This window comes from Streptomyces sp. NRRL S-455, assembly GCF_000717875.1.
Taxonomy (GTDB): Bacteria; Actinomycetota; Actinomycetes; order Streptomycetales; family Streptomycetaceae; genus Streptomyces.
On record NZ_JOCT01000013.1, the window covers coordinates 1 to 57,671 of the forward strand.

Sequence of the window (57,671 nt, forward strand, 5' to 3'; positions counted from 1 at the left end):
GGCACAGGCACCACTCCCGCACCGCCTCCGCCCGCACCGGCTCCGCCGACCACGGCCCCCTCCGTCCCACCGCCGCCTGAGCCCCCGGCACAAGCGCCGCCTTCCGCCCCCCAGCCCACAGGGCCGGCGACCGGCACCTCGGCCGTGCCCCCGGCCTCCGCCCCCTCGGTGGCCGAGGCCCCCTGATGCGTCGGCGCCCCCGCCGGACACCCGGCCGCTCACCCAGGCCACCCCGTCCGCGGCGCGGGCGAGCGCCGCTGTCACCGCGGCACCGCTTCCGCGTCGTCATCCCCGTCGTCCTGCTGGCCTTCATCGCCTCGGTGCTCCTGGTCGAGGGGTACACCACCCGGGGTTTCACCGGTGACCAGGAAGGGCTCCGCGGACGAACGTCCACCGGCGTCCCGCGCGCAGTCGCCGACGGCGGACCGGTCGTCGACACCACCGACGATCGCCCGCGGAGCTTCCGCACACCGGACCGGACCGTCGTCCTGACCTTCGACGACGGCCCCGATCCCACCTGGACGCCCCGCATCCGGGCCGTTCTCGACCAGCACGGCACACCCGGCACCTTCTTCGTCACCGGGCAGCAGACCACCCGGCACCCGGGAGTCCTGCGCAGCCTGATCCGCTCCGGTCACGAGATCGGCGTGCACACCTTCTCCCACCGGGACCTGACCACCCAGTCCCCGAGCGCCGTGGACCGTGAACTGGCGCTGACCCAACTCGCCCTGGCCGGGGCCGCGGGCATCAACACCTCGCTGATGCGGATGCCCTACTCCTCCACCCCCTCCGCCCTCGACGCACCGGCGTGGTCCGTAGCCCGGCGCCTGGGCGAGAAGGGCTACGTCCTGGCCTTCATCGACCGGGACACCAACGACTGGCGGCGGCCGGGCGCCCGCGCGATCGCCGACGCGGCCACGCCGAGCCCGCCCGGCAGGGGCGCGGTCGTCCTCCTGCACGACGCGGGAGGGGACAGATCACAGACGGTCGAAGCACTGAAGACCCTGATCCCCCGGCTGAAGGCACAGGGTTATCGCTTCACGACCCTCGCCGACCTCGTCGGAACCGACCGTCTCACCAGCCCCGTCGGGACGGCGGACCTGTGGGGTGGCCGCGTCTTCGTGGCCGCCGTGACCGTCTCGGGGACGATGGTGGCGGCCGTCAACGTGCTGCTGCTGGTGGTCGGCTCGCTCGTCCTCGCGCGGTGCGTGGTCCTGATCGTCCTGGCCCGTCACCACGCCCGCCGCCCGCGTGCCGGGCCCCTCCAGCCGGTCACCCGGCCCGTCAGCGTGGTCGTACCCGCCTACAACGAGGAGGTGTGCATCGCCAAGACACTCCGCTCCCTCGCCGCGAGCGACCACCCGGTCGAGATCATCCTCGTGGACGACGGGTCCCGCGACGGCACCGCCGACCTCGCGGAGTCCCTCGCCCTCGAGAACGTCACCGTCGTCCGCCGGCCCAACGGCGGCAAACCTTCAGCCCTCAACACCGGTGTCCTGCGGGCCTCCCACGACCTCGTCGTGATGCTGGACGCCGACACCGTCTTCGCCCCCTCGACCGTCGGCCGCCTCGTCCAGCCGTTCGCCGACCCCCGCGTCGGCGCGGTCGCGGGGAACGCCAAGGTCGGCAACCGGCGGCGTCTGCTCGGCCGGTGGCAGCACATCGAGTACGTCATGGGCTTCAACCTCGACCGCCGCATGTACGACCTGCTGCACTGCCTGCCCACCATTCCCGGTGCCGTGGGGGCGTTCCGCGCCGAGGCCCTGCGGGACGCCGGGATGATGAGCGCGGACACCCTCGCCGAGGACACCGACATCACCATGGCCCTGCACCGGACCGGCTGGGAGATCCGCTACGCGCAGGACGCACTCGCCTGGACCGAGGCCCCGGCCACCCTGCGGGAACTGTGGCGTCAGCGCTACCGGTGGAGTTACGGCACGATGCAGGCCGCGTGGAAGCACCGTCACGCGCTGCTCGAACACGGCCCCGCGGGCCGCTTCGGCCGCCGCGGTCTGCCCCTGCTGGCCGTCTTCCAGATCCTCACACCGCTGCTCGCCCCGCTGATCGACATCCTGGCCCTCTACGGCCTGGTGTTCGGGAACCCGCTCACCACCGTGCTGGCCTGGAGCGGCGTACTGGCGGTGCAGGCCGTCTGCGCCGCGTACGCCTTCCACCTCGACGGCGAGAGCCTCCGGCCCCTGTGGGCGCTTCCGCTCCAGCAGATCGTCTACCGCCAGGTGATGTACCTGGTCCTCGTCCAGGCGTGCCTGACCGCGATCAACGGCTACCGGCTGCCCTGGCAGCGGCTCAAGCGCAGTGGAGACGTGATGCTGCCTCCGCAGCCCTCGCCCCGTCGCCCGTGAACGGGCCGTTGCCGACGGGCCCGTTCGTCCCCGGCGCATCGTACGAACGGGTTGAGTTGCCCGCGTGAGGCCCCGACTGCCTTCGCACCGGGCGCTTTTCGGCCCAAGGTGTGCTCATGAAAACTCCACGTTTGCACCGTTCGCACCGACCCCTCGCGCACTCGGCCGGCTCGGCCCTCATCGTCCTCGCCGCCCTCCTGACCACCGCGGCACCCGTCGCGGCCGACGCCGAGCCGCGGGCCGGTGAGGAGGCGAGCCAGGCCTCGCAGTGCCGCAAGATCCACATTCAGCGGGGCCGCGGCCTCGAGGGGACCGTCTGGACTGTCCTGAGCGGGACGGGAAGCACGACGACGGTGGACTCCCAGTGCACAGGGAGCATTGACAGCTCAGCGGGCGCGAAGGGCGCGGAGAGCGCTCAGGCGGAGTAGTACGGGGCGGGGCGGACAGAACACCGGGTCCGGATGTTCTGTCCGCCTCCGCTGTGTTTCACCTGACCGGGAACCTACAGACGGCGGATCAGCACGCGCGTGAGACCGCCGTCGTCCTCCACGACATCCCGGACGTGTTCGAAACCGATCCGGCCCAGGAGGCGCAACGACGCGGTGTTCCGCACGTCCACGGTGGCGTGCACCTCGGTCAGCGCGAGCGTCCGGAAGCCGTAGCTCACGAGCGCCTCCGCCAGCTCCGTCCCGAGCCCGCCGCCCCAGACCCCGGGCGACAGCGCGTAGACGATCTCGTGACCGCCGACCGCCTCGGTCCTCTTGATCTCCGCGTGCCCGACCAGGAGCGCCCCGCGCCGGACCGCCCACACGTCGAAGAGATCCCGCGCGTACACCTTGCTGAAGATCCGCCCGAACAGGGCCCGGTCCTCCGCCTCGGAAGCCGGCCCGTCACCCATCCACCGGGACACCCTCGTGTCCTGGAACAGAGCGACGAAGTCCTCCTCGTCCGCCGGGGTGTAGGCGTCCAGGAGCAGGCGGGGGGTGCGCAGTGTCGGGGGCATGCCGGGACGGTACGCAGGGAAGCGCGGGGCGGCCATCGAGTTTCGTCCGCATCCACAATTCCCCTCGGCCGCATGCCACTTCGTCGTAGGTTCAGGAGCGGGAACGGGCTGTCTCGTCGGCCCGGCACGGCGTCGCAGGCGAGGAGTGGGACGTGGACGCGCAGGACACCGCCGAGAGGCTGCGGGCGATCAGCGGTGAGCTGTCGGAGCGGTTCTACGAGCGGGCCGATGTCGTACGGACGCTGGTGGTGACACTGCTGGCCGGGCAGCACTCGTTGGTGCTCGGTCCGCCCGGGACGGCGAAGTCCGAGCTGGCGCGGGAGCTGACGGGCCGGATCGAGGGGGCGGCCTACTGGGAGATCCTGCTGTCGAAGTTCACCGCGCCGACGCGGATGTTCGGTCCGATCGACGTCGCCGCGCTGGCCCGCGGCGAGTACCGGCAGGTCTACGACGGCCGCGCCACGACCGCGCACATCGCGTTCATCGACGAGATCTTCAAGTGCTCCACGGCGGCCCTGAACGAGACGCTGGGCTACCTCAACGAGCGGATCTACCACCCCGAGAACGGCGGCGAGCCGATCCGCTGCCCCCTCATCGGGGCCATCACGGCCAGCAACGAGCTGCCGACCGAGGAGGACGCGGCCGCCATCTACGACCGGCTGCTGGTGCGGATCGAGGTCGGCTACCTGGAGGACCCCTCGAACTTCGCCGCGCTGGTGCGGTCCGCCGTCCGGCGCCCCGAGGCACCGGCCCGGACCACCGTCGAACTGGCCGCGTTGCGATACGCCGTGACGGAAGCCGTCCCGGCCGTGGACGTGCCCGACCCGATCGTCGACGCGGTCTGCACGCTGCGGGCCGCCCTGCGCCGCAAGGAACTCGTCGCCTCCGACCGCCGCTGGCGACAGGCGGTGGGCCTGCTCCAGGCGTCCGCGTACCTCGACGGCCGCCCGGCCGTCGAAGTGGCCGACCTGTCGGTGCTGACGCACGTGCTGTGGAACTCCCCCGCCGAACGCCCCACCGTCGAGCGCGAGGTGCTGCACCTGGTCAACCCCGACGCCAAGGAGGCGCTCGACCTGTCCGACACCATCGACGAGTTGGAGGCCCAGCTCGACGCCATGGCCGGGCAGTCCCGCGAGGCGCTGAGCGACTGGGTCATCAAGAAGGCGCACAACCAGCTCGCCATGGCGGGGAAGCGGCTGGAGGAACTGCGCCGGGAGGCGGTGAGCGCCGGACGTTCCACCGCCGCCATCGACCGTATCGCCGGACGCCGGCGGGCCGTCCGCGCCCGCGTTCTCACCGAGGCCCTCGGCATGGACGCGAGCATGGTGCAGGCCCAGGCCTGAAGCCGGGAGGCCACGACCGTGAACGACGCCGTGAACGACGCCATGAACCGGGCATCGAACGCATCAAATGCATCGAACAGGCTCGATGAGCTGGCGAGCCGGGCCGGGCCGTGGCTCGGGTTGTCCGCCGCCGGTGCCGAGCGGCACACCGGGGCGGTGGTCGCGGACCGGTTCGACCGGTTCACCTGGCGTGACACCTACGCGCAGTCGGCCGCACTGCGGGAGCTGGCCGGGGAACTGAACGCGCGCTACGGCGACACCACCACCGACCTCCTCACCGACGTGTTCCTGGCCGCCTACAAGTCCGGCCCGCGGCTGCGCGAGGCCGCGGAGATGGATCCGTCCCGGCTGGTCAACCACCAGCTCGTCAGCTCACTCGTCGAGACGCGCGAGTTCGCCGAGCTGCGCCGGGAGACGGCCGCCGACCCGTACGCCGCCGCCATGGCGGTGCTCGCCCAGGCTGCCGCACTCCGCGGGATGCTGGAGCGCTCCCGGCAGGCCCGGAACCAGGCCGAGCGGGCGCGGCAGGCCCGGCGGGACGCCGAGGGCGCGGCGGCCACCGTGGGGGAGGCGCTCCGGCGGGCCGCCGCCGAGGCCGGGGAGGACGGCACCGTCCCCGCCCCGGCCGCCGACGCCGTGCACCGGGCGATCGAGGCCGCCGGAGCCGCCGAGGCCGCTGCCCGGCGGGCCGCCGACGGCGCCGCACAGGCCCTCGCCGCCGCGGCACCCGGGCTGCGAACCGCGGCACGCGACGCCGCGGCGACCGCCGCCAGGGCGATACGGGAGGAAGCCGCGCTGATGCGGGCCTGGGGCGTCGCGGCCGGCGAGCTGGAGCGGATGCCGTTCGGCCGGCGCGCCCTGCTGGCCGAACGGCTGCGTACCGGCCGTCTCGCCGAGTGGGCCGAGCTGATCGGCCGTTTCCGGCAGATGGCCCGGGGCGAACGCGCCCGCAAGGTGGCGAACGCCACCGGGGAACTGGTCGGCGTCACGCTCGGCGACGACCTCTCCCGGGTCATCCCCTCGGAGCTGGCCCATCTCGGCGTGCCCGAGCTGCGCGCGGTGTTCGCGGTGCGCTACGCCGCCGGGGAGCTGATGCTCTTCGACAGCCGGGGAGAACAGAGCACCGGCCGGGGCGCGGTCATCGCGTGCGTGGACACCTCGCACTCCATGTACGAGGCGGGGCCCGGCGGAATCACCCGGGAGGCCTGGTCCAAGGCGTGTGCCCTGGCACTGCTGGACCAGGCCCGGCACTCGGGCCGTGACTTCGTCGGCATCCTGTTCTCCGCCGCCGACCGGCTCCAGGTCTTCCGCTTCCCGGCCGGCGAGATCGCCGGCATCGACCGGGTGCTCGACTTCGCGGAGACGTTCCTCGGCGGCGGCACCAGCTACCAGACCCCGCTGTCGGCGGCCGGCGATCTGCTGGCGGAGGAGTTCGACGACACCGCCCGCGGGCGCGGCGACATCGTGATGATCACCGACGACGACTGTGGCGTCACGGAGGCCTGGATGCGGCGCTGGAGGGAGACCAAGCAGCGGCTGGGCTTCCGGGTCTTCGGCGTGGTCGTCGGAGCCCCGCGCGTCGGCGAGGCCGGCTCGGCCCTGGAGGCCCTGTGCGACAACCTCCGCTCGGTGGAGGACTTCACCGACGTCCACGCCGCCTCGGACCTGTTCCGGGTGATCTGACCGGGGCGGTAGGCCCCGGCCCACCACCCCACCCCGTCACGCCGACTCGTTGAGCAACCGGCTCAGGTGCTCCCGTCCCGCCCCCAGCAGGGCGGGCAGTTCCGCCGCCGACTCGTACCACCGCTTCTCGTACTCCCAGCACAGCCAGCCGTCCCAGCCGTGCCGGGAGAGGACCTCCACGCACTCGGCCAGGGGCAGGACGCCCGCGCCGAGCGGGAGCGGGGTGGTGTCCTCGGCGGAGGCGATGTCCTTGACCTGGACGTAGCCGAGGTGGGGGGAGAGCGCCGCGTACGACTCGGAGGGCTGTTCGCCGCCCAACCAGGTGTGCATCACGTCCCACAGGGCGCCCACCTGGCGGTGGCCGACCAGCCCGAGGACGCGCATCGCGTCGGCGGCGGTGCGGTGCGAGTCGTGGGTCTCCAGGAGGATGCGGACGCCCAGGTCGTTCGCGTACTCGGCGGCCGTGCCGAGCCGCCGGGCGGCCGTCGCGTCGGCCTCCTCGGGGGTCTGCACGTCCAGATCGCCGCCGGGGAACACACGGATGTACGGGGCTCCGAGGTCGCGGGCCAGGTCGAGGAGGGCGCGGATCTCGGCCAGGACGGGTTCGTCGTCGCCCGGCGCGGCGACCCGCGCGTATCCCGCGAGGCCCAGGACCTCTACGCCCGAGCCCTTGAACTCGGCCGCCACGTCCGCCCGTTCAGCGGCTCCCAGGCCGGGGTGGACCGGTTCCTCCGGGTGGGCTCGCAGCTCCACGCCGTGGTAGCCGTGCGCGGTCGCGAGTCGCAGGACGTCGGGCAGGGGCAGGCCGGGGACACCGAGGGTGGAGAACGCCAGCTTCATACAAACGGACACTACCCGGCACCCCCGCCGACGATTCCCCATTCGTCACTCGGGTGTCGCGCGGAGCTCCAGCCGCCAGTCCTGGCCGACCAGGTCCTGGCCGAAGGACCGGTGCGGTTTCTCCGCGACCAGCACGAAGCCGTGGCGCTGGTAGATGCGGCGGGCGGCGGCGAGGATGTCGTTGGTCCACAGGACGATCTCGCGGTAGCCGGCCTCGCGCGCGAAGTCGACGACGGCCCCGACCAGCCGGTCCCCGATGCCCAGGCCGCGCGCGTCGGGTTCGACGAGCAGCAGCCGGAGCCGGGCGGCGCCCGGCGCGTCGTCCCGTACGCACATGACGCATCCGACCGGCCGACCGTCCAGCTCGGCGATCCATGTCCGCTCCAGGTTCGGATCGTGGTCCGCGCCGTAGTCGGCGACGATCCGGGCGACCAGGCCCTCGTAGTCCAGGTTGAAGCCGTACTCGGCGGCGTACAGCGCGGCGTTGCGCTGCACGATCCAGCCGAGGTCGCCGGGGGCGGGCTCGCGCAGGACGACGTCCTCGGGGCGCGGGGCCCGGCCCTCGCCGAGGATTTCCCGGACGGTCCGCAGGGCTTCCGCAAGGCGGGGCCGGTCCTCGGTGCGCACGGTGTCCAGCATCGCCCCGACCGTTTCCCGGGCCCGCTCATCGAGCAGCGCGGCGGCCTCCCGGCCGCGGGCGGTGAGCGTGATCCGCCGGCGGCGCGGGTCCGTGTCGGAGGGGCCGCGCTCGACCAGCCCGTCCTCCTCGAACCTGTTCAGGATCCGGCTCAGGTATCCGGCGTCCAGATGCAGCTGTGACCGCAGGTCGGCGGCGTCCGTGCGCGGCGCGTGCGCGAGTTCGTAGATCACGCGGGACTCGGTGAGGGTGTACGGGGCGTAAAGGTGGCGGCCGTAGTCGAGCGCGCCGATGACGTTGGTGTAGAAGCGGTTGAAGGAGCGGATGTCCTGGACGGTCATGGCCACAGCCCCCGAATGCTTGACTCAGTCAGAGATACCGATGGGCCGAGCCTAGACCGCCGGACCTCCCCGGGCCAGCCCCCGTTCGCCGCCGCCCAGCACACGCACACCTGCGTGCCGGTCCGGCGGTGGTCGTGGACACCACCCGCGGCGGGCGCTCGAGCTCGCCCTCCGGGGAGATCGACTCGCCGCCGAGGATCACCGGCGTAACGATGAGCTGAGCTCGTCGACCAGGCCCTCGCCGGGCCGGGCTGCTCATCGCCGCGCTCCTCGTCGAGGTCCGGAGCCCGGTGATGTCAGGGAGCCGAATCGGATCCGCTGCCACGAGAGCCTTGCGGCCGACAGCTTCGAGAACCTCGGCGAGGACTGCGGGCGCCACTTCGGCCCGAACGACCACCGGGCCCTGGACGCCTTCGACGCCATGGCCCGGTGGATCGCATCGCCTTCTTGACCTACCGCTCTTTTCGTCGCCCATGGCAGGAGGCCTTCAGGCGGGCGAGAGCCGAGGGAAGCCTCAACTCCGCGGCACCCCGGAGGACCCCCGCACCATCAACTCCCCCCGCACCGAAGCGATACCGCCGGGCGGCGCCTCCTCCCGCCCCATGGCGATGCGCCCGGCCCGCGCCCCGGCCTCCGCCAGGGGCAGCCGCACCGTCGTGAGCGAGGGGACCGCGTCGATGCTGAACGGCAGGTCGTCGAACCCGGCCACCGAAACGTCGTCCGGAATCCGCAGCCCGGAGTCCCGCAGCGCGGCGCACGCCCCCAGCGCGACGGAGTCGTTCGCCGCGACGACCGCCGTCAGCGACGGATCACGCCGCAGCAACTCCAGCGTCGCCTCGTAGCCGGACCGCCGGTCGTACCGCCCGTGCACCGTCCACCGGGGGTCCTCCTCGATGCCGTGCGCGGCCAGCGCGGCCCGGTGGCCCTCCAGCCGGTGCCGGGTCGTGGTCCGCTCCTCCGGTCCCGCGATGTAGCCGAGCCGCCGGTGCCCCAGCCCGATCAGGTGCTCGGTCAGCTCCTGCCCGCCCCCGCGGTTGTCGAAGGTGAGCGCGATCGCGCCGGTCTCCGGTGCCGGCGGGCGCCCGCACAGCACCACCCGGGTCCCGGCCTCCGCCAGCTTCCGCACCTTCGCGTCCATGGCCGCCTGGTGCGCCTCGTCCTCGATCGCCCCGCCGGTCAGCACCACGGCCGCCGCCCGCTGCCGTTGCAGCAGCGTGAGGTACGTCAGCTCGCGCTCGGGGGTGCCGCCCGTGTTGCAGACCACCGCGAGTCTCTCCCCGCCCGCGCGGCCGCCCGGCCCACCGATCTCGGACTGGATCGCGCTCGCCATGATCCCGAAGAACGGGTCGGCGATGTCGTTCACCAGGATCCCGACCAGGTCGGAGGTGGCGGCGGCAAGGGCGCTCGCGGGCCCGTTGAGCACGTAGTCCAGCTCGTCCACGGCCTTCAGCACCCGCTCGCGGGTGGAGGCGGCCACGGGGTAGTTCCCGTTCAGCACGCGCGACACCGTCGCGGGCGAGACCTGCGCGCGGGCCGCCACGTCCGCCAGGGTCACCGTCATCTCGTCGTCCTCCGGTCGCGCATCTCGTCGTCGCCTCGTCGCCCTCGTACACACTCAGACCTGCGGCCTCGGTTCCCATGGGCCCCTCGGTCCCCATGGGTCCGAGGCCCTCTTCCCTACGGACCCGTGGCCGTGGTTCCCATGGACCTATGGCCGTGGTCCCCAAGGACCTATGGCCATGGCTCCGAGCAGACCTTAAGCCCCCGACCCCCTCTTGTTCGCCCCCTCGAACAACTCGTCTTGGTCGCGGTCTTGTCCAGACCACGGTTCAGAGGCTAGCTTCTTTCTGTATAGAAAGCGCTTGCTGTATCGCTCACCAGTCGGGCGTGCGCGGCGCGACGACCGCGTACGAAGGGAACGACGTGACACGCAAGACGGTGCGTATCGCCATGAACGGCGTGACCGGGCGCATGGGCTACCGCCAGCACCTGGTCCGCTCCATCCTCGCCCTCCGCGAGCAGGGCGGTCTCGACCTGGGCGACGGCACCGTGCTGTGGCCCGAGCCGATCCTGATCGGGCGCCGTGAGCACGCGCTGAAGGCGCTGGCCGAGCGGCACGGCCTGGAGCACGTCTCGACCGACCTGGACGCGGTCCTCGCCGACGAGACGGTCGACATCTACTTCGACGCCCAGGTCACCTCGGCCCGCGAGGAGGCCATCAAGAAGGCCGTCGCGGCCGGCAAGCACATCTACACCGAGAAGCCGACGGCGACCGGCCTCGACGGCGCCCTCGACCTCGCCCGGCTGGCGAACGAGGCCGGCGTCAAGCACGGCGTCGTCCAGGACAAGCTGTTCCTCCCGGGCCTGCTGAAGCTGAAGCGCCTGATCGACGGCGGCTTCTTCGGCCGCATCCTGTCGGTGCGCGGCGAGTTCGGCTACTGGGTCTTCGAGGGCGACTGGCAGGCCGCCCAGCGCCCGTCCTGGAACTACCGGGCCGAGGACGGCGGCGGCATCGTCGTCGACATGTTCCCGCACTGGGAGTACGTGCTGCACGAGCTGTTCGGGCGGGTGAAGTCGGTCCAGGCCATCGCCACCACGCACATCCCGCAGCGCTGGGACGAGAACGGCAAGCCCTACGACGCCACGGCCGACGACGCCGCCTACGGCATCTTCGAACTCGAGGGCGGCGCGATCGCCCAGATCAACTCCTCCTGGGCCGTCCGCGTCAACCGCGACGAGCTGGTGGAGTTCCAGGTCGACGGCACGGAGGGCTCCGCGGTCGCGGGCCTGCGCAACTGCCGCGCCCAGCACCGCTCGGCCACCCCCAAGCCGGTGTGGAACCCGGACATCCCGGCCACCGAGGTCTTCCGCGACCAGTGGCAGGAGGTCCCGGACAACACCGAGTTCGACAACGGCTTCAAGGCCCAGTGGGAGCTGTTCCTCAAGCACGTCTACGCCGACGCCCCCTACCACTGGGACCTGCTGGCCGGCGCCCGCGGAGTCCAGCTCGCCGAGCTGGGCCTGAAGTCCTCGGCCGAGGGCCGCCGTATCGACGTCCCGGAGATCTCGCTGTGACCATCCGCCTCCCGGGCGGCGACGGGACGTCGCGGACGTACGAGCCCCGCACCGAACCCCTCGCCGTGTCCCCCGGCACGCCCTTCACCTCCCGCACGGTCTTCTCGGCCGCGCATGTCGTCGCCGACCCGTACGCGGACGTCTCCCCCGACTCGCCCGCGGCCGTCGACTGGGACGCCACCCTCGCCTTCCGCCGCCACCTGTGGTCGCACGGGCTGGGCGTCGCCGAGGCGATGGACACCGCCCAGCGCGGGATGGGCCTGGACTGGGCGGGCGCGGCGGAGCTGATCCGCCGGTCGGCGGCCGAGGCCAAGTCGGTCGGCGGTCTGATCGCCTGCGGCGTGGGCACGGACCAGCTCGCCGCCGGGTCGCTCGCCGAGGTCCGCGCGGCCTACGAGGAGCAGCTCGCGGTCGTCGAGGAGTCCGGGGCGCAGGCCATCCTGATGGCGTCCCGGGCGCTCGCGGCGGCCGCCGCCGGCCCCGAGGACTACCTGGAGGTCTACGGCCACCTGCTCCGCCAGGCCGCCGAGCCGGTGATCCTGCACTGGCTGGGCCCGATGTTCGACCCGGCGCTGGAGGGTTACTGGGGCTCGTCCGACCTGGACGCGGCGACGGACACGTTCCTGGAGGTCATCGCCGCGCACCCCGACAAGGTCGACGGCATCAAGGTGTCCCTGCTGGACGCCCGGCGCGAGATCGACATCCGCCGCCGGCTGCCGCAGGGCGTCCGCTGCTACACGGGCGACGACTTCAACTACCCCGAGCTGATCGCGGGCGACGAGCAGGGCTTCAGCCACGCCCTGCTGGGCATCTTCGACCCGCTGGGCCCGCTGGCGGCGCAGGCGGTGCGGGTGCTCGACACCGGGGACGTGAAGGGCTTCCGGGGGCTGCTGGACCCGACGGTCGAGCTGTCCCGGCACCTCTTCCAGACCCCCACCCGCTTCTACAAGACGGGCGTGGTGTTCCTGGCCTGGCTGGCCGGGCACCAGTCCCACTTCACGATGGTCGGCGGCCTGCAGTCGGCCCGCTCGCTCCCGCACTTCGCGAAGGCGTACGAACTCGCTGACGGTCTGGGCCTGTTCCCCGACCCGAAGCTGGCGGAGGAGCGGATGAAGACCCTGCTGAGCGTGTACGGAGTCGACCAGTGAGCACTGCGGGGCTGGAGCGCTTCTCCATCAACCAGATGACGGTGAAGCAGCTGTCGCTGCCGGAACTCGTCGAGGCGTGCGGCGAGGTGGGGGTCCGAGGCGTCGGACTGTGGCGGGAGCCGGTCCAGTCGTACGGCCTGGAGGCCACGGCGAAGCTGGTGCGGGACGCGGGGCTGACGGTGACCACGCTGTGCCGGGGCGGCTTCTTCACGGCGATCGACCCGCGGGAGCGGGCCGAGGCCCTGGCCGACAACCGCCGGGCGATCGACGAGGCGGCGGCGCTCGGCACGGACACCCTGGTCCTGGTCTCGGGCGGTCTCCCGGCGGGCTCCAAGGACCTGCACGGCGCGCGGGAGCGCATCGCGGACGCGCTGGCGGAACTGGGCCCCTACGCCGAGCGGCACGGCGTCCGCCTGGCCATCGAGCCGCTGCACCCGATGTACGCCTCCGACCGCTGCGTGGTCTCCACGCTGGCCCAGGCGCTGGACCTGGCGGAACGCTTCCCGGCCCACCAGGTCGGCGTCACCGTCGACACGTACCACATCTGGTGGGACGACACCGCCCCCGCGCAGATCGCCCGGGCCGGTGCGGGCGGCCGTATCCACACCTTCCAGCTCGCCGACTGGACGACCCCGCTCCCCCAGGGCGTGCTGACCGGCCGCGGCCAGATCGGCGACGGCTCGATCGACATGCGGGAGTGGAAGGCGTACGTGGAGGCGGCCGGTTACACCGGGGCCATCGAAGTCGAGCTGTTCAACGACGGGTTGTGGGCACGGGACGGGCGGGAGGTGCTGGCCGAGACAGCGGCCAGGTTCGTCGAGCACACCCTGTGATCCGCTCCTGAGCCACGCTCGCTGCCCCGCCCCGAAGCTCCGGGCGGGGCAGCGGCCGTATCGGGGGGCGTGCCCTACCGCCGTGCGAGGAACCCGTTCACCCGTTCCTCCAGCCGCTTCCGGCACCGTGGCCATTCCGGTGCCGTCACGGAGAAGATCGCGGAGTCGCGCAACCGCCCTTCCTCACCGGGAGCCCATGACCGGGACCAGTTCCGCAGCACGCCCTCGAACCGGGCTCCCACGCTCTCGATGGCCGCGCGGGAACGGCTGTTGCGGGCATCGGTCTTCAGGTCCACGCGCGAGACGCCCCACTCCTCGAAGGCATGCCGGAAGAGGAGGAATTTGGCCTCGGCGTTCACGCCCGTGCCCTGGGCGGACCGGGCGAGCCAGGTGAAGCCGACCTCGACCGCGTCGAGTCGGTCGTCCGAGAGCCAGCAGCGCGGCTCCCAGTACGCCGTGGCGCCGACCGCTCGTCCCGTGGCCGTCGAAATCTGCGCATAGGGCGCGAGCCGCCCCGTCGCCGCGCGGGCGAGCTGCGCATCGATGTAGGCATCCACCTCGTCGGCACCCGGTACCCAGGTGAAGGCGTAGGTCTCCCGGTCCTCCGTCGCCGCCTCGGCCAACTCGGCGGCGTGCCGACGACCCAAGGGCTCCAGACGGACCAGGGCACCCTCCAGGACCGGGCCTTCCAGTGCGAAACTCACGCTGCGGCGCCTCTCGCATCACGTCGGAACAGTCGGAACGGCTGGAGGAGTCCGGTCGCCGGGAACCCGCCCCTCAGCGCCTCGAACGCCTCGTAAGAGCCCGGACAAGTCTTCCGTACGCGGCTCGGGCGGTCGAGCGCAATTACCCGGTACCCACAGGCCGGTGACGGAGAGGGACATCACGATGCGGGGTCCCGGCCGTGTGGTCCCGTCCGCCCCGTCGGCCCCTGGTTCATCCCGCGTACCGACTTCCGGAAATCCGGCCGGCGTCGGGAACCCGGAGCGGACTCCCGTCGTCCAATGCGCAAGTCGCCGGAGAGTCACCACGGTGCGGTGTCGGCCCTCGCTGCTGGCTGCGATCGCTGACCACCCTCTCCGCCGTACCGCGGCCGGCGGCACCGCCGCCATCGGCGCGTCCCCCTCCAACCGCGCCGGTGGCGGCCCCTGTGCGGTTAGTGTGCGTTCCCTTGACTGGCAGAAACTTCCCGGTTATTGGTGACCATCTGGAAGTTTCCTTCAGCGGATCCGAGCGGATCACCTCCGGAAGGAGCGCACGTGCACGACACCGGCACGGGAAACACGGGAAGCACGGGAAGCACCGCACAGCCCTCCAGACGTACCGTCCTCGCCGCCACGGCCGGTGTCACCACCGCCCTCGCGGCCGCCGGGCCCGCCCGCGCCGCCGCCGCGGACCCGGACGACAGGGAACTGCGCCGTCTCATCGCCCGCATGACGCTGCAGGAGAAGGTCGGCCAGCTCTTCGTGATGCGGGTCTACGGCCACTCCGCCACCGCCCCCGACCAGGCCGACATCGACGCCAACCTCAAGGAGATCGGGGTCCGTACGGCCGCCGAACTGGTCGCGAAGTACCGGGTCGGCGGCATCATCTACTTCGCCTGGGCGCACAACACCCGGGAGCCGCACCAGATCGCCGCGCTGTCCAACGGCATCCAGAAAGCCTCCCTGGACCTGCCCCGCGGGCTGCCCGTGCTCATCTCCACCGACCAGGAGCACGGCATCGTCGCCCGGGTGGGCGAGCCCGCGACGCTCTTCCCGGGCGCCATGGCCGTCGGCGCGGGCGGGTCGCGGTCCGACGCCCGCACCCTCGGCCGGATCGCGGGTGCCGAGCTGCGGGCGATGGGCATCCGGCAGGACTACTCCCCCGTGGCCGACGTGAACGTCAACCCGGCCAACCCGGTCATCGGCGTACGGTCCTTCGGTGCCGACCCGCGTGCCGTGGCCGCACTGGTGGCCGCCGAGGTCGCCGGGTACCAGGGCTCCGGGGTCGCCGCGACCGCCAAGCACTTCCCCGGGCACGGGGACACCGACGTCGACAGCCACACCGGCTTCCCCACCATCAGGCACAGCCGGGAGCAGTGGGAGCGGCTGGACGCCCCGCCGTTCCGGGCGGCGATCGCCGCGGGCATCCACTCGATCATGACCGCGCACCTGATGGTCCCGGCCCTCGACGACTCCGGTGACCCGGCCACCCTCTCCCGCCCCATCCTCACCGGCATCCTGCGCGAACGGCTCGGCTACGACGGGGTGGTGGTCACCGACTCCCTCGGTATGGAGGGGGTGCGCACCAAATACGGCGACGACCGGGTACCGGTGCTCGCGCTGAAGGCGGGCGTCGACCAGTTGCTCAACCCGCCCGACCTGGACCTCGCCTGGAACGCGGTCCTGACGGCCGTACGGAACGGCGAGCTCACCGAGGCACGACTCGATGAATCGGTCCTGCGGATCCTGCGGCTGAAGACGAGGCTGGGCCTGTTCCGCGCCCCGTACGTGAGCCGGGGCGGGGTCGACCGGACCGTCGGCGTCCGGGCACACCTGAGGGCGGCCGACCGGATCGCCGAGCGGACCACCACCCTGCTCGTCAACGAGGGGCGGCTGCTGCCGCTGTCGCGGCGCCGGCATCCCAGGCTGCTGGTGGTCGGAGCGGATCCGGCCTCACCGTCGGGGACGACCGGCCCTCCGACCGGTGTGCTCGCCTCCGCGCTGACCGGGCTCGGCTTCACCGCCACCGCCGTGCCGACCGGTACCGCCCCCTCCGCGACGACCATCGCCCGGGCCGTCGCGGCGGCACGGGACGCGGACGCGGTGGTCGCCCTCACGTACAACGTCACGGCGGGCAGCAGCCAGAAGACGCTGGTCGAGCAGCTGGTGGCGACCGGGCGGCCGGTCGTGGCCGTGGCGGTCCGCAATCCGTACGACGTGGCCCAGCTGCCGTCCGCCCCGGCCTGCCTGGCCGCGTACTCCTGGACCGATGTCGAACTGCGGGCCGCCGCACGGGTGATCGCGGGACGGGTGAAGCCGCGCGGGAAACTGCCGGTGGCGGTGCGGCGGGCGGATGATCCGGAGCAGGTGCTGTACCCGATCGGGCACGGGCTGTCGTACTAGACGTACGCCACGGACCGGGCGCACCACCCCCAACGTGCGCAAACCACCCCATGTTCCTGGCGTGCGCCCGCCACCGCGGGCCACGCTGGGCGAGCACACTCGGGGGGTCGGCGATGCGTGGGACAGGTTCCGTGGGGGCGGTCTGCGGGCTGCTGGTGCTGCTCGGCGCCCTGGTGACCGGGTGCCAGAGCCCGTCCGGAGGACTCGCGGGGGACGGCCGGCCGCGCGAACCGGCGTCGGGGACGACGACTGCCGCCGTCTCGCCGGTGGCGACCCGGCCGGCCGGGTACGGGGCGGTGTTCCTCGCGGTCGACGAGTGCAGTTCGTTCGGTACGACGAGCTTCACCGAGGTGCCCTGCACCGGTGAGCGGGCCGCGGCCCGGGTCGTGGCCCGCCACAACGGCACGGTGCGTGGCGGACCGCGCTGCCCGGCCCGCACCGACTTCGTCCTGCACATCAGCGAGCAGCGGCCCGCGTCCGACGAGGACGGCGACGGGGTGGTGCCGCGGGGCTACGCCTGTATGCGCAACCTCCAGCCGCCCCACCCAGGGGACCCGGGCGCCGGGGGCGGTCCCCGCACCATCGTCGGCGACTGCGTCTACGGCTCCGGAGCCGGGCAGGTCCGTGAGACCGCCTGCGACGGCACGGGTGAGCGGGAACCGGAGTACGAGGTGACCCGGGCCGTCACCGAGCGCGCCGACTGCCCCGCCTCGACCGCCCTGTACGTCAGGCTCGGCGGCGACCGGCCCGTGGGGTGCGCCCGGCCGCTGTGAGCGGCGGCCGGGCGCGGCGGGGTGTTACGGACGCAGCGTCATCTCACGCTGTACGTCCCGCTTGTCGAGCTTGGCGTCGAACTTCGCCAGCGGCTTCGCCGACCGCGGGTCGGCCTGCACCGTGCCGGAGGCGACGCCGGCCCAGTCGAGGATGCGGGCGGTGGCGAGTGCCTTCTGCTCGGGGACGAGGCCCGCGACGTTGGCGCCGTGGTTCATGCCGGGGGCGGTGAAGACGTAGGAGTCCTTGGCGCCCTTGCCGACACGGAACGGCTCCGCGCTCCACGGGTCGTTCTCGCCGTTGACGAAGAGCATGTGGCGGGCGTTGTGCCGGACCCAGGTGTCCACGTCGCGCATCGCCTGAGGCTGGAACCTCATGGGGATGTCCCGCGGGACGAAGTTCCGGGGCGGCTGGTAGCCGTAGCGGATGTACTTCTTCTCGATGTGCGGGAAGTGGATCGTCGGCGCGCCGAGCTGGGTGCCGGCCTGGTAGTAGTACGGCGTGTAGGTCGTGAGGCCCTGGTCGGCGTAGGCGGAGAAGCCGGCGATCGTGTCGACGGAGTCCCAGATCTCGTCGTCGGTGGCGTTCTTCGCGTCGGCCGGGATCTGGTCGCATCCGGACAGCAGGTTGTACTGCCAGAAGCCCCACACGTAGTCGAGGACGGTCGCCTCGTAGGCCTTGTCCAGGCTGCCGATGGTGGTGAAGGTGAGGCCGTTCTCCTCGGCGAAGGCCGAGTACTTCTTCTCCAGTTGCTCGCGGCGCACCAGCGCCTCGCGCTGCACCGCGTTCAGCCGGTCGCGGCACTCCTTGGTACCGACGGTGGCGAAGAAGCGGTCGTAGGCCGAATCCTCCCTGTTGACCACGTCGTTGGGGGCGACGTAGGCGACGACGCCGTCCATGTCGCGCGGGTAGAAGCGCTCGTAGTAGGTGGCGGTCATGCCGCCCTTCGAGCCGCCCGTGGAGATCCACTTCTTGTCGTAGATCCCCTTCAGCGCCTTGAAGACGCGGTGCTGGTCGCTGGCGGCCTGCCAGATGTCCAGCTTGGACCAGTCGGCCGGCTCGGGCCGGGACGGGGTGAAGAAGCGGTACTCCAGGGAGACCTGGTTGCCGTCCACGATCTGGGTCGGCTCACTGCGGCGGGGCGTCGTGGAGACGTTGTAGCCGCTGGTGAAGAAGACCGTCGGGCGTGAGACGTCCTTGTGCAGCACCGTGATGCGCTGCTGGAACGTGCCCTTGGAGGGCCTGCGGTGGTCGACCGGCTGGGTGTAGTTCAGGACGAAGAAGCGGTAGCCGGTGTACGGCTTCTCCTCGACCAGGCTCATGCCCGGTATGGAGAGCAGCCTCTCCTTGATGTCAGCGGTGCCGGACTCCGGCTCGGCGGCGGTGGCCGCCCCGGCCGTGCTCAACGTGCCTATGAGCACCGTGAGCGCCAGCAGCCATCTGAGCGCCTTGCGCATGCGCACTCCCCTGTGAGACAGATGTGCGCCGGAAGCTAGCGGACCAACTCACCGGAGCACCAGGGGACATAGGGAAAACCCTGTGCGCGCGAGGGTGTTCGTGTCAGCAGAGGATCCAACGGGTGTTGACCTTCCCCGCCCCGGCCCCGCCCTTGAGCCAGACGCAGCGGCGCCCCGCGTGCACGGTCACCGGCCCCGCGTGGTGCGCGTAGCTGCCCTGGTCCACGACCGGGCGGTTGCCCCGCGCCTGCACGCTCACCGACATCTGGCGCTTCGCGCCGGGCTTCTTGGCGAGGGTCACGGCGCAGACGTAGCCACCGCGCTTGTAGACGAGCACGGTCCCGGTGGAGAACGACAGGACGCGGACCTTGCGTCCGGGGCAGTACGCGGAAGCCGCGGCCTGCGCCTCCCCCGGCGCGGCGAGCGCGAGCAGCCCGGAGGCGGTCAGCACGGCCAGGCCGAGGGCGAGGCGCCGGCGTATCGGTCCACTGTCCACTGTCGTCCTCCCGTACCGCGTCTTCCGCGTCCATCGGCGTACTGCTGTACGGACGCATGACGTATGTCGGACGGTTGCACGAGCGTAACGGAAACGCTGTTCGTGGCTCTCAGCGGGCCGCGCCGACCGGCTCCTCCGGCTCCGCGGCGCCGATGAACGTCCGCCACAGCTCCGCGTACCGCCCGCCGCGCGCGAGCAGTTCCTCGTGCGTGCCGTCCTCGGCGACCCGGCCGTAATCCATGACGACGACCCGGTCCGCGCGAGCTGCGGTGGTGAGCCGGTGGGCGACGACCAGGGTCGTGCGGCGGCCCGCGAGGCGGTCGGTGGCCTGATTGACCTGGGCCTCCGTGGCCAGGTCCAGCGCGGCCGTGGCCTCGTCGAGTAGCAGGACGTCCGGGTCGACCAGTTCGGCACGGGCCAGGGCGATCAGCTGCCGTTGCCCGGCGGAAAGGTTGCGGCCCCGCTCGGCCACCTCGTGGAGGTAGCCGCCCTCCAGGGTGGCGATCATCTCGTGCGCGCCGACCGCCCGGGCCGCCGCCTCGACCTCGGCGTCGGTGGCGTCGGGCCGCCCGTAGGCGATGGCGTCACGGACGGTGCCCTTGAAGAGGTACGCCTCCTGCGGGACGACGCCCAGACGGTGCCGGTACGACGTGAGGTCCAGGGAGCGCAGATCGGTGCCGTCGACGGTGACCCGGCCGCTGGTCGGGTCGTAGAAGCGGGCCACCAGCTTCACGAGGGTGGACTTCCCGGCGCCGGTCTCGCCGACGAAGGCGACGGTCTGCCCGGCCGGGATGCGCAGGTCGACCCCGCCCAGGGCCTCTTCGTCGTCGCCGTAGGCGAAGTGGACGTCCTCGAAGGCGATCTCGCCTCGCAGGGACGGCACTTCGAGGGGCTCGTCGGCGGACTTCGTCGAGGTCGGCTCCTGGAGGAGCTCCTGGATGCGGCCCAGCGAGACCGATGCCTGCTGGTATCCGTCGAAGACCTGGGAGAGCTGCTGCACGGGCGCGAAGAACAGGTCGATGTAGAGCAGGTAGGCCACCAGGGAGCCGATCGCGAGCGTGCCGTCGTCGACCCGGGCGCCGCCCACGATCAGCACGGCCGCCGCCGCCAGGGACGACAGGAACTGCACGAAGGGGAAGTACACGGAGATCAGCCACTGGCCCCGGATGCGCGCCCGGCGGTAGCTGTCGCTGCGCTCGGCGAACCGCCGCCCGCCGTCCTTCTCGCGCCGGAAGGCCTGCACGATCCGCAGGCCCGACACCGACTCCTGGAGGTCGGCGTTGACCACCGACACGCGCTCGCGGGCCAGCTCGTACGCCTTCACGCTCGCCCGGCGGAAGAAGAACGTGGCGACGATCAGCGGCGGCAGCGTAGCGAAGACGACCAGCGCGAGCTGTACGTCGATCACCACCAGGGCGACCATGATGCCGAAGAAGGTGACGACCGAGACGAAGGCCGTGACCAGGCCGGTCTGGAGGAACGTCGACAGCGCGTCGACGTCGGTCGTCATCCGGGTCATGATCCGGCCGGTCAGCTCCCGCTCGTAGTAGTCGAGCCCGAGGCGCTGGAGCTGGGCGAAGATCTTCAGCCGGAGCGAGTACAGGACCCGCTCCCCGGTGCGTCCCGTCATGCGGGTCTCACCGATCTGGGCCGCCCACTGCACGGCCACCGTGAGCAGTCCGAGCAGGGCGGCCGCCCAGACGGCGCCGAGCGCGACCTGCGTGACGCCGGAGTCGATGCCGTGCCGGATCAGCACGGGCAGCAGCAGGCCCATGCCCGCGTCGACGGCGACCAGGAGGAGACTGACCAGCAGCGGCAGCCCGAAGCCGCGCAGCAGCCGCCGCAGGCCGTACGACTCCTCCGGCTGGACCGCCCGGGACTCGTCCACGTCGGGCACGTCGGTGGCCGGGGGCAGCGCCTCGACCTGGGCGAGGAGCTCGGGGGTGGCGGGGCTCTCGGCGAGGGCGGTGTCCTCGCGCTCGCGGTCACCGGACCACAGCCGTGGCGTGACCCCGCGCTCGGCGTCGAACTCGGCGTCCAGCTCCTCCCGGACGGAGGTGTCCTCCTGGGGGCAGGCCGGCTGGGTGTGGCCCGGGGAGACGGCGCCCAGCTCGTCGGGGTCGGTGAGCAGGCGGCGGTAGAGGGCGGAGCGCTCCTGGAGCTCGTCGTGGGTGCCGATGGCGGCGAGGCGGCCGCCGTCCAGGACGGCGATGCGGTCGGCGAGGTTCAGGGTGGAGCGGCGGTGCGCGATGAGCAGGGTGGTGCGGCCCCGCATGACACTCTTCAGGGCCCCGTGGATCTCGTGCTCGACCCGGGCGTCCACGGCGGAGGTGGCGTCGTCGAGGACCAGCAGGCGCGGGTCGGTGAGGATCGCCCGGGCGAGGGCGACGCGCTGGCGCTGGCCGCCGGAGAGGGTGAGGCCGTGCTCACCGACGGTGGTGTCGTAGCCGTCGGGGAGTTCCCGGATGAAACGGTCCGCCTGGGCGGCGCGGGCGGCCTTCTCGATCTCTTCCTGGGTGGCGTCCGGACGGCCGTAGGCGATGTTGTTGCGGACCGTGTCGGAGAAGAGGAACGAGTCCTCCGGGACCAGCCCGATCGCCGCCCGCAGCGACTCCAGGGACAGCTCGCGCACGTCGTGCCCACCGACCAGGACGGCCCCGCGGGTGACGTCGTAGAAGCGCGGCAGGAGGAGGGAGACGGTGGACTTGCCGGAGCCGGAGGAGCCGACGACGGCGAGGGTCTCGCCCGGGCGGATCTCGAAGGACAGCCCGTCGAGGACCGGGTGGTCGGTGTCGTAGCCGAAGGAGACGTCGTCGAACTCGACGGTCGCGGGGGCGTCGGCGGGCAGCTCCTTGGAACCGTCCTTGAGCGAGGGCTCGGTGTCGATCAGCTCCAGGACGCGCTCGGTACCGGCGCGGGCCTGCTGGCCGACCGTGAGCACCATGGCGAGCATGCGGACCGGGCCGACCAGCTGGGCGAGGTAGGTGGAGAAGGCGACGAACGTGCCGAGCGTGACGTGCCCGCGCACCGCCAGATAGCCGCCGAGCGCCAGCATCGCGACCTGGCCGAGCGCCGGGACGGCCTGGAGGGCCGGGGTGTAGACCGAGTTCAGGCGGATGGTGCGCAGCCGGCCGGCGAAGAGCCGGCGGCTGACGTCCTTGAGTTTTCCGGTCTCCTGCTCCTCCTGCCCGAAGCCCTTCACCACGCGTACACCGCTGACGGCACCGTCGACCACCCCGGCGACGGCGGCGGCCTGGGCCTGGGCGTACCAGGTGGAGGGGTGCAGACGGGTCCGGCTGCGCTTGGCGATCCACCAGAGGGCGGGGGCCACGGCCAGGGCGACGAGGGTCAGCGGCCACGACAGCGACGCCATGATCACCAGGGAGATCGCGAACAGGAGGAAGTTCCCGATGGTCATCGGGAGCATGAAGAGCAGGCCCTGGATCAGCTGGAGGTCGCTGGTGGCCCGGCCGATGACCTGGCCGGTGGACAGCTCGTCCTGGCGGCGGCCGTCGAGCCGGGTGATCGTGCCGTACATCGCCGTCCGCAGGTCGTGCTGGACGTCGAGGGCGAGGCGGCCGCCGTAGTAGCGGCGGACGTAGGTGAGGACGTAGACGACCAGGGCGGCGGCGACGAGGAGGCCCGCCCAGGTGGTCATGGACCGGGTGTGGTCGCTGATGACGTCGTCGATGATCACCTTGGTGATCAAGGGGACGACGGCCATGACGGCCATGCCGGCGAGCGAGGAGCCGAGGGCGAGGACGACATCCTTCGGGTGGCGCCACGCGTAGCCCCACAGTTGTCGTGCCCATCCCCGTTTCGGTGTCACGCCGGTGCCTTCCAGTCGTCCTGATCTACCGGAAGGCACCAACGTCTTCGGCCGCGGATTTCATCCCGCCGTAACAGTTTCGCTTTGTTCACGGGTGCGGGTGCGTGGGGGCTGGTCGCGCAGTTCCCCGCGCCCCTGGGTGTCTGCGCGTACTCGCAGGTGATACAAGCGGGTCGTCTGTGCCGGGTTCTCGTTGTCGTCGCTGGCCAGCAGGACCTTCAGGGTGTTCTTCGTGCGGCCCGTGATCGTCATGGCCTCGATGTTGTCCAGGAGGGGGTTCGGCTGGGGCTGCTTGGCCGTCGCTCCCAGGGGCGGGCAGGTCACGAGGTCGGTGAGCAGGGTCTTCCGCGTCCCATGGCGGGGGTCGGCCAGGTAGAGGCGGACCGTGTTGCCGACGCCCGCCGTGAAGCCGCGTTCCAGGACCAGGAGGCGGCCGTCGGGGGTGGCCTGGATCTCGGGGACGCCGAGGCCGGGGTCCGTGCGGTAGGTGTACTGGGCGGCGAGGCGGAAGTGGGCCCCGTCGCGCTTCCAGGTCTGGAGGCGGACGGTGTCGGCGGGGTCACCGGAGAGGGGGTACTCCATGGAGGCCATGAGGGTGCGGCCGTCGGGGAAGAGGGTCAGGCCCTCGAAGGTGCCGTTGGGACGGGCACGGCCCGCCGGGGGCACGCGCAGGTCGTCCGGGACCGGGAGTCGGTCGAGGAGCTTGCCGGTGCGGGAGTAGCGGCGTACGGACGGCTCGGTCTCGGAGGTCACGAGATACGTGCCGTCCCGGTCCACCACCAGGCCCTCGGAGTCGAGTGCGGTTCCGGTCTCGTCGGTGAGCGGTGTGACCGAGCGGGGCCTCAGGGTCCGCGCGTCCAGGCGGAAGAGGGCCGAGCGGTCGGAGAGGGCGGCCAGGGAGCGGTCGCCGTTCACGGCCAGCGCGGAGAAGTTGCCGACGAAGGTGGTGCCGTACGTCGTCTTGTCGAGCGCGTCGGAGAAACGGTCGATGGAGACGGACGGGGAGCAGGCGTGTGAGGTCCGCGCCTGGGCGGGGCCGGCGGCGGTCAGGCAGGTGGCCGCCGCCAGGGCCGCCGTGAGGAGGGCGAGGTGGGTTCTCAGGGGCATGGGCGTCACCGTAGGGCGGGCCGGTGACGCCGGGTAGGCCGCGCGGTGAAGGGTCAGCTGGCCGCCAGGTCCCGGTGGATGACCTTGGCCACGGCCTGGATGGTGGCGATGCCGTAGTTCATCGTGCTGTTGCCGTGGGTGAGGACGGTCATCACGTAGTCGTGGCCGCCGCCCTTGAACGCGCCGACGCTGTGCACGCGCCAGCCGTTCGTGGCGCGCTGCAGCCAGCCGTTCTTGACGGCCACGGTGACGCCCGCTGGCACTCCGTAGGGCGTGCCCCAGCGCTGGGACGCCACGACCTGGCCCATCAGCTTGAGGATGTAGGCCCGGGCGTTGTCGCTGAGGACCGCGTTCCTGGCCGTGAGGAGCTTCAGCAGCTTCTGCTCGTCCGTGACGGTGATCTGGGTCAGGCCCCAGTAGCCGTTCGCGCCGGGCTTGGTCTGGGTCATGCCGGCCGCGGTGAGGAAGCCCTTGATCTTCGTCATGCCGAGCTGCTTCCACAGGGCGGACGTGGCGGCGTTGTCCGACTTGGTGATCATGGCCTTGGCGAGGGTGCTCTCACGGTCGGTGAGATACCGGTTCGTCTTCTTCGCGTCCCAGAGCAGGGCCGCGAGGACGGTGACCTTCACGACGCTGGCCGAGTCGTAGACGGAACTCGCGCGCAGGCTGCAGGTGGTGTTGGTGCCGCGGTCGTACAGGCCGAGGGCGACGGTGCCCTCGCGGCCCGCGAGCGCGGCGGTGATGTCCCTCTGCAGCGTGGCGGCGAGGCCGGCCTTCGCGGACGTACAGGTCACGGCCGGTGGAGCGGCGGCGGCGGGCGTGGCGGCGGCGAGCGGCACGAGCACGCCCGTACCCACGGCCGCCGCGAGTACTCTCGCGCGCCTGGGCATCCCGTGAGTCATGCAGGTCCCCCCATCCCTGTCAGCGGTACGACGCGCCCGTGCACGTCACCTCTGCTGACTCATACGGCCGGGCAACAGTTGTACGAGTGTTCCGCCGGCATGGCCCTGGGTAGGAAGAGGCGGGGTTCACCGAAGGGGTGGGGGGACTGTGGCAGGAAACGGACGCAGCAAGGCGTACCTCTGCGGCCAGCTGTACGCGACGCTGAGCGTATTGCGGGTCATCTCCACGGGCAGCAACGAGTTGGCCCAGACCGCCCGTCTGGACAAGGCGTCAGGCTCGCCGCGAGTGGAACTGCGCAAGCACCTTCAGCAGGCCGGCGAGCACCTTGAGGACGCGATGAAGGATGCCAGGCGGGCGCAGGCGGCTGCCGAGGTGTTCCAGGCGATACCCGGCTTCATCCCGCCCGGCGGTGTCCCCAGCAACCGCTTCGCTCCCAAGGAATCAGAGGACTTCAGCGACGGCTACAGCGACCAACTGGTCGCCTACAAGCGGAAGTTCTCCTCCCTGCTGGGTTGAACGGGGCCGTACCGCCCGGGCCGGGCCGGTGTCAGCCGCCTGCCGGAACTCTTGACGCCCTCTTTCCCGTCGGGATACTTGCGGTCGACAGCGCACCAACTCCCGCTGTAGCACGCAGACTTCGTCGCTCCCGATCTGATGCCGTCAGAGGCTTCGCATGTACGAAATCCCGAACGACGTACGAAGCGTCGCACCCCCCCACAGGAGGATCCTCCATGCGCCCACGCAAGGCAGTCATAGCCACCCTGACGGCCGCGCTCCTGATCGGCCCCGGCGTCGCCCAGGCCGCCACTGCGCAGACGACCGCCGCGCCCGCCCCGGCCCGCGACCGGGCCGCGGCGGCCACCATCACCTGGTCCCTCGTCCGCGCGAGCAATCCCACCGAGGACCAGCGCACCGCCTACGACGCCATCACCCGGGCCATGAACACGGCCGTGGCCCGCTACAACAACCTCAGCGACCTGGGCAAGACCATCACCGTCCGCTACGAGCCGGGCGTCCCCACCGCCGACGGCAATATCAACGGCACGATCCGCTTCGGCAGCAACCGCAGCTATATGAACGAACGCACGGCCCTGCACGAGATCTCCCACACCATCGGCGTGGGCACCAGCTCGGGCTGGTCCCGCATCGGCGGCAGCGGCACCTGGACCGGCGGGCAGGCCACCGCGCTCGTCAGGCAGTACGACGGCTCCGGGGCGAAGATCTCCACCGGCGGCGGCCACTTCTGGCCCTACGGCCTGAACTACGACAACGAGTGGTCGAACACGGCGGCCGACCGCCACGTCCACATCGTCGCCGCGATGGTCCGCGACGGCCTCTAGACGACAGGGCCCGGACGGCCACACGGCCACACGGTCTCACGGCCTTAGGCAATGTCCTCAGCCTGTTGAGGCGCGTGCCGGGTACACGGTCAGTGCACACGTGTGGACGACGAGCGGAGGTCGGGGCAGTGGCGGTGAAGGCGATGGGGTGGGCGCACTCGTTCCCGATGTCCGAAGGAGTACGCGCCGGGCGGCACTGGACCCGCAAGCGACTCGAGTCCCTGCCCTGGGCCGCTGCGGAGCCGGACACGGTGGACGCCATCGTGCTGACCGTGTCCGAGCTGATCACCAATGCGCACATCCACGCCCACAGCGACGCGGACCTGGTTCTCACCTGGGACGGCGACTGCCTTCATGTGAGCGTCCACGACGAGGACCCGACGCTGCCGCGCAAGCGCGAACCGGACCCGGGGGCTGTCTCCGGCCGCGGAGTGGCGATCGTGCAGAGGCTCGCCGACGAGTGGGGCATGCGGTGCCAGCGGAACGGCAAGACGGTGACGGCGTGCTTCCGCCCCGCCGATGCCGATGCTGACGCCGGTGCCGAAGCCGACACCGGAAACAAAGGGCATGACGGCGGCGTCAGTTGAGTTCCCGGCCGCCCGGGGCCCGGGCACCGTCGGACAGGCGGCAGGGACTCGCGCGTGTCACTCGGCCCCGGGGTGCTTGCCCGGGCCGTCGGCGCCCGGGGACAACGGGGTGGGTGACAGTGTGGTGTCCTCCTCGCCGGGCTCCAGAAGGGTGTCGGCGGCGCCGACGATGAGGGGGTCGGGTGTGCCGACGGCCTCGGGGTCCTTGCTGGCGTAGTCGATGCGTGAGAGCAGACTGCGCATGGTCTCCAGCCGGGCACGCCGCTTGTCGTTGCTCTTGACGACCGTCCAGGGGGCGTGTGCGGTGTCCGTGGCGCGGAACATGTCGACCTTCGCCTCGGTGTAGTCGTCCCAGAGATCCAGCGAGGCCAGATCGGTGGGCGAGAGTTTCCACTGGCGCACGGGGTCGACCTGCCGGATCGCGAAGCGCGTGCGCTGCTCCGAGCGGGACACGGAGAACCAGAACTTCACCAGCAGGACCCCGTCGTCGACCAGCATCCGCTCGAACGTCGGGCACTGGTCGAGGAACAGCTCGTACTCGTCCTTGGAGCAGAATCCCATCACGCGTTCCACGCCGGCCCGGTTGTACCAGGAGCGGTCGAAGAAGACGATCTCCCCGGCCGTCGGCAGATGCGCGACGTACCGCTGGAAGTACCACTGACCCGCCTCGCGTCCGGTGGGCTTGTCCAGGGCCACCACGCGTGCGCCGCGTGGGTTGAGCCGCTCGGTGAGCCGCTGGATCGTGCCGCCCTTGCCCGCCGCGTCACGGCCCTCGCACACGACGACCACCCGTGCGCCGGTGTCCTTGACCCACCGCTGGAGCTTGAGCAGCTCGATCTGCAGGATGCGCTTGGTCCGCTCGTACTCCTTGCGGCCGACCTTGTGGTCGTACGGATGGTTCTCCCGCCAGGTCCGGACGGGACGCCCGTCCGCGTCCAGCACGATCGGCCGCTCTCGCCGACGGGTGTCCACGGTCAGCCCGTCCAGCAGCGTGTCCGCTTCTTCGGCGTTCCCGGCGGTCCTGGCGTTCTCGGCGTTCGTCCCCACCCTGCACGGGTGCCCCGACCTGCCCCTTCCATGTGAGGAGCGGGACACAACGGCAGGTGGCCGGACCGGCCGCGCTCAGTCCAGATGCGTCGGCGCGAACATCCGCAGCACGGCCGGGAGCAGGACCACCGAGGGACCCGGCGTCGCGAGGTGCTTCGCGAGGTCCCGCTCCAGGCTTTCGGGGGTGGTACGGACGCCGGGGACTCCGAAGGACTCCGCCAGCGCCACGTAGTCCGGCCGGGTCAGCTCCGTCGCGGTCGCCTCACCGAACGCGTCATTCATGTACTCGCGCAGGATGCCGTAGCCCCCGTCGTCGACGATCAGCCAGGTGACGTCGAGGTCGTACTGGCGGGCCGTCGCCAGCTCGGCGATCGAGTACAGGGCGCCGCCGTCGCCGGAGACCGCGAGGACCGGCCGGGTCGGGTCGGCCGCCGCCGCGCCGAGGGCCGCCGGGAAGGCGTAGCCGAGGCCGCCCGCGCCCTGGGCGGAGTGCATGTGGTTGGGGCCCTTGGCGTCGAAGGCCGACCAGGCCCAGTAGGCGAGGATCGTCATGTCCCAGAAGGACGGGGAGTCGGCGGGCAGCGCCCGGCGGACGGACGCCAGCACGTCCTGTTCCAGGGTGAGTTCCTGTCCCGCGATGCGGTCGTCGACCTTCGCGAGCAGGTCCCGGACGCGGTCCGCGACGGTCGCGTCCTCGCGGGGCGACACCGTCTCCAGCAGCGCCTGCAACGCGAGGCGGGCGTCCGCGTGGATGCCCAGCGCCGGGTGGTTGGACTCCAGCTTGCCGAGGTCGGCCTCGATCTGGATGACCCGGCCCCGGGGCTTGAACGTGTGGTAGTTGGAGGAGAGTTCGCCCAGCCCGGAGCCGACGACGAGCAGGACGTCCGCGTCCTCCAGGAAGTCGGTGGTGTGCCGGTCCTCGATCCAGGACTGGAGCGACAGCGGGTGCTTCCAGGGGAACGCGCCCTTGCCGCCGGGGGTCGTGACGACGGGCGCCCGGAGCAGCTCGGCCAGCTGCTTGAGCTTGCCCGAGGCGTCCGCCCGTACCACTCCCCCGCCCGCGATGATCGCCGGACGGGCCGCCTTCGACAGCAGGTCGGCGGCGACGGCGGTCAGTTCGGGGCGCGGCGGCAGCTCCTCGGGGAAGGCGTCGCCGCCCGTCACCACCGGGATCATCGTCGGCGCGAGCAGCACGTCCTGCGGGATCTCCACCCACACCGGGCCGTGCGGGGCGGTCAGCGCCGACTTCCAGGCCGCCTCGACGGCGGACGGGATCTGGGACTGGGTGCGGACGGTGTGGACCGACTTGACCACGCCCCGGAACGAGGCTGCCTGGTCGGGCAGTTCGTGGAGGTAGCCGTGCCGGCCGCCGCCGAGGCCGGCCGTCGGGATCTGGCTGCTGATCGCGAGGACCGGCGCGGAGGCCGCGGCCGCCTCCTGGAGAGCGGCGAGGGAGGTCAGCGCCCCCGGCCCCGTCGACAGCAGCAGCGGCGCGGCCTCGCCGGTGATCCGGCCGTAGGCGTCGGCCGCGAACCCGGCGTTGTTCTCCACGCGCAGGCCGACGTACCTCAGGTCCGAGCGGCGCAGCGCGTCGAACATGCCGAGCGCGTGCTGGCCGGGCAGACCGAACACGGTCGTCGCGCCCAGCCCGGCCAGCGTCTCCACGACCAGGTCTCCGCCGGTGCGGCCGGGCGGGGGGTTCAGGGCCGCCTCCGTCTGGGCGGGCGTGGGGCGGAGCACCAGGTCGTGGTCGTGCGTCACTTGGCTTCCGAGTCCTTCCGGGCCGCGGCGATCTGGCGGGACATGATCGTGGTCAGTTCGTACGCGGTGTGGGACGCGGCGACCGACGTGATCTCGGCGTGATCGTACGCGGGGGCCACCTCGACGACGTCCGCGGAGACCAGGTTGCAGGAGGCCAGACCGCGCAGGATCTCCAGCAGCTCGCGCGAGGTCATGCCGCCGGCCTCGGGGGTGCCGGTGCCGGGGGCGTGGGCCGGGTCGAGGCAGTCGATGTCGATGGAGATGTAGAGCGGCCGGTCGCCGATGCGCTGGCGCAGCTGGTCGGCGACCTCGTCGGCGCCGCGCCGGTAGACGTCCGCCGAGGTGACGATGCCGAAGCCCATCTTCTCGTCGTCGGTCAGGTCCTGCTTGCCGTAGAGCGGGCCGCGGGTGCCGACGTGGGACAGGGCGGAGGTGTCGAGGATGCCCTCCTCCACCGCGCGGCGGAACGGCGTGCCGTGCGTGTACTCGGCGCCGAAGTAGGTGTCCCAGGTGTCGAGGTGGGCGTCGAAGTGCAGCAGGGCCACCGGGCCGTGCTTCTTCGCCACCGAGCGCAGCAGCGGCAGCGCGATGGTGTGGTCGCCGCCGAGGGTCATCAGGCGGGCGCCGGAGCCGAGGAGGTCGTCGGCGGCGGCCTCCACGGTCTCGACGGCCTCGTTGATGTTGAACGGGTTGACGGCGATGTCGCCGCCGTCCGCGACCTGGGCGAGGGCGAAGGGCGAGGCGTCCTGCGCCGGGTTGTACGGGCGCAGCAGCCGGGACGCCTCACGGATGGCGTTGCCGCCGAAGCGGGCGCCCGGCCGGTACGAGACGCCCGAGTCGAACGGCACGCCGACCACGGCGACATCGGCCCGTCCGCCGACCTCGTCGAGCCGGGGCAGCCGGGCGAAGGTCGCGGGTCCGGCGTACCGCGGGACGCGGGAGGAGTCGACGGGCCCGCGGGGAGTCTCGTTGCTGCTCATCTGGAAAATGCCTTCTCTCTTACGCTTCATCGCGTATGCACTGCTATGTACTGCTTGGTGTATGACTCTACTGGGGAGCCGCGACCGGTTCGGACGGGAGTTCGGGAGTCCGCCCGGCGAGCCGCTCGCGCCAGGCGGCGAGGACGGCGGGATCGGTGGCGGGGGTGGCCAGGGAGACCACCAGATAGGCGGCGAGGGAGGCGAGCAGTCCGTAGTAGACGGGCTCGTTGGCGAGGATGCCGTGTGTCGCCATCAGGACGGTGACCGCCAGTCCGCCGACCACGACGGAGGCGAGGGCGCCGTGGACCGTGCCCCGCTTCCACACCAGCCCGCCGAGGATCGGCACGAGCAGTCCGCCGACGAGGAGGTTGTAGGCGACCGTCAGTGCCTCCACGACGTTGTCGATGGCGATGGCCGTGCCGATGACCGCGAGACCCATGAGCAGGATGAAGGCGCGGTTGTCCTTCACCTCGTCGTGCTCTTCCCCCGGGGAGGTGACGATCCCCCGCAGCCGGGACCAGATGTCGTTGTTGGCGACGGTGGCGCAGGCGATCAGCGCGCCGGACGACGTCGACATCACGGCGGCCAGGGCGGCGGCCAGCACCAACCCCCGGACTCCGACGGGCAGTTCCTCCTTCACGATGGTCGCGAAGGCGTCGTCCGCGCTGCCGAGCTTCGGGTACAGCACCTTGGCCGCCGTACCGATGACCGCACCGGCGAGGGCGTAGGCGAGGCAGTACGTACCGGCGACGGTCCCGCCCCACTTGGCGGTCCGGTCGCTGCGTGCGGTGAAGACGCGCTGCCAGATGTCCTGCCCGATGAGCATGCCGAAGGTGTAGATCAGCACGTAGGTGAAGATCGTCTCGCCGCCGATGCCCAGCGGGTCGAAGTACTCGGTGGGCAGCTGGGCCTTCATCTCGCCGAACCCGCCGGCCTTCACGACGGCGATCGGCAGCAGCAGGAGCAGCACGCCGATGGTCTTCACGACGAACTGCACCATGTCCGTGAGGGTGATCGACCACATCCCGCCGAGCGTCGAGTAGGCGACGACGATCGAGCCGCCGAGGACGATCGCGAGTGTGCGGTTCATGTCGAACAGGACGTCGAAGATCGTGGCGTAGGCGATGGTCGAGGTCACCGCGAGCATGAGGGTGTACGCCCACATGACGACACCGGAGATCACGCCCGCCCGGCCGCCGTAGCGCAGGTCGAGCATCTCGGAGACGGTGTACACCTTCAGCCGGGCGATGCGGGCGGAGAAGAAGACGGACAGGGCGAGCAGGCCGAGGCCGATGGTGAAGACCATCCAGGCGCCGGACAGGCCGTACTGGTAGCCCAGCCCCACCCCGCCGATGGTGGAGGCGCCGCCGAGGACGATCGCCGCCATGGTGCCGGAGTACATGGCCGGGCCGAGGCGCCGGCCGGCCACCAGGAACTCGCTCTTGGACCGGGCGCGGCGCATGCCCCACCAGCCCATGGCCAGCATTCCGGCCAGGTAGGCGACGATCACGAGATAGTCGACGGCCATGAGGACCTCCTTCGCGCACGCTGAGGCGGCGGGGGACGAGGTGGACGAGCACTGACCCTAGGTGGCCGGAAAGCGACTGCGAAGTGTACGTTTCATCCACTTGAGCGGCGCCTGTATGGAGGGAACGCACAGCATGCCCGATCCGGCGGTGCCCCCGACGCCCCCCGTTCCCCTCGCGTCCCTCCTGGCCCGTGAGGATCTGGCCCTGCGCCGGATCGCCGGCCCGGACGACCCCGCGACCGTCGTGCACTGGGTGCACACCTCGGAGATGGCGGACCCGTATCCGTACCTGCTGGGCGGGGAGCTGCTGCTCACGGCGGGCGTGCACATCCCGGAGGCGGCGGGCTCGGGGACATACTTCGACGACTATGTGTTCCGGATCGTGGCGGCGGGCGGTGCGGCCCTGGGCTTCGGGGTGGCGCCGGTGCACGACACGGTGCCGAGGGCGCTGGTCGAGGCCTGTGAGACGCACGGCCTGCCACTGCTGGAGGTACCGCCGCAGACCACCTTCTCGGGCGTCGCCCGCGCCGTCTGGCAGCTGATGGCCCAGGCCCGCCTGGCCGAACTGCGCCGGGTCACGGAGGCCCAGCAGAGCCTCACCGCCGCCGCCTCCCGCCCCGACCCGGTCCCGTCGGTCCTCCGGCAGCTCGCCCAGCGACTGGGCGGCTGGGCGGTGTTGTACGGGCCGGAGGGGACGGAGATCGCGGGGGCGGGGCGGAAGCCGGGGGGCGAGGCACGCGAGGCGTTGGTGCGGCTGGCGGAGGTCGTACGGCCGGCGAACGAGGGCCCCGGGGGTCCGCCCCATCCCACCTCCGCCACCGACACCGTCTCCGGCACCCACCTCGCCGCCTACGCCCTCGGCGCCGGGCGCGGCTTCGTGCTCGGGGTCGCCGCCCCGGAACGCGCGCCGGGGGACCACACCGTCGCCTCCGTCGCGGCCGTGCTGCTGTCCCTCCTCACCGGTGAGCAGCAGAGCGGCACCGGTGCCGCCCGTTCCTCGGCGCTGGTGCGGCTGCTGCTCGGAGCCCCGCCCGGGGAGGTGGCGCCGCTGCTCGGCGGGCAGCGCTGGATCGTCGTGCACGCCCGGCCGGACACCGGCAGCGCCCCCGACGCCGTCGCTGCCTCCGCGCTGGGCGCCGCACTCGGCTCCGCCCTGGTCGACCCGGCGGGCGACGTCGTACGGGTCCTGGTCCCGGCCGACCGGGCACCGGCCCCGCTGCCCGGCTGGACCCTGGGCGTCAGCGCCGCCGTCGCCCCGGAGGACTGGCCCGTCGCCGACACCCAGGCGGCCCGCGCCCTGGCCCGGGCCCGCGCCACCCGCACCCCGCTGCTCCGCCACGGCCCGCGCCCCGCCCTGGCCGACCTGGTCCCGCCCGACGAGGCGACGGCCCACGCCCGTACGCTCCTCGCCCCCGTCACGGCCCAGCCCGCGCTCACCGAGACGCTGCGCACCTGGCTGTCCCTGCACGGCAGTTGGGACCGCACCGCCGTCGCCCTTTCGGTGCACCGCAACACCGTGCGGCAGCGCATCGCCCGGTGCGCGGCCCTGCTGGAGACGGACCTGGACGACCCGGACGTCCGCATGGAACTCTGGTTCGCGCTGCGGCGGATCTGAGTACCGCGACCCACGTACGGCCCGCGTCCTGCTGAGTACGTGACGCACATCCCAGGGTGCGATACGCCAGGGACGCCCCCAGGGGGCTGCCCCACAATGGGAGGCATGCCGATACCCGGGACACCCAGCCGCGCCGAACTCGTCGACCACCTCGTCAGGACGCGCATCGCGGGCGACGTCGCCACCCCGCGCGAGAACAACCTCTCCCACTACCGCAAGCTGTCCAACGGCGACCGCCACTACTGGCTCGGCCTGGAACTCGGCGACCGCTGGGGCGACGAGCAGGACGTCCTCGCGGTGATGGCGGAACGCGTCGGCGTGAACGACGACCCCGAGCACCGGTACGGCCAGGACACCATCGACCCGGAGCTGACGGTCGCGGCCCTGGACCGTCTCGCCGGCCGGCTGCGCAAGGCGGCCGACGACAGTCAGCGGGTCCTCTTCGCCACCGGCCACCCCGGCGGCCTGCTCGACGTCCACCGCGCGACCGCGTCCGCCCTGCGCGCGGCCGGCTGCGAGATCGTCGTCATCCCGGACGGCCTGACGACGGACGAGGGCTACGTCATGCAGTTCGCCGACGTGGCGGTGCTGGAGCACGGCGCCACCCTGTGGCACACCCACTCGGGCGAACCGATGAAGGCCATCCTGACCGCCCTGGAACGCGCGGGCCGCCCGCTGCCCGACCTGGTCGTCGCCGACCACGGCTGGGCGGGATACGCGGGACAGCACGGCGTCGACTCCGTCGGCTACGCCGACTGCAACGACCCGGCCCTGTTCATCGCCGAGGCCGAGGGCACCGTACAGGTCACGGTGCCCCTCGACGACCACGTCGTCAGCCCGCGCCACTACGACCCGATGACGGCGTACCTGCTGGCGGAGGCGGGCCTCAGCTGACGCGCGGCTCGCGCGGGACGCGGACCACGCCCTCCTGGATCACCGAGATGGCCAGCCGCCCGTCCTGTGTGTAGATCCGGGCCTGCCCCAGTCCCCGGCCGCCGTGCGCGGACGGGGATTCCTGGTCGTAGAGCAGCCACTCGTCGGCGCGGAACGGCCGGTGGAACCACATCGCGTGGTCCAGCGAGGCCCCGACGACGTCCCCGACGGCCCAGCCGCCGCGCCCGTGTGCGAGCAGCACGGAGTCGAGCAGCGTCATGTCGGAGACGTAGGTGGCGAGGACGACGTGCAGGAGGGGATCGTCGGCCAGCTTGCCGTTCGTCCGGAACCACACCTGCGAGTGCGGCTCGCGCGGCTCGCCGAACCTCCCGTACGGCGGTTCGTCGACGTACCGCAGATCGACGGCGGCCCGCGCCTCGAGGAACTTCTCCACGATCACGGGGTCGAGATGGCCGTACCCGCGCAGCCGCTCCTCCCCGGTGGGCAGCGTCACGGGATCGGGCGCGGCCGGCATCGGCTCCTGGTGGTCCAGCCCGTCCTCGTACACCTGGAACGAGGCCGACAGGTGGAAGATCGGCTTGCCGTGCTGGACGGCGACCACCCGGCGGGTGGTGAAGGACCGGCCGTCGCGGATGCGGTCGACGGTGTAGACGATGGGCGCGCCGGGGTCCCCCGGACGCAGGAAGTACGCGTGGAGGGAATGGGCGAGCCGGTCCTCGGGGACCGTCCGTCCGGCGGCGACGAGCGCCTGCGCGGCGACCTGGCCGCCGAAGACCCGCGGGACGACGGCGGACCGGGACCGGCCGCGGAATATGTCCTCCTCGATCTGCTCCAGGTCGAGCAGATCGAGGAGGTCCTGAAGTGCCTGGCTCATGAAGACTGTTGTACCGGGCAATGACTACGGCCGGCTTACAGCCCCATGTCCTTCGCGATGATCGACTTCATGATCTCGCTGGTGCCGCCGTAGATGCGGTTGACGCGGTTGTCGGCGTACAGGCGGGCGATCGGGTACTCGTTCATGTAGCCGTAGCCGCCGTGCAGCTGGAGGCAGCGGTCGATGACGCGGTGCGCGACCTCGGTGCAGAACAGCTTCGCGGAGGCGGCCTCGGCGGGGGTGAGCTCACCGGCGTCCAGGGCCTCGGTGGCGCGGTCGGCGACGGCCTCGGCGGCGTCCACCTCGGCTTGGCAGGCGGCCAGTTCGAACTTGGTGTTCTGGAAGTGGGCGACCGGCTTGCCGAAGACGGTGCGCTCCTGGACGTACTGCTTGGCGAACCGCACGGCGGCCTTGGCCTGCGCGTAGGCGCCGAAGGCGATGCCCCAGCGCTCGGAGGCCAGGTTGTGGCCGAGGTAGTAGAAGCCCTTGTTCTCCTCGCCGAGGAGGTCCTCGACGGGCACCTTGACGTCGACGAACGCCAGCTCGGCGGTGTCGGAGGTCTTCAGGCCGAGCTTGTCGAGCTTGCGGCCGACGGAGTAGCCCTCGGACTTGGTGTCCACGGCGAACAGGGAGATGCCGTGGCGGCGGTCCTCGGCGGTGGGGGCGGAGGTGCGGGCGCACACGATCACGCGGTCGGCGTGCACGCCACCGGTGATGAAGGTCTTGGCGCCGTTCAGGACGTAGTGCGTGCCGTCCTCGCTCAGCTTGGCGGTGGACTTCATGCCCGCGAGGTCGGAACCGGTGCCCGGCTCCGTCATCGCGATGGCCCACATCTCCTCGCCGGTGACGAACTTCGGCAGGTAGCGCTTCTTCTGCTCGTCGGTGGCGAGCATCTTGATGTAGGGCAGGGCGAGCAGCACGTGCACGCCGGAGCCGCCGAACTGGACGCCGGCGCGAGCGGTCTCCTCGTAGAGCACGGCCTCGAACTTGTGGCTCTCCAGGCCGGCGCCGCCGAACTCCTCCGGCACGTTGATACCGAAGATCCCCAGCTCACCGAGCTTGTAGTAGAAGTCGCGGGGCGCCTGGCCCGCCGCGAACCACTCGTCGTACACGGGCACGACCTCGGCCTCGATGAAGGCGCGCAGGGTCTCCCGGAACGCCTCGTGATCCTCGTTGAACACCGTACGGCGCACGCCGCCACCTCCACGGACCTCAGCTGTCTAAGCGCTTGCTCACCCTAAGATACCGGCGAGTATCAAAGGCCGTCCAGGGTGGTGGCGGGGTAACGCTCGTCACGCCGGAGGCTGCTGTGACCCCGCTGCCGCGAAGGCCCCCCGGGCCATCCGGTGCAGCAACTCGGCCGTGGCCCCCCGCCCGGGCAGCGACCCACCCCTCCCCAGGTGCGGTGTCGAGTTCAGCAACCCGAACACCGAGTGCACGGCGGACCGGGCCGCCGGCTCCTCGAACCCCGGGTACACCTCCCGCACCACCCCCACCCACAGCTCCACGTACTGCCGCTGCAGCTGCCGCACCATCTTCCGGTCGCTGTCCCGGAGGCGGTCCAGCTCCCGGTCGTGCAGGGTGATCAGAGGCCGGTCGTCGAGCGCGAAGTCGATGTGCCCCTCGATCAGCGAGTCGAGGACCGCCTCCGGCCCACCCCCGTCCGCCTCCGCCAGCCTCCGCTTCGCCCCGGTCAGCAACTGCCCGCTGATCCCCACCAGCAGCTCCGCGAGCATCGCGTCCTTGCCCGCGAAGTGCCGGTACAGCCCGGGCCCGCTGATCCCCACCGCGGCGCCTATCTCGTCGACCCCGACCCCGTGGAAGCCCCGCTCGGCGAACAGCCGGGCGGCCTCCTTGAGGATCTGCTCGCGGCGGGTGGGGGCGTCGGTTCTGGTGGTCATGAAATCAATTCTAGACAGCGAGGTTAGCGGTCGTTAACCTGAAGGAAATGCGTTAACGCTCATTAACAAGTGAGGGGACCCGCAGGATGCACGAGGCACCGGAGCTCACGAGCGCGGCAGACCCCGCGTCGGAGGCCTTTCGGGCCAACGAGGAGGCGCACCGCGCCCTCGTCGAGGAGCTGCGCACGAAGCTGGCCGCGGCCGCACAGGGCGGCGGCGAGAAGGCCCGCGCCCGCCACACCGCGCGCGGCAAGCTGCTCCCCCGCGACCGCGTCGACACCCTCCTCGACCCGGGATCGCCGTTCCTGGAGCTGGCCCCGCTCGCGGCCGACGGGATGTACGAGGGCCAGGCCCCGGCCGCCGGAGTCATCGCCGGCATCGGCCGGGTCAGCGGCCGCGAGTGCGTGGTCGTGGCCAACGACGCCACCGTCAAGGGCGGCACGTACTACCCGATGACGGTCAAGAAGCACCTCCGCGCCCAGGAGGTCGCCCTCGACAACCGCCTCCCCTGCGTCTACCTCGTGGACTCCGGCGGCGCCTTCCTGCCCATGCAGGACGAGGTCTTCCCGGACCGCGACCACTTCGGCCGCATCTTCTACAACCAGGCCCGCATGTCCGGCGCCGGCATCCCGCAGATCGCCGCGGTCCTGGGCTCCTGCACGGCCGGCGGGGCGTACGTCCCGGCGATGAGCGACGAGGCGGTGATCGTCCGCGACCAGGGCACGATCTTCCTGGGCGGCCCGCCCCTGGTGAAGGCGGCCACCGGCGAGGTCGTCACGGCGGAGGAGCTGGGCGGCGGCGAGGTCCACTCCAGGATCTCCGGCGTCACGGACCACCTCGCGGAGAACGACGCGCACGCGCTGCGCATCGTCCGCACCATCGTCTCCACGCTCCCCGCTCGCGGGACACTTCCCTGGGAGGTCACGGAGGCGACCGAGCCCAAGGTCGACCCGCACGGGCTCTACGGCGCGGTCCCGGTGGACTCCCGCACTCCGTACGACGTGCGAGAGATCATCGCCCGCGTCGTCGACGGCTCCCGTTTCGCCGAGTTCAAGTCGGAGTTCGGCCAGACGCTGGTCACCGGCTTCGCCCGGATCCACGGCCACCCGGTGGGCATCGTCGCCAACAACGGCATCCTGTTCTCCGAGTCCGCCCAGAAGGGCGCCCACTTCATCGAGCTGTGCGACCAGCGCGGCATCCCGCTGGTGTTCCTGCAGAACATCTCCGGGTTCATGGTCGGCAAGGACTACGAGGCGGGCGGCATCGCCAAGCACGGCGCCAAGATGGTCACGGCGGTGGCGTGCACGCGCGTGCCGAAGCTGACGGTCGTGGTGGGCGGCTCGTACGGGGCGGGCAACTACTCCATGTGCGGCAGGGCGTACTCCCCCCGCTTCCTGTGGATGTGGCCGAACGCCAAGATCTCGGTCATGGGCGGCGAGCAGGCCGCCTCGGTCCTCGCCACGGTCAAGCGGGACCAGCTGGAGGCCCGTGGCGAGTCCTGGCCCGCGGAGGACGAGGACGCCTTCAAGGCCCCGATCCGCGCCCAGTACGAGCGCCAGGGCAACGCCTACTACGCGACGGCCCGCCTCTGGGACGACGGCGTGATCGACCCGCTGGACACCCGCCAGGTCCTGGGCCTGGCCCTGACCGCGTGCGCCAACGCGCCCCTGGGTGACCCCCAGTTCGGCGTCTTCCGGATGTGAGGGGACGGACGACGATGTTCGAGACAGTGCTGGTGGCCAACCGCGGCGAGATCGCCGTACGGGTGATCCGTACGCTGCGGTCGCTGGGCGTGCGCTCGGTGGCCGTCTTCTCCGACGCGGACGCCGACGCCCGGCACGTCCGCGAGGCGGACACCGCGGTCCGGATCGGCCCGGCCCCGGCGTCGGAGAGCTACCTGTCGGTGGAGCGCCTGCTCCAGGCCGCGGCCCGCACCGGCGCGCAGGCGGTCCACCCGGGCTACGGCTTCCTCGCCGAGAACGCCGCCTTCGCACGCGCCTGCGCCGGGGCGGGCCTGGTCTTCATCGGCCCCCCGGCGGACGCGATGGCCCTCATGGGCGACAAGATCCGCGCCAAGGAGACCGTCCGCGAGGCCGGCGTACCGGTCGTCCCCGGTGGACGTGACCCCGATCTGGCCGAGGCGGCCCGCGAGCTGGGCGCGCCGGTGCTGCTGAAGCCGAGCGCGGGCGGCGGCGGCAAGGGCATGCGCCTGGTGCGGGACCTCACCCGGCTGGAGGAGGAGATCGCCTCGGCCCGCCGCGAGGCCCGTGCCTCCTTCGGCGACGACACGCTCCTCGTCGAGCGGTGGATCGACCGGCCCCGCCACATCGAGATCCAGGTCCTGGCCGACGGCCACGGCAACGTCGTCCACCTCGGGGAGCGCGAGTGCTCCCTCCAGCGCCGCCACCAGAAGATCATCGAGGAGGCGCCGAGCGTGCTCCTCGACGAGGAGACGCGCTCCGCGATGGGCGAGGCGGCGGTCCAGGCGGCCCGTTCCTGCGGCTACCGGGGCGCGGGCACGGTGGAGTTCATCGTGCCGGGCAACGACCCGTCGTCGTACTACTTCATGGAGATGAACACCCGCCTCCAGGTGGAGCACCCGGTCACGGAGCTGATCACGGGCCTGGATCTGGTCGAGTGGCAGCTGCGGGTCGCGGCGGGCGAGCCTCTCGGCTTCACCCAGCAGGACGTACGGCTGACGGGCCACGCCGTGGAGGCCCGTATCTGCGCCGAGGACCCGGCCCGCGGCTTCCTCCCCTCCGGCGGCACGGTCCTGAGGCTGCGTGAGCCGCAGGGCGACGGCATCCGCACCGACTCGGGCCTCACCGAGGGCACGGAGGTCGGCAGCCTCTACGACCCGATGCTCTCCAAGGTCATCGCGTACGGCCCCGACCGCGCCACGGCCCTGCGCAAGCTCCGCTCGGCCCTCGCCGAGACGGTCACGCTCGGCGTGCAGACCAACGCCGGCTTCCTGCGCCGCCTGCTCGCCCACCCGGCGGTGGTCTCGGGGGACATGGACACCGGCCTCGTCGAGCGGGAAGTCGAAGGGCTCGTCTCCGCGGACGTGCCGGAGGAGGTGTACGAGGCGGCGGCGGCCGTACGCCTGGACGGCCTGCGTCCCGGGCCGGGCGGCTGGACGGACCCCTTCTCGGTCCCCAGCGGCTGGCGGCTCGGCGGGGTTCGGAAGCCCCCCGCCTTCCACCTGCGGGTGCAGGAAGCCCTGGAGTACACCCCGCGCGGCACCGCCACCGTCACCGACGACCAGGTCTCCGTCACGCTGGACGGCGTCCGCCACACCTTCCACCGCGCCGGGGACTGGCTGGGCCGCGACGGCGACGCCTGGCACGTACGCGACCACGACCCGGTGGCCGCGTCCCTCGACCGGGCGGCCCACGCGGGCGCCGACTCGCTGACCGCGCCGATGCCCGGCACGGTGACAGTGGTGAAGGTCGCCGTCGGCGACGAGGTGAGCGCGGGCCAGAGCCTGCTGGTGGTGGAGGCGATGAAGATGGAGCACGTCATCTCCGCCCCGCACGCCGGCAAGGTCACCGAACTGGACGTGTCGCCCGGCACCACGGTCGCCATGGACCAGGTGCTGGCGGTCATCGCACCGCACGAGGAGGCTCCGGAATGACAGTCCCAGGGCTCCCGATGGTCGTCCCTTCCAGGGACCTCCCCAGCCGCGTCCGCATCCACGAGGTGGGCGCGCGCGACGGCCTGCAGAACGAGAAGGCGACGGTCCCCACGGAGGTCAAGGCGGAGTTCATCCGCCGCCTCGCCGACGCGGGCCTGACGACGATCGAGGCGACCAGCTTCGTCCACCCCAAGTGGGTCCCCCAGCTGGCGGACGCGGAGCGGCTCTTCCCGATGGTCGGCGACCTCCCGGTGGCCCTCCCGGTCCTCGTCCCGAACGAACGCGGCCTGGACCGCGCCCTGGCGCTGGGCGCCCGGAGGGTGGCGGTCTTCGCCAGTGCCACGGAGTCCTTCGCCAAGGCCAACCTCAACCGCACGGTGGACGAGGCACTGGCGATGTTCGACCCCGTGGTCAGCCGAGCGAAGGCGGCGGACGTCCACGTCCGCGGCTACCTCTCCATGTGCTTCGGCGACCCCTGGGAGGGCGAGGTCCCGGTCGCCCAGGTGGTGAAGGTCTGCCGGGCCCTGCTGGACATGGGCTGCGACGAGCTGAGCCTGGGCGACACGATCGGCGTCGCGACCCCGGGCCATGTGGTCGCGCTCCTCGCGGCCCTCGACGAGGCGGGCGTCCCACCGTCCGCTCTCGGCGTCCACTTCCACGACACCTACGGCCAGGCCCTGGCCAACACCCTCGCGGCCCTCCAGCAGGGCGTCACCACGGTCGACGCCTCGGCGGGCGGCCTCGGCGGCTGCCCGTACGCGAAGTCGGCCACGGGCAACCTGGCCACCGAAGACCTCGTCTGGATGCTGCGGGGCCTCGGCATCGACACCGGCATCGACCTCGGCCGCCTCGTCGCCACAAGCACGTGGATGGCCACCCACCTGGGCCGACCCAGCCCGTCCCGCACCGTCCGAGCCCTGTCCCACGAGGACACCGAGGAGCAGTGACCACCATGGACTACCGTCTCTCCCCCGAGCTGGAGGAACTCCGCCGCACGGTCGAGGAGTTCGCGCACGAGGTCGTGGCACCCAAGATCGGCGACTTCTACGAGCGGCACGAGTTCCCGTACGAGATCGTCCGGGAGATGGGCCGCATGGGCCTGTTCGGGCTGCCGTTCCCCGAGGAGTACGGCGGCATGGGCGGCGACTACCTGGCGCTGGGCGTGGCCCTGGAGGAACTGGCGCGAGTCGACTCCTCGGTCGCCATCACCCTCGAAGCCGGCGTCTCCCTCGGCGCGATGCCCGTCTACCGCTACGGCACGGAGGCCCAGAAGCGGGAGTGGCTCCCCCGCCTCTGCGCGGGCGAACTCCTGGGCGCGTTCGGCCTGACCGAGCCGGACGGCGGCAGCGACGCGGGCGCGACCCGCACGACGGCCCGCCTGGACGAGTCGACGAACGAGTGGGTCATCAACGGCACGAAGTGCTTCATCACCAACTCGGGCACCGACATCACGGGCCTGGTCACGGTCACGGCGGTCACCGGCCGCACCCCGGACGGCAAACCCCTGATCTCCTCGATCATCGTCCCCTCCGGCACCCCCGGCTTCACGATCGCGGCCCCCTACTCCAAGGTCGGCTGGAACGCCTCGGACACCCGCGAGCTGTCCTTCACGGACGTCCGCGTCCCGGCGGCGAACCTCCTGGGCGAGGAGGGCCGTGGCTACGCCCAGTTCCTGCGCATCCTCGACGAGGGCCGCATAGCGATCGCGGCGCTGGCGACGGGCCTCGCCCAGGGCTGCGTGGACGAGTCCGTCAAGTACGCCAAGGAACGCCACGCCTTCGGCAAGCCGATCGCCGCCAACCAGGCCATCCAGTTCAAGATCGCCGACATGGAGATGAAGGCCCACACCGCCCGCCTCGCCTGGCGCGACGCGGCGGCCCGCCTGGTCTCCGGCGACCCCTTCAAGAAGGAAGCCGCCCTCGCCAAGCTCCACTCCTCCACGGTCGCCGTCGACAACGCCCGCGAGGCCACCCAGATCCACGGCGGCTACGGCTTCATGAACGAGTACCCCGTCGCCCGCATGTGGCGCGACTCCAAGATCCTGGAAATCGGCGAGGGCACGAGCGAGGTGCAGCGGATGCTGATCGCGCGGGAGCTGGGGTTGGCGGGCTGACCGCCCCCGGGGGCCCGCACCCGCTATGGTGCGGGCCCCCGCCCCCCTTCCCTGCGTACGCTCGGACCATGGACTACGCGAGGATGCGCGCACTCGCCGAGGAGCTCGGAGCATTCGCCGAGCACCTGGAAGGGGCCTGGAGCGTCGAGATCGGCCCGTCGGGTCCGATACTGGCCATGATGTGCCCCTCGAAGCGCCACGAGGGCACGGTCCGCCGCATCTGCGAGCAGCTGGACGAGCAGCTCCTCGACACTCACCCCGGCTACATCTGCGCGAACGGCCCTGAGATCGAGCACCCGGCAATCGGCCGCATGCGCCGCCACGACGCCGTCGTCATCCCCGAGTCCGCACTCGACGAGGAAGGTCTCGCCGTCGACGCGACGCAGGTCCTGGCGGTCGTCGAAATCGTCTCGCCGTCCTATCCGAACGACGACTACGGCGAAAAACTCAGCGAATACCCTGCCATGGGTATTCCGCACTACCTCATCGTCGATCCCCGCACCGGCACCATCGAGGTCCACTCCGACCCCTGCAGGAACCGCTACAGCCGCAAGGAGCCCTACATCTTCGGGGACTCGGTACCGTTCGGCCCCTGGAGCGTGGAGACTGCGGCGTTCCGCCGCTACGGCCAGTCCTGACGGGCGAAAATCGGGCACGAGTGGGCGGGGCCGACTGAGTCCAGTGAATTCCGGCTGACTGGAAGATTCCGCCAGAGGCGGTAAGGGCTCATGGTATGTTCACTGCACCTATGGCACTTTCCTTTGCGCGTGAGCTGACCACCCGCGCATTCCGGCCGAGCCGTCGGAAGGGGCGTGCCTCGTAACTCTGGGGGAGTTTTACGATGACCGGCCCTGCCGTTTCGGTGATTATCGCTGCCTATAATGCGATGCCTTATCTCACGCGTTGCATCACGTCCGTCGCCGAGCAGAGCATCGGTCAGGACGCGTTGGAGATCCTCGCTGTCGACGACGGTTCCACCGACGGCACGGGCAAGGAACTCGACCGGCTCGCGAGCGAATACCCGACACTGTTACGGGTCTTCCACCAGGAGAATTCCGGTGGACCTTCAGCACCGCGGAACAAGGGACTCGACCACGCCCGGGGCACGTTCGTCTTCTTCCTGGACGCCGACGACTACCTGAGCCCCGAGGCACTGGAACGCATGGTGGCCATGGCCGAGGAGAACGGCACCGACGTCGTACTCGGCAAGATGGTCGGGGTCGGCGGGCGCGGGGCACCCACGTCGATGTTCCGTCGCAACCAGCCGAGGACCGACGTGTTCTCGTCGCGCGTGTACTGGACGCTCAACCCCATGAAGCTGTTCCGCCGGAGCCTGTTGGAGCGGCTGGAGCTGCGGTTCCCGACGGATCTGAAGATCGGCGAGGACCAGCTCTTCGTCGGCCCCGCCTATCTCCACGCGGACGGCATCTCCGTACTCGCCGACTACGACTGCCTGTTCTGGGTCGAGCGCGAGGACAGCGGCAACATCACGCTGCGGACCGGCGGCACGGAACCCCGCCTGCGCTTCCTGCCTCGCGTCGTCGACCTGCTCCTGGAGCAGGTACCGCCCGGTCCCCGACGTGACCACTTGGCCCACCGCCACCTGACGGTGGAGGTGCGGCAACTCCTCGACCACCTGGTGCACGAGCCCCGCCCCGAGCAGGAGAAGGCCCTGGCCCGGCTCGCCGAGGTCATCGCACCACTCTGGCACGAGGGGATGAGCGACCAGCTGTCGGCGATGGCCCGCCTGCGTCTGCACCTCGTCCGGCACACCATGCTGGACGAACTCCTCGAACTGGTCCGATTCGAGCGCGAGCTGGCCAGGAGCGGCGTCGCGACCCCCGTCCTCGTCGACGGCGGCCGCGCCTACGCCCGCTACCCCTACCTCCGCGACCCGTCCCGAGGCATCCCCGACACCTGCTACGACGTGACCCGCCAGCTCGGCGTGCGCCACCACGTCAGCCGCGCCGAACTGCGGGGCGCCGTGCTGCACCTGGCCGGACACGGATACCTGCACCGCGTCGCCACCGAGGACGTGTCCACCGAGCTCGTCCTGCGCGAGCGGGACAGCGGGTCGGAGTATCGGCTTCCGGTCACGCACACGGCGACACCTCGGCTCGGCGAAGCAGAGGACGAGGGGCGGTATCGCTACGAGCAGGCCGGTTTCGAGGCCGCCGTCGACATCACGACCGCGGGCGACGGCGCACCGCTCCCCGACGGACTCTGGGACATCTCCCTCGCGATCGCCGCTCAGGGTATCTCCCGCGAGGTCCGGATCGGCAGCAAGCGGGACCGTGGCGTTTCCGGCGAGCCGGAGACGCACATCGTGAACACCGGCGACGAGATCCGTGCCGTGACGCCGTACACCACCAGACCGCACGGCAACTTCACGCTCGACCTCGGCGAGCGGAAGCACCGAGTGCTGCAGCAGCTCAGCGTCCCCGCGGTGCGTTGGGCTCCCGGCGCGCCCACGGAACTGGAGTTCGCCGGCCGGTGCACGCTCGCCGCCTTCCCGGACGGCGCCCTCGCCGTTCACCTGGAGGACGGCCGGGGTGGCAGCGCCGCGTTCCCCGCCCGGCCGGCCCCCGAGGCCGGCGGAGAATTCCTGGTTCGGGTACCGGTCACCGAGCTGCCTTCCGGCCTGTGGAAGGGACAACTTCGGCTCGGGTCCTGGACGTTGCCGCTGCCGCCGGCGCCCGTGAGCCTCGCTCCCGCCAAGTGGCGCCGCCGCGGCCTCCCCTGGTACGCGAAACCGGCGTCGGACGGCGGGGAGTTCACGCTCCGGGTCGCCCGGACCGACCTGGTGCGGGCCCTCACGAGCCGCCTCAAGTCATAGGCGGGGCTCGTCGGCGAGTCTCGGCGCTCCCGTGATTCGGATCACTGCTTCGGTGGGCATCCCGGCCCACTCCCCCGGGCACGGATATCAGGGCTCCTCTGGACAAGATCTGAGGTTAGGCTAACCTAAGCCTGATTCCGGCCACGTGGCCAACAGTCGCGCCCGAAGTAGCTCCGTACGCACGAAAGCAGACCCAGCCATGTCGAACGCCAGAACCGCCCGCCTCTCCCGCCGCGACATCCTCGCCGCCGGTGGCGCCCTCGGACTCGGCGCCCTCGTGACCGCGTGTGGCAGCGAAGACTCCAAGGACGGCGGCTCGGGCTCGACGGGTGCCGCCAAGTCCGGCCCCTGGTCCTTCAAGGACGACCGCGGCAAGAACGTCCAGCTCGACAAGGTCCCCGCGAACATAGTCGCCTTCACCGGTGTCGCCGCCGCCCTGTACGACTACGGCGTCTCCGTGAAGGGCGTCTTCGGCCCGACCAAGACGCAGGACGGCAAGCCCGATGTCCAGGCCGGCGACATGGACATCAGCAAGGTGACCATCCTCGGCAACACCTGGGACCAGTTCAACGTCGAGAAGTACGCCGCCCTCGCCCCGGACGTGCTGATCAGCACGATGTTCGACGACGCCGGGACCCTCTGGTACGTCCCCGAGGCCTCCAAGGGCAAGATCGCCAAGCTGGCGCCGAGTGTCGGCATCTCCGTCTACGACCGTCAGCTCACCGCCCCGCTGCAGCGCATGTGGGAGCTGGCCGAGTCCCTCGGCGGCGACATGAAGGCCGCGAAGGTCACCGACGCCAAGAAGCGGTTCGAGGAGGCCTCCGAGCGGCTCCGCAAGGCCGCCAAGGCGCACCCCGACATCAAGGTGATGGCCGGTTCCGCAAGCCAGGAGCTGTTCTACGTCTCCGGCACCAACCTCTCCGTCGACCTGGAGTACTTCAAGGCCCTCGGCGTGAACTTCATCGAGCCGCCGGAGAAGGCCAAGGCCGAGGGCGGCGGCTGGTTCGAGAGCCTGAGCTGGGAGAACGTCGACAAGTACAAGGCCGACGTCATCATGATGGATGACCGGTCCTCGGCGATCCAGCCGAAGGACATCACCGAGGCGACGTGGAAGAAGCTGCCGGCGGTGAAGGCCGGGCAGGTCATCGCGCGTTCGGCCGAGCCGATCCTGTCTTACGACAAGTGTGTGCCGCTGGTGGAGAACCTGGCGAAGGCCATCGAGACCGCGAAGAAGGTCAGCTAGGCGCTCAGCGCCGTGGGGGCTGCGGGCCAGGTCCGCGGCCGCGGCCGCATCCCGCTTGTCGCGCAGTTCCCCACGCCCCTGAGGTGCACCCCCCACTGCCTGACGAAGACTCAGGAGTCCCTATGACTACCGCCGTAGCCGCCCCGTTCCGTTTCTTCTCACTCCAGGTCGTACGGACGAGGCGGCTCGGTCCGTCGCTGGTCCGTGTCACCTTCGGCGGGCCGGATCTGCACGCCTTCCACTCCGACGGGCGCGACCAGTCGCTGTCGTTGTTCCTGCCCCACCCCGGGCAGCCCGAGCCGGTCGTTCCGCTCGAGCTCGGTGACGGATGGTGGCAGGGGTGGCGTGAACTGCCGGACGACGTACGGGCCGTGATGCGGTCGTACACCCTGCGCGCACTGCGCCGCGACCCGGACGAGATCGACATCGACTTCGCCCTGCACGGCATCGAGCCGGGCGCCTCGGTCCAGGCCGGCCCCGCCTCCCGCTGGGCCGCCCGGGCGACGGCCGGAGACCGGGTCCTGCTCCTGGGGCCGGCCATCGCGGACAACCGGGCGATCCGCTTCCGGCCGCCCGAGGACACCGGCCTCGTGCTCGTCTGGGGCGACGAGACCGCCGTACCGGCCGCCTCGGCCATCGTCGAGTCACTCCCGGCCGGCACCCGCGCCCGGGTCTGGCTGGAGGTACCCCACGCCGGGGACATCCAGGACCTGGCGACCGAGGCGGACGCCGAGATCACCTGGCTGGTACGGGAGGAGAGGGGGAACGACGAGGGGTCACCCATGGCCCTCGACCTGCTCCGCGACCACCCCGTCACCGCCGCTGACCGCCCTTACGTCTGGATCGCCGGCGAGTCCGGCTGTGTGAAGCGACTGCGGCGGCACTTCGTGCAGGAGCGCGGGGTCGACCGCCGTCGGGTCACCTTCGTCGGCTACTGGCGCCACGGCGTGAGCGAGGAAGAGCTGCGGGCCGAAGCGTGACCGACCGTCAGCGATGAAACCTGAGTGACCACAGTCACGGCAGGGGCCTGTTCTCCGTCAGTCAATTTAGGTTAGGCTTACCTAAGTTGAACCGGCGGTTCAGCCACCCTGTCCCGTACCGGACTGTCCCCACCGGAGGACCCCTACATGCGCTCGCACCTGCTCAACGACACCACCGCGGAGCAGTACCGCCGCTCCGTGACCGAAGGAGTCGAGCGGGTGGCCGCCAAACTCGCCGCCACCGACAGGCCGTTCACCGGCGTCAGCGTCGACGCCCTCGCTCCCCGCATCGACGAGATCGACCTCGACCAGCCGCTGCACGACACCGCCGCGGTGCTCGACGAACTGGAGGAGGTCTACCTCCGGGACGCGATCTACTTCCACCACCCCCGCTACCTGGCCCACCTCAACTGCCCGGTCGTCATACCGGCCGTGCTCGGTGAGGCCGTCCTGTCCGCCGTGAACTCCTCGCTGGACACCTGGGACCAGTCGGCCGGCGGCACGCTCATCGAGCGGAAACTGATCGACTGGACAAGCGAGCGCATCGGCCTCGGGCCGGCCGCCGACGGCGTGTTCACCTCCGGGGGCACCCAGTCCAACCTCCAGGCGCTGCTGCTGGCCCGCGAGGAGGCGAAGAGCGACAGCCTCGGCACACTGCGCATCTTCGCCTCCGAGGTCAGCCACTTCAGCGTGAAGAAGTCCGCGAAACTGCTCGGACTCGGCCAGGACGCAGTCGTCTCGATCCCCGTCGACCACGACAAGCGCATGCAGACCGTCGCCCTCGCCCGCGAGCTGGAGCGCTGCAGGAAGGACGGCCTGGTCCCCATGGCCGTCGTCGCCACCGCCGGCACCACCGACTTCGGCTCCATCGACCCGCTGCCCGAGATCGCCGAGCTGTGCGAGCAGTTCGGCACCTGGATGCACGTCGACGCCGCCTACGGCTGCGGCCTGCTCGCCTCCCTGAAGCACCGCGACCGCCTGACCGGCATCGAGCGCGCCGACTCGGTCACCGTCGACTATCACAAGTCCTTCTTCCAGCCGGTGAGTTCCTCCGCCGTGCTGGTCCGCGACGCGGCCACGCTGCGCCACGCCACCTACCACGCCGAGTACCTGAACCCGCGCCGCATGGTGCAGGAACGTATCCCCAACCAGGTGGACAAGTCCCTGCAGACCACCCGCCGCTTCGACGCCCTCAAACTGTGGATGACCCTGCGGACCATGGGCGCCGACGGCATCGGGCAGCTCTTCGACGAGGTGTGCGAACTGGCCCGCGAGGGCTGGCGGCTGCTCGCCGCCGACCCGCGCTTCGACGTCGTGGTCGAGCCGAGCCTGTCCACGCTGGTCTTCCGCTACATCCCGGCGGACGTCACCGACCCCGCCGAGATCGACCGGGCCAACCTCTACGCCCGCAAGGCCCTGTTCGCCTCCGGAGACGCCATCGTCGCGGGCACCAAGGTCGCCGGTCGCCACTACCTGAAGTTCACCCTGCTGAACCCCGAGACGCAGGCGTCCGACATCGCCGCCGTCCTCGACCTGATCGCCGGCCACGCCGAGCAGTACCTGGGAGAGTCCCTTGACCGCGCGTCCTGACAACCCGACCAGAACCCATGATTTCGTGGGCATCGGGCTCGGCCCCTTCAACCTCGGCCTGGCCTGCCTGACCGAGCCCATCGCCGAACTCGACGGCGTCTTCCTGGAGTCGAAGCCCGACTTCGAGTGGCACGCGGGGATGTTCCTCGACGGCGCCCACCTCCAGACCCCGTTCATGTCGGACCTGGTCACGCTCGCCGACCCGACGTCGCCGTACTCCTTCCTGAACTACCTGAAGGAGAAGGGCCGGCTGTACTCGTTCTACATCCGCGAGAACTTCTACCCGCTGCGCGTCGAGTACGACGACTACTGCCGCTGGGCCGCGAACAAGCTGAGCAACATCCGCTTCAGCACGACGGTGACGGAAGTCCGCCACGAGGACGACGTCTACGTCGTGCACACCGAGGCCGGAGACGTCTTCCGCGCCCGCCACCTCGTCCTCGGCACGGGCACCCCGCCCCACATCCCCGAGGCCTGCCAGGGCCTGGGCGGCGACTTCATCCACAACTCCCGTTACCTGCAGCACAAGGCCGAGCTGCAGAAGAAGGACTCGATCACGCTGGTCGGCTCGGGCCAGTCCGCCGCCGAGATCTACTACGACCTGCTCAGCGAGATCGACGTCCACGGCTACCGGCTGAACTGGGTCACCCGCTCCCCGCGGTTCTTCCCGCTGGAGTACACCAAGCTCACGCTGGAGATGACGTCCCCGGAGTACGTCGACTACTTCCGCGACCTGCCCGAGGCCACCCGCTACCGCCTCACGGGCGAGCAGAAGGGCCTGTTCAAGGGCATCGACGGCGACCTGATCAACGAGATCTTCGACCTGCTCTACCAGAAGAACCTCGGCGGTCCCGTGCCCACGCGGCTGCTTACCAACTCCTCGCTGAACAGCGCGGTGTACGAGAACGGCACGTACACGCTCGGCTTCCGCCAGGAGGAGCAGGAGAAGGACTTCGAGCTGACCTCCGAGGGCCTGATCCTGGCCACGGGCTACAAGTACGCCGAGCCCGAGTTCCTGAAGCCGGTCCGCGACCGCCTGGTCTACGACTCGCGGGGCAACTTCGACGTGGCCCGCAACTACGCCATCGACGTCACCGGCCGCGGGATCTTCCTCCAGAACGCCGGCGTCCACACCCACAGCATCACCAGCCCCGACCTGGGCATGGGCCCGTACCGGAACGCGTACATCATCCGCGAGCTGCTCGGCACCGAGTACTACCCGGTCGAGAAGACGATCGCGTTCCAGGAGTTCACCGTATGACCTTCACGTTCCGCCCCCTCGACCCGCTGAAGGACGCCCGTCTCCTGCACTCCTGGGTCACCCACCCCAAGGCCGCCTTCTGGATGATGCAGGACGCGAAACCGGAGGACGTCGAGCGCGCCTATCTCGAGATCGCGGCCGACGAGCACCACCACGCCGAGCTCGGCCTCCAGGACGGTGTCCCCGTCTTCCTGATGGAGAAGTACGACCCGGCCCACCGCGAACTGGTGGGCCTGTACGAGCCGCAGCCGGGTGACATCGGCATGCACTTCCTCACCCCGCCGACCGACACGCCCGTCCGCGGCTTCACCCGGTCCGTCATCACCGCCGTGATGGCGCACCTCTTCGAGGACCCGGCGGTGCAGCGTGTCGTCGTGGAGCCCGACGTGGACAACAAGGCGGTCCACGCCCTGAACGAGGCCGTCGGGTTCGTACCCGAGCGCGAGATCCAGAAGCCGGAGAAGCGCGCGCTGCTCAGCTTCTGCACGCGCGCACAGTTCCTGGCCGCCCGAGGAGTAGCCGTATGACCCTGTCCGACGCCGTAGCGCATCTGTCCCCCCACCGCTGGGCGCGGGCCAACCGCCTCCTGATCCGCAAGGCCCTCGCCGAGTTCGCGCACGAGCGGCTCATCACGCCGGAGGCCACCGGTGACGGCGAGTACGTCGTCCGCAGCGACGACGGCCTGACCCGGTACACCTTCAGGGCCACCCGGCGCGCCCTCGACCACTGGCAGGTCGACGCGGACTCGATCACCCGCCACCGCGACGGTGCCGAGCAGCCGCTGGCGGCCCTGGACTTCTTCATCGAACTGCAGAAGTCCCTGGGCTTGAGCGACAGCATCCTGCCGGTCTACCTGGAGGAGATCTCCTCCACCCTCTCCGGCACCTGCTACAAGCTCACCAAGCCGCAGCTCACGGCGGCCGAGCTCGCCCGCGGCGACTTCCAGACCATCGAGACCGGCATGACCGAGGGCCACCCCTGTTTCGTGGCCAACAACGGACGGCTCGGCTTCGGCATCCACGAGTACCTGTCGTACGCCCCCGAGACGGCGAGCCCGGTCCGGCTGGTCTGGCTCGCCGCGCATCGCTCCCGTGCCGCGTTCACGGCCGGTGTCGGCATCGAGTACGAGTCGTTCCTGCGTGAGGAGCTGGGCGCGGAGACCGTCGAGCGCTTCCACGGCGTGCTGCGCGACCAGGACCTCGACCCGGCCGACTACCTCCTGATCCCCGTCCACCCCTGGCAGTGGTGGAACAAGCTCACGGTCACCTTCGCGGCCGAGGTCGCGCGGAAACACCTGGTGTGCCTGGGCGAGGGCGACGACGAGTACCTGGCCCAGCAGTCCATCCGCACCTTCTTCAACACGACCAGCCCCGAGAAGCACTACGTGAAGACGGCCCTGTCCGTCATCAACATGGGCTTCATGCGCGGTCTTTCGGCCGCCTACATGGAGGCCACTCCGGCGATCAACGACTGGCTGGCCCAGCTCATCGAGGGCGACCCGGTGCTGAAGGCCACCGGCCTGTCGATCATCCGCGAGCGCGCCGCGGTCGGCTACCGGCACCTGGAGTACGAGAAGGCCACGGACCGCTACTCGCCGTACCGCAAGATGCTCGCCGCGCTGTGGCGGGAGAGCCCGGTGCCGTCCCTCCAGCAGGGCGAGTCGCTGGCCACCATGGCGTCCCTGGTCCATGTCGACCACGAGGGTGCGTCGGTCGCGGGCGCGCTGATCGAGCAGTCGGGTCTCACCCCGACGGAGTGGCTGCGCCGCTACCTCCAGGCGTACTTCACGCCCCTCCTGCACAGCTTCTACGCCTACGACCTGGTCTTCATGCCGCACGGCGAGAACGTCATCCTCGTGCTGAAGGACGGGGTCGTGCAGCGGGCGATCTACAAGGACATCGCCGAGGAGATCGCCGTCATGGACCCGGAGGCGGTGCTGCCGCCGACGGTCGAGCGGCTGCGGGTGGAGGTCCCGGAGGACAAGAAACTCCTGTCGATCTTCACGGACGTCTTCGACTGCTTCTTCCGCTTCCTCGCGGCGAACCTCGCCACCGAGGGCATCCTGGAGGAGGACGACTTCTGGCGCACGGTCGCGGAGGTCACCCGCGCCTACCAGGAGTCGACGCCCGAACTCGCCGACAAGTTCAGGCAGTACGACATGTTCGCCCCCGAGTTCGCCCTCTCCTGCCTCAACCGCCTCCAGCTCCGCAACAACGAACAGATGGTGGACCTGTCGGACCCGTCCGGCGCCCTCCAGCTGGTCGGGAACCTGAGGAACCCGATCGCGGAGTTCTGACCCCACGAACAGGCGGGCACCCCGGAGTACGGTCCTCCGGGGTGCCTGTCGTTTCAGGGTCACGGGAACCGCGCGCCCTTTTCCGGGGGCGCGGGGAACTGCGCGACCAGCCCCCACGCCCCCGCAGACGCATCACCGACCGCCGGAACCCCACGGCACCTGCGGCGACCGGTACCACTCGATCCCCAGGGCGTTCCACCGCTCAGCCTGCGCGGCAAGCCGCACCTTGTACCGCTCCCAGTCATGCGAAGCGGCCGGCGACCACCCCAGCTCGGCCACCCCCGGCAACCGCGGGAACGCCATGTACTCGATGTGCCCGGAGTTCTCGAGTGTCTCCGACCACATCGGCGCCTCGACGCCCTTCACGGCCCCGCCCGGCACCCCCGGCAGATACGCCCCGGGATCCCAGTCGTACGACCGCTTCACCTCGACATACCCCGCCCAGGACAGCCCCAGCGGCGTCTCCTTCGTGTACTTCATGTCGAGATACACCCGGTCGGCCGGGGACAGAATCAGCCCCGTCCCGTTCTGAGCGGCCTTGGCGACCTGTGCCTTCTCCTCGGCACTGGTGCCGTCGAGCCCCCAGTACTGCGCGAGAGCGTCCCGCGCCGGCGTCGCCCCGGTGAGCTGGTGCCAGCCGACCACCGTCTTGCCGTACTTCGCGACGACCGGCTGCACCCGGTCCATGAACTTCACGTAGTCCTCGTGGCTGGTGGAGTGCGCCTCGTCGCCGCCGATGTGCAGGTACCTGCCCGGCGTGAGTGCGGCGAGTTCGCGGATCACGTCGTCCACGAAGTCGTACGTGATCTCCTTGCCGACGCACAGCGAGCTGAAGCCGACCTCGGTGCCGGTGTAGAGCGGGGGTGCCACGCCGTCGCAGTTCAGGTCGGCGTACGAAGCGAGAGCGGCGTTGGTGTGACCGGGCATGTCGATCTCGGGCACGACCTCCAGGTAGCGGGAGGCGGCGTACCGCACGATCTCCTTGTACTGGGCCTTGGTGTAGGAGCCGCCCGGGCCGCCACCGACCTCGGTCGATCCGCCGTAGGTCGCCAGTCGGGGCCAGGAGTCGATGGCGATGCGCCAGCCCTGGTCGTCGCTGAGGTGCAGATGCAGCTTGTTGACCTTGTAGAGGGCGAGCTGGTCGATGTAGCGCTTGACCTGCTCGACGGTGAAGAAGTGCCGGGAGACGTCGAGCATGGCACCGCGCCAGCCGTAGCGCGGGGTGTCGGTGACGGTGCCGCCCGCGACGAGCCAGGGGCCGGGCTGGACGGTGTCCTTCTCGACGGCCGCGGGGAGCAGCTGGCGCAGGGTCTGCACGCCGTGGAAGAGGCCGGCGGGCCGCGCCGCCGTGATGGTGACGCCCTTGCGGCCGCTGTCGAGGCGGTAGCCCTCGGCACCGAACGGGCCGTCGGCGATGCGGAGCCGGATGCCTCCGGTGCCATGGGCGGTGACGGGGAGGCGGTAGCCGGTGGAGGGGCGGAGGATCTTCGCGAGGTACTCGCCGACGCGGCGGGTCTCGCGGGAGTCGTCGACGCGGATGTGGGTGCCGCGGGTGATCCGATAGGGAGGCCCGCCCGGGGCGGCCGAGACGGGCGCGGGGATCACGCGGTCGAGCGGGGTGGGCGATGCCGCCGTCGCGGGGGCGGCTCCTGTCACGGAGACGCCCGTCGCGGCCAGCAGCAGGGAACCGAGAAGGCGAAGCGCTCTCACAGAAACGTCCCTTCCATGAGCCATTGAGCTCCAAGAGGTCTGGACCACTCTCTCGTGAGACCGGTGGAACAATCCACCCCATGGCGAAAAGCGTCCAGAAGGACGGTGCGTGGGGAGGTCGATCCGCTCACATGCCCGAAAGCGGGCAGAATTCTTGCGAAACTCTCGCCGGTGGCTCAGGATCTACCAGGTGCACGACGAACTCGTTGATCATCTGACGCGGTCCAGCCCCCTCAGCCGGGGCGAGGCGCTGCGTGTGATCCAGGACGTGCTCGCCTACTTCGACGAGACGACCGAGGAGTACGTCCGTCGCCGCCACCGTGAGCTCCAGGCCCAGGGCCTGGTCAACGCGGCGATCTTCGAACGGATCGAGGCGGACCTCAAATACCGCGCGGTGGCCCCGCCGGAGCTCTCGCTCCGGCAGCTGCGGCGCATCGTCTACGGCTAGGAATACGGATCTATGTGCGGAATCGTCGGTTACATCGGGAAGCGTGACGTCGCTCCCCTGCTCCTTGAGGGCCTGCAGCGCCTGGAGTACCGCGGCTACGACTCCGCGGGCATCGTCGTCACCTCCCCGAAGACGTCCGGCCTGAAGATGGTCAAGGCCAAGGGACGCGTCCGCGACCTGGAGGCCAAGGTCCCCGCCCGCTTCAAGGGCACGACCGGCATCGCCCACACCCGCTGGGCCACCCACGGCGCCCCCTCCGACGTCAACGCCCACCCGCACCTGGACGCCGAGGGCAAGGTCGCCGTCGTCCACAACGGCATCATCGACAACGCCTCCGACCTGCGCCGCAAACTGGAGGCGGACGGCGTCGAGTTCCTCTCCGAGACCGACACCGAGGTCCTCACCCACCTCATCGCCCGTTCGCAGGCGACCAAGCTGGAGGACAAGGTCCGTGAGACCCTCCGGCTGATCGAGGGCACGTACGGCATCGCCGTCATGCACGCCGACTTCCCCGACCGCATCGTCGTCGCCCGCAACGGCTCCCCGGTCGTCCTCGGCATCGGCGAGAAGGAGATGTTCGTCGCCTCGGACATCGCCGCGCTGGTCGCCCACACCCGCCAGATCGTCACCCTCGACGACGGCGAGATGGCCACCCTGAAGGCCGACGACTTCCGCACGTACACCACCGAGGGCACCCGCACCACCGCCGAGCCCACCACCGTCGAGTGGGAGGCCGCCTCCTACGACATGGGCGGCCACGACACCTACATGCACAAGGAGATCCACGAGCAGGCCGACGCCGTGGACCGCGTGCTGCGCGGCCGCATCGACGACCGCTTCTCCACCGTGCACCTGGGCGGTCTCAACCTCGACGCCCGTGAGGCCCGGCGCATCCGCCGTGTGAAGATCCTCGGCTGCGGCACCTCGTACCACGCGGGCCTGATCGGCGCCCAGATGATCGAGGAACTGGCCCGCATCCCCGCCGACGCCGAGCCCGCCTCCGAGTTCCGCTACCGCAACGCGGTCGTCGACCCCGACACCCTCTACGTCGCGGTCTCCCAGTCCGGCGAGACCTACGACGTGCTGGCCGCCGTGCAGGAGCTCAAGCGCAAGGGCGCCCGGGTCCTGGGCGTGGTGAACGTGGTCGGCTCGGCGATCGCCCGCGAGGCGGACGGCGGCATCTACGTGCACGCCGGGCCCGAGGTCTGCGTCGTCTCCACCAAGTGCTTCACCAACACCACGGTCGCCTTCGCCCTGCTCGCCCTCCACCTCGGCCGCACCCGCGACCTGTCGGTCCGCGACGGCAAGCGCATCATCGAGGGCCTGCGCAAGCTGCCCGCCCAGATCGCCGAGATCATGGAGCAGGAAGAGGACGTCAAGAAGCTGGCCCTGCAGTACGCCGAGGCCCGCTCGATGCTCTTCATCGGCCGGGTACGGGGCTACCCGGTGGCCCGCGAGGCCTCCCTGAAGCTCAAGGAGGTATCCTACATCCACGCGGAGGCCTACCCCGCCTCCGAGCTCAAGCACGGCCCCCTGGCCCTGATCGAGCCGGCCCTCCCGACGGTGGCGATCGTCCCCGACGACGACCTCCTGGAGAAGAACCGCGCGGCCATGGAGGAGATCAAGGCCCGCAGCGGCAAGATCCTCGCGGTGGCCCACCAGCACGAAGAGAAGGCCGACGAGACGATCATCGTCCCGAAGAACGAGGACGAGCTGGACCCGATCCTGATGGGCATCCCGCTCCAGCTCCTCGCCTACCACACGGCGTTGGCCCTGGGCCGTGACATCGACAAGCCCCGCAACCTGGCCAAGTCCGTGACGGTTGAGTAAGTGACTCTCTTCTAGGGGCGCGAGGAACTGCGCGAGCAACCACAGCGCACCCGCACCGGTCGAACAAGAGGACGGACCCCCAGGTGATGCCACCCATCACCGGGGGCCCGTCAGAACGCCGGGGCCGCCCAACGCCCCGACGTCGGCTGCCCTTTCAGCCGGTGGCCGTCACACCTCGGCCGGCAGCACGTCGCGGAAGAACGGTCGGCCAGTGCGCCAGCACCGCGGTCGCGGCGTACCAAGCCACCGCTCCCGAAGCCACGGCGA

General features: G+C 71.1%; 47 protein-coding genes (1 of these 47 running past the window's edge). 28 read left to right on the plus strand and 19 right to left on the minus strand.

The window, feature by feature from the left end; all coding sequences use genetic code 11:
- Positions 1-185: 185 nt before the first annotated feature.
- Positions 186-2,363, plus strand: a complete 2,178-nt coding sequence (locus IE97_RS0118455) for a bifunctional polysaccharide deacetylase/glycosyltransferase family 2 protein (RefSeq protein ID WP_030241132.1) — start codon at positions 186-188, stop codon at positions 2,361-2,363.
- Positions 2,364-2,479: 116 nt separating this feature from the next.
- A complete protein-coding gene (locus IE97_RS0118460; RefSeq protein ID WP_051705030.1) occupies positions 2,480-2,791 on the plus strand; it encodes a hypothetical protein in 312 nt (103 codons plus the stop codon).
- Between the two features lie 74 nt (positions 2,792-2,865).
- On the opposite strand, the gene IE97_RS0118465 is transcribed toward IE97_RS0118460, so the two are convergent.
- Positions 2,866-3,366, minus strand: coding sequence for a GNAT family N-acetyltransferase (locus tag IE97_RS0118465; RefSeq protein ID WP_030241148.1), 501 nt, complete (start codon positions 3,364-3,366; stop codon positions 2,866-2,868).
- 152 nt (positions 3,367-3,518) lie between these two features.
- Here IE97_RS0118465 and IE97_RS0118470 point away from each other — a divergent pair, with 152 nt between their 5' ends.
- Positions 3,519-4,709 (plus strand): AAA family ATPase, encoded by a 1,191-nt coding sequence (locus tag IE97_RS0118470; RefSeq protein ID WP_030241151.1) that lies wholly within the window; start codon positions 3,519-3,521, stop codon positions 4,707-4,709.
- A 42-nt stretch (positions 4,710-4,751) separates the two neighbouring features.
- Positions 4,752-6,392 carry a VWA domain-containing protein gene (locus IE97_RS0118475; RefSeq protein ID WP_030241156.1) on the plus strand — a complete coding sequence of 547 codons (1,641 nt, stop codon included), beginning with the start codon at positions 4,752-4,754 and terminating at the stop codon, positions 6,390-6,392.
- A gap of 36 nt (positions 6,393-6,428) precedes the next feature.
- On the opposite strand, the gene IE97_RS0118480 is transcribed toward IE97_RS0118475, so the two are convergent.
- The 3 genes from IE97_RS0118480 to IE97_RS0118490 form a co-directional block, all read right to left on the minus strand.
- Positions 6,429-7,232 carry a sugar phosphate isomerase/epimerase family protein gene (locus IE97_RS0118480; protein WP_030241159.1) on the minus strand — a complete coding sequence of 268 codons (804 nt, stop codon included), beginning with the start codon at positions 7,230-7,232 and terminating at the stop codon, positions 6,429-6,431.
- A 45-nt stretch (positions 7,233-7,277) separates the two neighbouring features.
- Positions 7,278-8,210, minus strand: a complete 933-nt coding sequence (locus tag IE97_RS0118485) for a bifunctional helix-turn-helix transcriptional regulator/GNAT family N-acetyltransferase (RefSeq protein ID WP_030241162.1) — start codon at positions 8,208-8,210, stop codon at positions 7,278-7,280.
- 514 nt (positions 8,211-8,724) lie between these two features.
- Positions 8,725-9,771 carry a LacI family DNA-binding transcriptional regulator gene (locus IE97_RS0118490; RefSeq protein ID WP_030241165.1) on the minus strand — a complete coding sequence of 349 codons (1,047 nt, stop codon included), beginning with the start codon at positions 9,769-9,771 and terminating at the stop codon, positions 8,725-8,727.
- A 362-nt stretch (positions 9,772-10,133) separates the two neighbouring features.
- Here IE97_RS0118490 and IE97_RS0118495 point away from each other — a divergent pair, with 362 nt between their 5' ends.
- From IE97_RS0118495 to IE97_RS0118505, 3 genes are read left to right on the plus strand one after another with little or no spacing between them, the layout of a single operon-like run.
- A complete protein-coding gene (locus IE97_RS0118495; protein WP_030241167.1) occupies positions 10,134-11,285 on the plus strand; it encodes a Gfo/Idh/MocA family protein in 1,152 nt (383 codons plus the stop codon).
- Complete coding sequence (locus IE97_RS0118500; protein ID WP_030241170.1) at positions 11,282-12,433, plus strand: dihydrodipicolinate synthase family protein; 1,152 nt, start codon at positions 11,282-11,284, stop codon at positions 12,431-12,433. The genes IE97_RS0118495 and IE97_RS0118500 overlap by 4 nt, the downstream gene beginning before the upstream one ends.
- Positions 12,430-13,266 (plus strand): sugar phosphate isomerase/epimerase family protein, encoded by an 837-nt coding sequence (locus IE97_RS0118505; protein WP_030241172.1) that lies wholly within the window; start codon positions 12,430-12,432, stop codon positions 13,264-13,266. The genes IE97_RS0118500 and IE97_RS0118505 overlap by 4 nt, the downstream gene beginning before the upstream one ends.
- Positions 13,267-13,340: 74 nt before the next feature.
- Here the strand turns inward: IE97_RS0118505 and IE97_RS0118510 are convergent, their stop codons facing one another.
- Complete coding sequence (locus IE97_RS0118510) at positions 13,341-13,970, minus strand: GNAT family N-acetyltransferase (protein WP_030241175.1); 630 nt, start codon at positions 13,968-13,970, stop codon at positions 13,341-13,343.
- Between the two features lie 555 nt (positions 13,971-14,525).
- Here IE97_RS0118510 and IE97_RS0118515 point away from each other — a divergent pair.
- Together IE97_RS0118515 and IE97_RS0118520 are read left to right on the plus strand one after the other, a co-directional pair.
- Positions 14,526-16,373: a glycoside hydrolase family 3 protein gene (locus IE97_RS0118515; protein WP_030241179.1), complete on the plus strand. Its 1,848-nt coding sequence runs from the start codon at positions 14,526-14,528 to the stop codon at positions 16,371-16,373.
- Positions 16,374-16,486: 113 nt separating this feature from the next.
- Positions 16,487-17,146 (plus strand): hypothetical protein, encoded by a 660-nt coding sequence (locus IE97_RS0118520; protein ID WP_030241182.1) that lies wholly within the window; start codon positions 16,487-16,489, stop codon positions 17,144-17,146.
- A 24-nt stretch (positions 17,147-17,170) separates the two neighbouring features.
- Here IE97_RS0118520 and IE97_RS0118525 read toward each other — a convergent pair whose 3' ends face one another.
- The 5 genes from IE97_RS0118525 to IE97_RS0118545 all read right to left on the minus strand — a co-directional run bounded on the left by IE97_RS0118525 (position 17,171) and on the right by IE97_RS0118545 (position 24,935).
- The gene (locus IE97_RS0118525) at positions 17,171-18,601 is read right to left on the minus strand and encodes a S28 family serine protease (protein WP_030241185.1); all 1,431 of its coding nucleotides are present in this window, start codon (positions 18,599-18,601) and stop codon (positions 17,171-17,173) included.
- A gap of 103 nt (positions 18,602-18,704) precedes the next feature.
- Complete coding sequence (locus IE97_RS0118530; protein WP_030241188.1) at positions 18,705-19,097, minus strand: hypothetical protein; 393 nt, start codon at positions 19,095-19,097, stop codon at positions 18,705-18,707.
- 109 nt (positions 19,098-19,206) lie between these two features.
- Entirely contained in the window at positions 19,207-22,926 is a 3,720-nt protein-coding gene (locus IE97_RS0118535; RefSeq protein WP_030241192.1) for an ABC transporter ATP-binding protein, read from the minus strand.
- A 60-nt stretch (positions 22,927-22,986) separates the two neighbouring features.
- A complete protein-coding gene (locus IE97_RS0118540; RefSeq protein WP_078603294.1) occupies positions 22,987-24,033 on the minus strand; it encodes an esterase-like activity of phytase family protein in 1,047 nt (348 codons plus the stop codon).
- A gap of 53 nt (positions 24,034-24,086) precedes the next feature.
- The gene (locus IE97_RS0118545; protein ID WP_030241198.1) at positions 24,087-24,935 is read right to left on the minus strand and encodes a serine hydrolase; all 849 of its coding nucleotides are present in this window, start codon (positions 24,933-24,935) and stop codon (positions 24,087-24,089) included.
- 148 nt (positions 24,936-25,083) lie between these two features.
- Between IE97_RS0118545 and IE97_RS0118550 the strand changes: the two genes are divergently transcribed.
- The 3 genes from IE97_RS0118550 (at position 25,084) to IE97_RS0118560 (ending at position 26,863) form a co-directional block, all read left to right on the plus strand.
- Positions 25,084-25,452, plus strand: a complete 369-nt coding sequence (locus IE97_RS0118550; protein WP_030241203.1) for a hypothetical protein — start codon at positions 25,084-25,086, stop codon at positions 25,450-25,452.
- Between the two features lie 215 nt (positions 25,453-25,667).
- Complete coding sequence (locus tag IE97_RS0118555) at positions 25,668-26,276, plus strand: hypothetical protein (protein ID WP_030241207.1); 609 nt, start codon at positions 25,668-25,670, stop codon at positions 26,274-26,276.
- A 128-nt stretch (positions 26,277-26,404) separates the two neighbouring features.
- On the plus strand, positions 26,405-26,863 hold the full coding sequence (locus IE97_RS0118560) for an ATP-binding protein (RefSeq protein ID WP_030241211.1): 459 nt from the start codon (positions 26,405-26,407) through the stop codon (positions 26,861-26,863).
- A gap of 57 nt (positions 26,864-26,920) precedes the next feature.
- On the opposite strand, the gene ppk2 is transcribed toward IE97_RS0118560, so the two are convergent.
- The 4 genes from ppk2 to IE97_RS0118580 all read right to left on the minus strand — a co-directional run bounded on the left by ppk2 (position 26,921) and on the right by IE97_RS0118580 (position 32,179).
- Positions 26,921-27,910, minus strand: coding sequence for a polyphosphate kinase 2 (gene ppk2 / locus IE97_RS0118565; RefSeq protein ID WP_051705031.1), 990 nt, complete (start codon positions 27,908-27,910; stop codon positions 26,921-26,923).
- A 75-nt stretch (positions 27,911-27,985) separates the two neighbouring features.
- On the minus strand, positions 27,986-29,671 hold the full coding sequence (locus tag IE97_RS0118570) for a thiamine pyrophosphate-binding protein (RefSeq protein ID WP_030241218.1): 1,686 nt from the start codon (positions 29,669-29,671) through the stop codon (positions 27,986-27,988).
- A complete protein-coding gene (speB, locus tag IE97_RS0118575) occupies positions 29,668-30,651 on the minus strand; it encodes an agmatinase (protein WP_030241222.1) in 984 nt (327 codons plus the stop codon). The genes IE97_RS0118570 and speB overlap by 4 nt, the downstream gene beginning before the upstream one ends.
- A 67-nt stretch (positions 30,652-30,718) precedes the next feature.
- On the minus strand, positions 30,719-32,179 hold the full coding sequence (locus IE97_RS0118580; protein WP_030241226.1) for a sodium:solute symporter: 1,461 nt from the start codon (positions 32,177-32,179) through the stop codon (positions 30,719-30,721).
- A 133-nt stretch (positions 32,180-32,312) separates the two neighbouring features.
- On the opposite strand from IE97_RS0118580, the gene IE97_RS0118585 reads away from it, so the two are divergent.
- Positions 32,313-33,794 carry a helix-turn-helix domain-containing protein gene (locus tag IE97_RS0118585; protein ID WP_030241230.1) on the plus strand — a complete coding sequence of 494 codons (1,482 nt, stop codon included), beginning with the start codon at positions 32,313-32,315 and terminating at the stop codon, positions 33,792-33,794.
- A 105-nt stretch (positions 33,795-33,899) separates the two neighbouring features.
- Positions 33,900-34,688 carry a phosphatase gene (locus tag IE97_RS0118590; protein WP_030241234.1) on the plus strand — a complete coding sequence of 263 codons (789 nt, stop codon included), beginning with the start codon at positions 33,900-33,902 and terminating at the stop codon, positions 34,686-34,688.
- On the opposite strand, the gene tesB is transcribed toward IE97_RS0118590, so the two are convergent.
- The 3 genes from tesB to IE97_RS0118605 all read right to left on the minus strand — a co-directional run bounded on the left by tesB (position 34,681) and on the right by IE97_RS0118605 (position 37,463).
- Positions 34,681-35,562: an acyl-CoA thioesterase II gene (tesB, locus tag IE97_RS0118595; RefSeq protein ID WP_030241237.1), complete on the minus strand. Its 882-nt coding sequence runs from the start codon at positions 35,560-35,562 to the stop codon at positions 34,681-34,683. The genes IE97_RS0118590 and tesB overlap by 8 nt on opposite strands.
- A gap of 35 nt (positions 35,563-35,597) precedes the next feature.
- Positions 35,598-36,755, minus strand: coding sequence for an acyl-CoA dehydrogenase family protein (locus IE97_RS0118600; RefSeq protein WP_030241240.1), 1,158 nt, complete (start codon positions 36,753-36,755; stop codon positions 35,598-35,600).
- 99 nt (positions 36,756-36,854) lie between these two features.
- A complete protein-coding gene (locus IE97_RS0118605; RefSeq protein WP_030241243.1) occupies positions 36,855-37,463 on the minus strand; it encodes a TetR/AcrR family transcriptional regulator in 609 nt (202 codons plus the stop codon).
- 86 nt (positions 37,464-37,549) lie between these two features.
- On the opposite strand from IE97_RS0118605, the gene IE97_RS0118610 reads away from it, so the two are divergent.
- From IE97_RS0118610 to IE97_RS0118665, 12 genes are all read left to right on the plus strand, one after another.
- Positions 37,550-39,166: a carboxyl transferase domain-containing protein gene (locus IE97_RS0118610; RefSeq protein ID WP_030241245.1), complete on the plus strand. Its 1,617-nt coding sequence runs from the start codon at positions 37,550-37,552 to the stop codon at positions 39,164-39,166.
- Between the two features lie 14 nt (positions 39,167-39,180).
- Positions 39,181-41,097: an acetyl/propionyl/methylcrotonyl-CoA carboxylase subunit alpha gene (locus tag IE97_RS0118615; protein WP_030241246.1), complete on the plus strand. Its 1,917-nt coding sequence runs from the start codon at positions 39,181-39,183 to the stop codon at positions 41,095-41,097.
- Positions 41,094-42,044, plus strand: coding sequence for a hydroxymethylglutaryl-CoA lyase (locus tag IE97_RS0118620; RefSeq protein WP_030241247.1), 951 nt, complete (start codon positions 41,094-41,096; stop codon positions 42,042-42,044). The genes IE97_RS0118615 and IE97_RS0118620 overlap by 4 nt, the downstream gene beginning before the upstream one ends.
- Before the next feature lie 5 nt (positions 42,045-42,049).
- On the plus strand, positions 42,050-43,210 hold the full coding sequence (locus tag IE97_RS0118625) for an acyl-CoA dehydrogenase family protein (RefSeq protein ID WP_030241248.1): 1,161 nt from the start codon (positions 42,050-42,052) through the stop codon (positions 43,208-43,210).
- Positions 43,211-43,278: 68 nt separating this feature from the next.
- Positions 43,279-43,848: a Uma2 family endonuclease gene (locus IE97_RS0118630; RefSeq protein WP_030241253.1), complete on the plus strand. Its 570-nt coding sequence runs from the start codon at positions 43,279-43,281 to the stop codon at positions 43,846-43,848.
- Positions 43,849-44,051: 203 nt separating this feature from the next.
- On the plus strand, positions 44,052-46,046 hold the full coding sequence (locus tag IE97_RS0118635; RefSeq protein ID WP_030241255.1) for a glycosyltransferase family 2 protein: 1,995 nt from the start codon (positions 44,052-44,054) through the stop codon (positions 46,044-46,046).
- A 199-nt stretch (positions 46,047-46,245) separates the two neighbouring features.
- Entirely contained in the window at positions 46,246-47,289 is a 1,044-nt protein-coding gene (locus tag IE97_RS0118640) for an ABC transporter substrate-binding protein (protein WP_030241261.1), read from the plus strand.
- A gap of 122 nt (positions 47,290-47,411) precedes the next feature.
- Positions 47,412-48,269, plus strand: coding sequence for a siderophore-interacting protein (locus IE97_RS0118645; protein ID WP_030241264.1), 858 nt, complete (start codon positions 47,412-47,414; stop codon positions 48,267-48,269).
- A gap of 147 nt (positions 48,270-48,416) precedes the next feature.
- The gene (desA, locus tag IE97_RS0118650; RefSeq protein WP_030241268.1) at positions 48,417-49,859 is read left to right on the plus strand and encodes a lysine decarboxylase DesA; all 1,443 of its coding nucleotides are present in this window, start codon (positions 48,417-48,419) and stop codon (positions 49,857-49,859) included.
- Positions 49,843-51,120, plus strand: a complete 1,278-nt coding sequence (locus IE97_RS0118655; protein ID WP_030241272.1) for a lysine N(6)-hydroxylase/L-ornithine N(5)-oxygenase family protein — start codon at positions 49,843-49,845, stop codon at positions 51,118-51,120. Before desA ends, IE97_RS0118655 begins: the two co-directional genes overlap by 17 nt.
- Entirely contained in the window at positions 51,117-51,647 is a 531-nt protein-coding gene (locus IE97_RS0118660) for a GNAT family N-acetyltransferase (RefSeq protein WP_030241276.1), read from the plus strand. The genes IE97_RS0118655 and IE97_RS0118660 overlap by 4 nt, the downstream gene beginning before the upstream one ends.
- Positions 51,644-53,416 (plus strand): IucA/IucC family protein, encoded by a 1,773-nt coding sequence (locus IE97_RS0118665; RefSeq protein ID WP_030241279.1) that lies wholly within the window; start codon positions 51,644-51,646, stop codon positions 53,414-53,416. Before IE97_RS0118660 ends, IE97_RS0118665 begins: the two co-directional genes overlap by 4 nt.
- Before the next feature lie 132 nt (positions 53,417-53,548).
- Here the strand turns inward: IE97_RS0118665 and IE97_RS0118670 are convergent, their stop codons facing one another.
- Positions 53,549-55,126 carry a beta-N-acetylhexosaminidase gene (locus IE97_RS0118670; RefSeq protein WP_234331830.1) on the minus strand — a complete coding sequence of 526 codons (1,578 nt, stop codon included), beginning with the start codon at positions 55,124-55,126 and terminating at the stop codon, positions 53,549-53,551.
- Positions 55,127-55,316: 190 nt separating this feature from the next.
- Between IE97_RS0118670 and IE97_RS0118675 the strand changes: the two genes are divergently transcribed.
- Positions 55,317-55,574, plus strand: coding sequence for a hypothetical protein (locus tag IE97_RS0118675; RefSeq protein WP_030241288.1), 258 nt, complete (start codon positions 55,317-55,319; stop codon positions 55,572-55,574).
- Positions 55,575-55,586: 12 nt separating this feature from the next.
- Positions 55,587-57,404 (plus strand): glutamine--fructose-6-phosphate transaminase (isomerizing), encoded by a 1,818-nt coding sequence (gene glmS, locus IE97_RS0118680; RefSeq protein ID WP_030241292.1) that lies wholly within the window; start codon positions 55,587-55,589, stop codon positions 57,402-57,404.
- Between the two features lie 154 nt (positions 57,405-57,558).
- Here glmS and IE97_RS0118685 read toward each other — a convergent pair whose 3' ends face one another.
- Positions 57,559-57,671, minus strand: the end of a protein-coding gene (locus IE97_RS0118685; protein ID WP_030241295.1) for a GPR1/FUN34/YaaH family transporter. Its footprint extends 448 nt past the window's final position; the window shows 113 of its 561 coding nt (coding positions 449-561); the start codon falls outside the window, past its right edge; the stop codon is at positions 57,559-57,561.

What these genes read in the sequence shown, in the direction of transcription:
- IE97_RS0118485 (WP_030241162.1), bottom strand. Translation starts at nt 8,210, where the DNA reads ATGACCGTCCAGGACATCCGCTCCTTCAACCGCTTCTACACCAACGTC.
- IE97_RS0118605 (WP_030241243.1), bottom strand. Translation starts at nt 37,463, where the DNA reads ATGACCACCAGAACCGACGCCCCCACCCGCCGCGAGCAGATCCTCAAG.
- IE97_RS0118625 (WP_030241248.1), top strand. Translation starts at nt 42,050, where the DNA reads ATGGACTACCGTCTCTCCCCCGAGCTGGAGGAACTCCGCCGCACGGTC.
- IE97_RS0118580 (WP_030241226.1), bottom strand. Translation starts at nt 32,179, where the DNA reads ATGGCCGTCGACTATCTCGTGATCGTCGCCTACCTGGCCGGAATGCTG.
- glmS (WP_030241292.1), top strand. Translation starts at nt 55,587, where the DNA reads ATGTGCGGAATCGTCGGTTACATCGGGAAGCGTGACGTCGCTCCCCTG.
- IE97_RS0118555 (WP_030241207.1), top strand. Translation starts at nt 25,668, where the DNA reads ATGCGCCCACGCAAGGCAGTCATAGCCACCCTGACGGCCGCGCTCCTG.
- IE97_RS0118455 (WP_030241132.1), top strand. Translation starts at nt 186, where the DNA reads ATGCGTCGGCGCCCCCGCCGGACACCCGGCCGCTCACCCAGGCCACCC.
- IE97_RS0118460 (WP_051705030.1), top strand. Translation starts at nt 2,480, where the DNA reads ATGAAAACTCCACGTTTGCACCGTTCGCACCGACCCCTCGCGCACTCG.
- tesB (WP_030241237.1), bottom strand. Translation starts at nt 35,562, where the DNA reads ATGAGCCAGGCACTTCAGGACCTCCTCGATCTGCTCGACCTGGAGCAG.
- IE97_RS0118640 (WP_030241261.1), top strand. Translation starts at nt 46,246, where the DNA reads ATGTCGAACGCCAGAACCGCCCGCCTCTCCCGCCGCGACATCCTCGCC.
- desA (WP_030241268.1), top strand. Translation starts at nt 48,417, where the DNA reads ATGCGCTCGCACCTGCTCAACGACACCACCGCGGAGCAGTACCGCCGC.
- IE97_RS0118520 (WP_030241182.1), top strand. Translation starts at nt 16,487, where the DNA reads ATGCGTGGGACAGGTTCCGTGGGGGCGGTCTGCGGGCTGCTGGTGCTG.
- IE97_RS0118545 (WP_030241198.1), bottom strand. Translation starts at nt 24,935, where the DNA reads ATGACTCACGGGATGCCCAGGCGCGCGAGAGTACTCGCGGCGGCCGTG.
- IE97_RS0118660 (WP_030241276.1), top strand. Translation starts at nt 51,117, where the DNA reads ATGACCTTCACGTTCCGCCCCCTCGACCCGCTGAAGGACGCCCGTCTC.
- IE97_RS0118665 (WP_030241279.1), top strand. Translation starts at nt 51,644, where the DNA reads ATGACCCTGTCCGACGCCGTAGCGCATCTGTCCCCCCACCGCTGGGCG.
- IE97_RS0118645 (WP_030241264.1), top strand. Translation starts at nt 47,412, where the DNA reads ATGACTACCGCCGTAGCCGCCCCGTTCCGTTTCTTCTCACTCCAGGTC.
- IE97_RS0118585 (WP_030241230.1), top strand. Translation starts at nt 32,313, where the DNA reads ATGCCCGATCCGGCGGTGCCCCCGACGCCCCCCGTTCCCCTCGCGTCC.
- speB (WP_030241222.1), bottom strand. Translation starts at nt 30,651, where the DNA reads ATGAGCAGCAACGAGACTCCCCGCGGGCCCGTCGACTCCTCCCGCGTC.
- IE97_RS0118610 (WP_030241245.1), top strand. Translation starts at nt 37,550, where the DNA reads ATGCACGAGGCACCGGAGCTCACGAGCGCGGCAGACCCCGCGTCGGAG.
- IE97_RS0118540 (WP_078603294.1), bottom strand. Translation starts at nt 24,033, where the DNA reads ATGCCCCTGAGAACCCACCTCGCCCTCCTCACGGCGGCCCTGGCGGCG.
- IE97_RS0118620 (WP_030241247.1), top strand. Translation starts at nt 41,094, where the DNA reads ATGACAGTCCCAGGGCTCCCGATGGTCGTCCCTTCCAGGGACCTCCCC.
- IE97_RS0118475 (WP_030241156.1), top strand. Translation starts at nt 4,752, where the DNA reads ATGAACCGGGCATCGAACGCATCAAATGCATCGAACAGGCTCGATGAG.
- IE97_RS0118635 (WP_030241255.1), top strand. Translation starts at nt 44,052, where the DNA reads ATGACCGGCCCTGCCGTTTCGGTGATTATCGCTGCCTATAATGCGATG.
- IE97_RS0118630 (WP_030241253.1), top strand. Translation starts at nt 43,279, where the DNA reads ATGGACTACGCGAGGATGCGCGCACTCGCCGAGGAGCTCGGAGCATTC.
- IE97_RS0118615 (WP_030241246.1), top strand. Translation starts at nt 39,181, where the DNA reads ATGTTCGAGACAGTGCTGGTGGCCAACCGCGGCGAGATCGCCGTACGG.
- IE97_RS0118525 (WP_030241185.1), bottom strand. Translation starts at nt 18,601, where the DNA reads ATGCGCAAGGCGCTCAGATGGCTGCTGGCGCTCACGGTGCTCATAGGC.
- IE97_RS0118490 (WP_030241165.1), bottom strand. Translation starts at nt 9,771, where the DNA reads ATGACGGTGACCCTGGCGGACGTGGCGGCCCGCGCGCAGGTCTCGCCC.
- IE97_RS0118590 (WP_030241234.1), top strand. Translation starts at nt 33,900, where the DNA reads ATGCCGATACCCGGGACACCCAGCCGCGCCGAACTCGTCGACCACCTC.
- IE97_RS0118465 (WP_030241148.1), bottom strand. Translation starts at nt 3,366, where the DNA reads ATGCCCCCGACACTGCGCACCCCCCGCCTGCTCCTGGACGCCTACACC.
- IE97_RS0118480 (WP_030241159.1), bottom strand. Translation starts at nt 7,232, where the DNA reads ATGAAGCTGGCGTTCTCCACCCTCGGTGTCCCCGGCCTGCCCCTGCCC.